This window comes from Micromonospora sp. AMSO12t (assembly GCF_008806585.1).
GTDB lineage: Bacteria > Actinomycetota > Actinomycetes > Mycobacteriales > Micromonosporaceae > Micromonospora > Micromonospora reichwaldensis.
Genome location: NZ_WAAS01000002.1, coordinates 1 through 57,671, shown reverse-complemented (window position 1 = coordinate 57,671; position 57,671 = coordinate 1). Strand labels below are relative to the sequence as shown.

Annotated in this window: 23 protein-coding genes and 1 pseudogene (1 of these 24 running past the window's edge); 14 read left to right on the top strand and 10 right to left on the bottom strand. The window is 75.4% G+C overall.

Features of this window, described 5'->3' with window-relative positions; genetic code table 11:
• The 7 genes and pseudogenes from F6X68_RS00810 to F6X68_RS00780 all read left to right on the top strand — a co-directional run.
• A protein-coding gene (locus F6X68_RS00810) for a type I polyketide synthase (RefSeq protein WP_151452409.1) crosses the window boundary here: on the top strand, positions 1-8,816 show its 3' portion. 2,131 nt of this gene lie to the left of the window's left edge; the window shows 8,816 of its 10,947 coding nt (coding positions 2,132-10,947); its start codon lies off the left edge, out of view; the stop codon is at positions 8,814-8,816.
• 36 nt (positions 8,817-8,852) lie between these two features.
• A complete protein-coding gene (locus F6X68_RS00805; protein WP_151452408.1) occupies positions 8,853-13,853 on the top strand; it encodes a type I polyketide synthase in 5,001 nt (1,666 codons plus the stop codon).
• A gap of 49 nt (positions 13,854-13,902) precedes the next feature.
• Positions 13,903-23,409: a type I polyketide synthase gene (locus F6X68_RS00800; protein WP_151452407.1), complete on the top strand. Its 9,507-nt coding sequence runs from the start codon at positions 13,903-13,905 to the stop codon at positions 23,407-23,409.
• Positions 23,410-23,434: 25 nt separating this feature from the next.
• Positions 23,435-28,912: pseudogene (locus F6X68_RS00795) on the top strand (type I polyketide synthase); the annotation flags it as partial.
• Positions 28,913-28,999: 87 nt separating this feature from the next.
• A complete protein-coding gene (locus tag F6X68_RS00790) occupies positions 29,000-30,052 on the top strand; it encodes an ABC transporter ATP-binding protein (RefSeq protein ID WP_151452405.1) in 1,053 nt (350 codons plus the stop codon).
• The gene (locus F6X68_RS00785) at positions 30,049-30,888 is read left to right on the top strand and encodes an ABC transporter permease (RefSeq protein ID WP_151452404.1); all 840 of its coding nucleotides are present in this window, start codon (positions 30,049-30,051) and stop codon (positions 30,886-30,888) included. Before F6X68_RS00790 ends, F6X68_RS00785 begins: the two co-directional genes overlap by 4 nt.
• Before the next feature lie 482 nt (positions 30,889-31,370).
• Positions 31,371-32,777, top strand: coding sequence for a glycosyltransferase (locus tag F6X68_RS00780; RefSeq protein WP_151452403.1), 1,407 nt, complete (start codon positions 31,371-31,373; stop codon positions 32,775-32,777).
• A 67-nt stretch (positions 32,778-32,844) separates the two neighbouring features.
• Here F6X68_RS00780 and F6X68_RS00775 read toward each other — a convergent pair whose 3' ends face one another.
• Positions 32,845-35,661 carry a LuxR family transcriptional regulator gene (locus tag F6X68_RS00775; RefSeq protein WP_225851875.1) on the bottom strand — a complete coding sequence of 939 codons (2,817 nt, stop codon included), beginning with the start codon at positions 35,659-35,661 and terminating at the stop codon, positions 32,845-32,847.
• A gap of 819 nt (positions 35,662-36,480) precedes the next feature.
• Entirely contained in the window at positions 36,481-39,333 is a 2,853-nt protein-coding gene (locus F6X68_RS00770) for an AAA family ATPase (protein ID WP_151452401.1), read from the bottom strand.
• 1,394 nt (positions 39,334-40,727) lie between these two features.
• Between F6X68_RS00770 and F6X68_RS00765 the strand changes: the two genes are divergently transcribed.
• The gene (locus F6X68_RS00765; RefSeq protein WP_151452400.1) at positions 40,728-42,107 is read left to right on the top strand and encodes an AMP-binding protein; all 1,380 of its coding nucleotides are present in this window, start codon (positions 40,728-40,730) and stop codon (positions 42,105-42,107) included.
• A gap of 45 nt (positions 42,108-42,152) precedes the next feature.
• On the opposite strand, the gene F6X68_RS00760 is transcribed toward F6X68_RS00765, so the two are convergent.
• Positions 42,153-42,632 (bottom strand): cold-shock protein, encoded by a 480-nt coding sequence (locus F6X68_RS00760; protein WP_151452399.1) that lies wholly within the window; start codon positions 42,630-42,632, stop codon positions 42,153-42,155.
• Positions 42,633-42,805: 173 nt separating this feature from the next.
• Between F6X68_RS00760 and F6X68_RS00755 the strand changes: the two genes are divergently transcribed.
• Positions 42,806-43,468, top strand: coding sequence for a 4'-phosphopantetheinyl transferase (locus F6X68_RS00755; protein WP_151452398.1), 663 nt, complete (start codon positions 42,806-42,808; stop codon positions 43,466-43,468).
• Here F6X68_RS00755 and F6X68_RS00750 read toward each other — a convergent pair.
• Positions 43,465-44,874 (bottom strand): acyl-CoA synthetase, encoded by a 1,410-nt coding sequence (locus F6X68_RS00750; RefSeq protein WP_151452397.1) that lies wholly within the window; start codon positions 44,872-44,874, stop codon positions 43,465-43,467. The two genes, F6X68_RS00755 and F6X68_RS00750, sit on opposite strands and share 4 nt — an antisense overlap.
• Positions 44,875-45,110: 236 nt before the next feature.
• Here F6X68_RS00750 and F6X68_RS00745 point away from each other — a divergent pair, with 236 nt between their 5' ends.
• The 5 genes from F6X68_RS00745 to F6X68_RS00725 all read left to right on the top strand — a co-directional run bounded on the left by F6X68_RS00745 (position 45,111) and on the right by F6X68_RS00725 (position 48,638).
• Complete coding sequence (locus tag F6X68_RS00745) at positions 45,111-45,785, top strand: HAD-IA family hydrolase (RefSeq protein WP_151452396.1); 675 nt, start codon at positions 45,111-45,113, stop codon at positions 45,783-45,785.
• A gap of 276 nt (positions 45,786-46,061) precedes the next feature.
• Positions 46,062-47,003 carry an ABC transporter ATP-binding protein gene (locus F6X68_RS00740; protein WP_151452395.1) on the top strand — a complete coding sequence of 314 codons (942 nt, stop codon included), beginning with the start codon at positions 46,062-46,064 and terminating at the stop codon, positions 47,001-47,003.
• Complete coding sequence (locus F6X68_RS00735; protein ID WP_151452394.1) at positions 47,000-47,737, top strand: ABC transporter permease; 738 nt, start codon at positions 47,000-47,002, stop codon at positions 47,735-47,737. Before F6X68_RS00740 ends, F6X68_RS00735 begins: the two co-directional genes overlap by 4 nt.
• A 253-nt stretch (positions 47,738-47,990) precedes the next feature.
• Positions 47,991-48,236, top strand: a complete 246-nt coding sequence (locus tag F6X68_RS00730; protein WP_151452393.1) for a DUF5988 family protein — start codon at positions 47,991-47,993, stop codon at positions 48,234-48,236.
• Between the two features lie 21 nt (positions 48,237-48,257).
• The gene (locus tag F6X68_RS00725; protein ID WP_151452392.1) at positions 48,258-48,638 is read left to right on the top strand and encodes a glyoxalase/bleomycin resistance/extradiol dioxygenase family protein; all 381 of its coding nucleotides are present in this window, start codon (positions 48,258-48,260) and stop codon (positions 48,636-48,638) included.
• 32 nt (positions 48,639-48,670) lie between these two features.
• On the opposite strand, the gene F6X68_RS00720 is transcribed toward F6X68_RS00725, so the two are convergent.
• Genes F6X68_RS00720 through F6X68_RS00695 form a run of 6 tightly spaced genes read right to left on the bottom strand, consistent with a single transcriptional unit; the run spans position 48,671 to position 57,420 of the window.
• Complete coding sequence (locus F6X68_RS00720; protein ID WP_151452391.1) at positions 48,671-50,395, bottom strand: hypothetical protein; 1,725 nt, start codon at positions 50,393-50,395, stop codon at positions 48,671-48,673.
• A 6-nt stretch (positions 50,396-50,401) separates the two neighbouring features.
• A complete protein-coding gene (locus tag F6X68_RS00715) occupies positions 50,402-51,853 on the bottom strand; it encodes a VWA domain-containing protein (protein WP_151452390.1) in 1,452 nt (483 codons plus the stop codon).
• Between the two features lie 35 nt (positions 51,854-51,888).
• The gene (locus F6X68_RS00710) at positions 51,889-54,066 is read right to left on the bottom strand and encodes a serine/threonine-protein kinase (RefSeq protein WP_151452389.1); all 2,178 of its coding nucleotides are present in this window, start codon (positions 54,064-54,066) and stop codon (positions 51,889-51,891) included.
• Positions 54,063-54,932, bottom strand: a complete 870-nt coding sequence (locus F6X68_RS00705; RefSeq protein WP_151452388.1) for a hypothetical protein — start codon at positions 54,930-54,932, stop codon at positions 54,063-54,065. The genes F6X68_RS00710 and F6X68_RS00705 overlap by 4 nt, the downstream gene beginning before the upstream one ends.
• A gap of 14 nt (positions 54,933-54,946) precedes the next feature.
• Positions 54,947-56,029, bottom strand: a complete 1,083-nt coding sequence (locus tag F6X68_RS00700; RefSeq protein ID WP_151452387.1) for a transporter substrate-binding domain-containing protein — start codon at positions 56,027-56,029, stop codon at positions 54,947-54,949.
• Complete coding sequence (locus tag F6X68_RS00695; protein ID WP_151452386.1) at positions 56,026-57,420, bottom strand: hypothetical protein; 1,395 nt, start codon at positions 57,418-57,420, stop codon at positions 56,026-56,028. The genes F6X68_RS00700 and F6X68_RS00695 overlap by 4 nt, the downstream gene beginning before the upstream one ends.
• Positions 57,421-57,671 lie beyond the last annotated feature (251 nt).

The window sequence follows — 57,671 nt, the reverse complement described above, 5'->3', positions numbered from 1 at the left end:
CCACGCTCGACGGGCTCGCCGACGTGGGGATCGCGGCGGTCAACGGGCCGACGTCGGTGGTCGTCTCCGGCGCGGTCGAGGCTCTCGACGAGGTGGAGCGGCTCTGGCGGGAGCGGGGGGCGCGCACGCGTCGGCTCACGGTCAGCCATGCGTTCCACAGTCCGCTGATGGAGCCGATGCTCGACGGGTTCCGGGCCGTCCTCGACGGGCTGGAGTTCTCCGCGCCGGCGTTGCCGATCGTGTCGAACGTGACCGGCGCGCTGGCCGACGCCGACGAGATCCGCACGGCCGACTACTGGGTGCGCCACGTCCGGCAGGCCGTCCGCTTCGCCGACGGGGTCGCCGCGCTGCGCGCCGCCGGGGCGGACACGTTCCTGGAGGTCGGGCCGCAGAGCGTACTGACCGCGATGGCGGCGGACATCCTGCCCGGCGACGACGGCGTGCTGGCCGTCGCCGTGCAGCGCAAGGACCGGCCGGCTGTGCACGGGCTGCTGGCCGGGCTGGCCGAGCTGCACGCGCACGGGGTGGCCGTCGACTGGCAGCCGTGGTTCGCCGACACCGGCGCCCGGCGGGTGGACCTGCCCACGTACGCGTTCCAGCACCAGCGCTACTGGCCTGAGGCGGGTGCCGGGTGGACCGGCGACGTCACCGCGTTCGGCCTGCGGCCCGCGCAACACCCCCTGCTCGGGGCCGCCGTCGGCGTCGCGCACGCCGAGGGCTTCCTGTTCACCGGGCGGCTGGCCCGGCGTACCCACCCGTGGATCTCCGACCACGTCGTCTTCGACACCGTGCTGCTGCCCGGCACCGGCTTCGTCGAACTCGCCCTCCAGGCCGGCGCGCACGTCGGCGCCGACCACGTCCGCGAGCTCACCCTGGAGTCGCCGCTGATCCTGCCGGAGACCGGGGGCGTCGACATCCAGCTCTGGATCGGCCCGGCGGACGAGACCGGCTGCCGGTCCGTGTCGCTGCACTCCGCCCAGGACGACGAGCCGGACGAGGGCGAGCGGGCCTGGACCCGCAACGCCAGCGGCGTGCTGGCCAGCGGCCCGGCCGTGCCGAGCGGCCCCGCCGGCTGGTCCGACCTGACCACCTGGCCCCCGCCGGGCGCGACCGAGGTCGGCACCGACGACCTCTACCTGAACCTCGCCGCCCAGGGCTACGACTACGGCCCGTCGTTCATCGCCCTGCGCTCCGCCTGGCGGCGCGGCGACGACCTCTTCGCCGAGCTGGCGCTGCCCGAGGCCCCCGCGGCGGAGGCCGGCGGGTACGGCCTGCACCCGGCCCTGCTCGACGCGGCGCTGCACACCCTCGGCCTGACCACGCCGGCCGGGGAGCCGTCCGGGGCGGACATGCCCCCGGGGTACGGCCGGCTGCCGTTCTCCTGGAACGACGTCGCCCTGCACGGCGCCGGCGCCGCGGCGGCCCGCGTCCGGGTCTCGCACACCGGCCCCGACAGCATCTCGCTGCTGCTCACCGACGTCACCGGCGCGCCCGTCATCTCCGTCGGCTCCCTGGTCCTGCGGCCGGTCTCCGCCGACCAGCTCCGCACCGCAGGGGGCGGCGGCGCCGAGTCGCTGTTCAGGGTCGAGTGGGCCCCGCTCGCGCTGCCCGCCGGGCCGTCCACCGTCGACTGGGCGGTCATCGGCGACGCGGCGGCGCTCACCGACGCGGTCGCCGCCACCGGTACGACCGTGGCGGCGTACGCCGACCTGACTGCCCTGGCCACGGCGATGGACGACGGGACGGGCGCACCCGGCGTGCTGGTCGTGCCGTTCCTCGACCCGCCCGCGTCGGCGGACGTGCCCGGGGCCGTCGCCGAGGTGACCCACCGGGCGCTCGCCGTGCTCCAGCAGTTCCTCGCCGAGGAGCGCTACGCGGACTCCCGGCTGGTGGTGCTGACCTCGGGCGCGGTCGCCACCGAATGGGACACCGACCTGACCGACCTGGCTGGCGCCGCCGTGATCGGCCTGCTCCGCTCCGCCCAGTCGGAGAACCCCGACCGGTTCGTGCTGGTCGACGTCGACGACATCGCCGGCTGCGCCGCCGCGCTCGTCCCGGCCGTCGCCACCGACGAGCCGCAGGTCGTGATCCGCGCGGGCGTCGCCGCCGGCGCCCGGCTCACCCGGGTCCCCGCCCCGAGCGAGCCGCCGGCCGCCCCGTTCGACGGGAACGGCACCGTCCTGATCACCGGTGCCACCGGCACCCTCGGCCAGCTCATGAGCCGGCACCTGGTGGACACGTACGGCGTCCGGCACCTGATCCTCACCAGCCGGCGCGGCCGCGCCGCCGGGGGCGTCGCGGAGCTCTGCGCCGAGTTGGAGTCGCTCGGCGTGAGCGTCACCGTCGCCGCCTGCGACGTCGCCGACCGCGCCGCCGTGGCCGAGCTGCTGGCCGGCATCCCGGCGGAGCACCCGCTCACCGCCGTCATCCACGCCGCCGGCGTCCGCGACGACGGCGTCATCTCCTCGCTCACCCCCGAGCGGATGGACGGCGTGCTGCGGCCCAAGGTCGACGCCGCGTGGCACCTGCACGAGCTGACCGCCGACCTCGACCTGAAGGCGTTCGTCTCGTACTCCTCGCTCGCCGCCACCGCCGGCGGCCCGGGCCAGGGCAACTACGCCGCCGCCAACGCGTTCCTCGACGGGCTGGCCCAGCACCGCAAGGCGCGCGGCCTCGCCGCCCTCACCCTCGCCTGGGGCCTCTGGGCCGACCGCAGCGGCATGACCACCGAGCTGGACGACGTCCACCTCAACCGGATCTCCCGCTCCGGCGTCGCCGCCATGGAGGCCGAGGAGGGGCTCGCCCTCTTCGACGCGGCCTGCCGCACCACCGACGCCGCGCTCGTCCCGGCCCGGCTGGACCTCGCCGCGATGAAGGTGCAGTTCGCCGGCGGGAGCATCCCGCCGCTGTACCGGGCGCTGATCCGCATGCCCGCCCGCGCCGCCGCGGCCACCACCGGCGCCTCGCTGGTGCAGCAGCTCGCCGGGCTCGGCGACGCCGAGCGGGCCGCCGCGCTGGTCGAGATCGTCCGGGGCCAGGCCGCCGCCGTGCTCGGCTACCCCGACCCGGCGGCCATCGAGCCGCGCCGGGCGTTCAGCGAGTTCGGCTTCGACTCGCTCACCGCCGTCGAGATGCGCAACCGGCTCAACAACGCCTTCGGGATGCGGCTGCCGGCCACCCTCGTCTTCGACTACCCGACCCCGCACGACCTGGCGGCCTTCCTGGGTACGGAGATCGCCGGCACCCCGGTCCCCGTGCGACCCACGACGACCGCCGTGCCGGTCGGCGACGACGAGCCCCTCGCGATCATCGGCATGGCCTGCCGGCTGCCCGGCGGCGTGTGGTCGCCCGACGACCTGTGGCGGCTGGTGGTCGACGGCGTCGACGCGATCAGCGACCTGCCGACCGACCGCGGCTGGGACCTCGACAGCCTCTACAGCCCCGACCCCGACGCCCCCGGCACCTTCTACGCCCGCGGCGGCGGCTTCCTCAGCGGCGTCGACCGCTTCGACCCCGGCTTCTTCGGCATCTCGCCCCGCGAGGCCCTGGCCATGGACCCGCAGCAGCGGCTGCTGCTGGAGACCACCTGGGAGTCCTTCGAGTCCGCCGGCATCGACCCGGCCGACGTACGGGGCAGCAGCACGGGCGTCTTCGTCGGCACCAGTGGCCAGGATTACGGCTCGCTGCTCGCGTACTCGCCGGAGGCAGCCGAGGGCTACATGCTGACCGGGATGACCAGCAGCGTCATCTCGGGACGCGTGGCGTACACGTTCGGGCTGGAGGGGCCGGCGGTGTCGCTGGACACCGCCTGCTCGTCGTCGCTGGTCGCGCTGCACTGGGCCGGTCAGGCGCTGCGGCGCGGCGAGTGCGACATGGCCCTCGCCGGCGGCGTCATGGTGATGGCCACCCCGACCGCGTTCGTCGAGTTCTCCCGGCAGCGCGGCCTCGCGGCCGACGGCCGGTGCAAGTCCTTCGCCGCGTCCGCCGACGGCACCGGCTGGTCCGAGGGCGTCGGCATGCTGCTCGTGCAGCGGCTCTCCGACGCCCGCCGGCAGGGCCGCACCGTGTACGCGGTGGTGCGCGGCTCCGCGATCAACCAGGACGGCGCCTCCAACGGGCTGACCGCCCCGAACGGCCCCTCGCAGCAGCGGGTGATCCGCCAGGCCCTCGCGTCGGCCCGCCTGACGACCGCCGACGTGGACGTGGTCGAGGCGCACGGCACCGGCACCACCCTCGGCGACCCGATCGAGGCGCAGGCCCTGCTCGCCACGTACGGGCGGGAGCGGCCCGCCGACCGGCCGCTGCTGCTCGGCTCGATCAAGTCGAACATCGGCCACGCCCAGGCCGCCGCCGGTGTCGCCGGCGTGATCAAGATGGTGCAGGCCATCCGGCACGGCCTCGTCCCGGCGACGCTGCACGTGGACGAGCCGTCCCCGCACATCGACTGGACCTCCGGCGCGGTGGAGCTGGCGACGGAGTCGCGGCCGTGGCCGGCGGTGGACCGGCCGCGCCGGGCGGCGGTGTCCTCGTTCGGCATCTCCGGCACGAACGCCCACGTGATCATCGAGCAGGCCGACGAGCCGCAGGCCGTGGCCCCGGCCGAGCCCGGCCCCGGGCTCGTGACCTCCGACGCGGTGCTGTGGTCGCTGTCGGGGCGGTCGAAGGGCGCCCTGACCGGCCAGGCCGCCCGCCTGGCGGAGTACGTGCGCGAGCGCGGCGAGGTCGACGCGGCGGCGGTGGGCTGGTCCCTCGCCGCCACCCGGTCGGTGTTCGACCAGCGGGCCGCCGTCGTCGGGTCGAGCCTGGAGGAGCTGCTGGCGGGGCTGGACGCCCTGGCGTCCGGGGCGCCGGCCGGCAACGTCGTCGCCGGCACCGCCACGCCCCACGGCCCGGGCCCGGTGTTCGTGTTCCCGGGTCAGGGCGCGCAGTCGGCGCGGATGGCCGCCGGCCTCGTCGGTCGTACGCCGGTGTTCGACGCGCGGCTGGCGGAGTGCCAGCGGGCCCTGGCGCCGTACCTGGACGTGGACCTGATCTCGGTGCTCACCGGTGAGGACGAGTCGTGGTTGGCGCGGGTCGAGGTCGTGCAGCCGGTGCTGTGGGCTGTCGGTATGGCGCTCGCCGCCGTGTGGCAGCACGCGGGGGTCACTCCGGCGGCGGTGGTCGGTCACTCGCAGGGCGAGATCGGTGCGGCCTGCGTGGCCGGCATCCTCAGCATCGAGGACGCGGCGAAGGCCGTGGCGCTGCGGTCGCGGGCGCTGACGGTGCTGCGGGGCACGGGGACGATGGCGTCGGTGGACCTGTCGGCCGAGGCGGTGGCCGAGCGGCTGCCGGCGTTCCCGGGTGTCGGGGTGGCGGCCGTCAACGGCCCGTCCACGGTCGTGGTGTCGGGTCCGCCGCAGCCGGTCGCCGACCTGGTCGAGTCCTGCCAGGCCGACGGTGTGCGGGCCCGGTTGATCCCGGTGGACTACGCGTCGCATTCGGCGGCGGTGCAGGAGGTGGCCGAGCGGTTGCGCGCCGACCTGGCCGACGTGACCCCGCAGGCCGGCCACACCCGGCTGGTGTCGACGCTGACGGGGGACTGGGTGGACCCGGCGTCGATGACCGCGGACTACTGGTACGACAACCTGCGGCAGACCGTCCAGTTCGACGCCGCCGTCCGCGTCGCGGTCGCCGCCGGGCACACCACGTTCGTCGAGATCTCCCCGCACCCGGTGCTGACGATGCCGGTCACGGCCATTCTCGATGACGCCGGCGCGAGCGGGCACACGCTGGGCAGCCTGCGTCGGGGTGACGACGACGCGACGCGGCTGCTGACGAACCTCGCCACCGCCCACACGATCGGCCTGCCCGTCGACCTGGGCACGGTCCTCGCCGGGACCGACGTCGTGGCGCTGCCCACGTACGCCTTCGACCACCAGCGGTACTGGGTCGAGCCGCCGCTGCACCGGGCGCAGGACGTCAGCTCCGCCGGCCTCCAGGACGCCGGACACCCGCTGCTCAGCGCCACGCTGACCTTCCCCGACAGCGAGCGGATGGTCTTCACCGGGCGGCTGTCGGTGCGTACCCACCCGTGGCTCGGCGAGCACCGGGTGATGGACAACATCCTGCTGCCCGGCACCGCCTTCGTCGAGCTGGCCACGTACGCCGGTGAGCAGGCCGGCTGCCCGACGGTGGAGGAGCTGACCCTGCTCGCCCCGCTCGTCCTGCCCGAACTCGGCGCGCTCCAGGTGCAGCTGATGGTCGGCGACCGGGACGACGACGGGCGGCGCACGGTCCAGCTCTACTCCCGGCCCTACCGGGACGGCTCCGACGAGATCCTGGCCGACGTCGCCTGGACCTGCCACGCCACCGGCCTGCTCGGTCCGCAGCCGGCCGACGCCGCGCCCGCCTTCGACCTGGGGGTGTGGCCGCCGCCCGGCGCGACGCGCGTCGAGGCCGACGACTTCTACTCCGGCATCGAGGCGACCGTCTTCGGGTACGGCCCGGCGTTCCGTGGCCTGCGCGCCGCGTGGACCCGCGACGACGAGGTCTTCGCCGAGGTCGAACTGCCCGCCGACCACCACGCCGAGGCCGGCCGCTTCGGGGTGCACCCGGCGCTGCTGGACGGCGCGTTGCAGGCCATGTCGATCGGCGGCTTCCTCGGCCGGATGGGCGACGGCGCCGACGCCACCGTGCCCCGCCTGCCGTTCGCCTGGACCGGGGTGTCCCTGCTCGCCGCCGGGGCCACCGCCCTGCGCGTACGCGTCGCCGCCGCCGGCGAGGTCGGCGTCTCCTTCCAGGTGGCCGACGCCACCGGCGCCCCGGTGCTGCACGTCGACTCGCTGATCATGCGCCGGGTCTCCGGCGACTCGCTCGGCGCGGCCCGCTCCGGCCGGCACGAGTCGCTGTTCCAGGTGGACTGGCCGGCGCTGCCGGTGCCCACCGGACCCGTGCCGGCGGCCACCCGCTGGGTGGCGCTCGGCGACGACCTGGCGCTCAGCGCCGCCTGCGAGGCGGCCGGCGCCCGGGTGCGTACCGACGTCGGCCTCGACTCGCTGGGCGACCTGCTCGCCGGGGGTGAGCCGGCGCCCGAGGCGGTGATCGTGCCGATCGGCGACGCGGGGGACCCGACGGACCCGGCGCTGGCCGGGCAGGCGCGGGCCACCACGCACCGTACCCTCGCCGCGTTGCGGACCTGGCTCGCCGACGACCGGTTCGCCGAGTCCCGGCTGGTGCTGGTCACCCGCGACGCGGTCGCGGCGGGCGAGCAGCAGGTGGTCAACCTGCGCCAGGCCCCGGTCTGGGGTCTGCTGCGCACCGCCCAGCTCGAACACCCGGGCCGATGCCAGCTCGTCGACCTCGACGACAACCCGGACAGCGCCACCGCGCTGGCCGCCGCGATCGCCTCCGGCGAGCCGCAGCTCGCCGTGCGGGCCGGGCAGGTGCGCACGCCACGGCTCGGGCGGGTCCCGGCCGGCGTGGAGCCGCTGCCCGGCGGGATCGACCCGGACGGCACCGTGCTGATCACCGGCGGCACGGGCGTGCTGGGCCGCATCCTGGCCCGCCACCTCGCCACCACCCACGGCGTGCGGCACCTGCTGCTGGCCGGGCGACGCGGCGCGGCGGCCGAGGGGATCGACGACCTCGTCACCGAACTCGCCGGCGCCGGTACGGAGGTGACCGTCGCGGCCTGCGACGCCGCCGACCCCGACGCCCTGTCGGCGCTGCTGGCCGGGGTGCCCGCCGCGCACCCGCTCACCGCCGTGGTGCACGCCGCCGGTGTCCTCGACGACGGCGTGCTGGAGTCGATGACGCCCGAACGGGTGGACGCGGTCGCCGTGCCGAAGATCGACGCGGCGTGGCACCTGCACCGCCTAACGGCCGACGCGAACCTCGCGGCCTTCGTCCTCTTCTCCTCGGCGGCGGCCACCCTGGGCAGCGCCGGCCAGTCCAACTACGCCGCGTCGAACGCCTTCCTCGACGCCCTCGCGGCGCACCGCCGGGCCCGCGGGCTCGCCGGCATCTCGCTCGCGTGGGGCCTCTGGGAGCAGGCCAGCGGCATGACCGGCCACCTCGGCGACGACGACGTGCGACGGATGGCCGAGCAGGGCGCTGCCGGCCTCGCCACCGAGCAGGCGCTGAACCTCTTCGACGCCGCCTGGCGGCTCGACGCGGCGGCCGTCGTGCCGATGCGCCTGGACGTCGGGACGCTGCGCGGGCAGGCCGAGGCCGGCACCCTCGCGCCGATGCTCCGGGCCCTGGTCCGGGTGCCGCTGCGGCGCTCCGTCGACGCCACCGGCGCCCGCTCCGGCGGGGTGCAGCTCAGCCAGCGGCTCGCCGGCCTGGCCGGCCCGGAGCGGCTCAAGGTGGTGCTCGACGTGGTACGGGCGAACATCGCCGCCGTCCTCGGCCACGCCGGCGCCGACGCCGTCGACCCGAACCGGCTCTTCACCGACCTGGGCTTCGACTCGCTCACCGCCGTCGACCTGCGCAACCGGCTCAACGGCCTGTCCGGGCTGCGGCTGCCGGCGACGCTGGTCTTCGACTACCCGACGCCGACCGCGCTCGCCGAGAAGCTGACCAGCGAGATCGCCGCCGACGCGGCGCCCTCCACGCAGCCCCTCTTCCAGGGCATCGACACGGTGGAGAGCCTGCTCAACGCCATCCCGCTCGACCCGGCGGCCCGGGCCCGCTTCACCGCCCGGATGCAGGACCTGCTCGCCAAGGCGTCCGACCTGGCGGCCGGGCCCGCCGCCGAACCGGACCGGCCCGACCTCGACTCGGCCAGCGACGACGAGATCTTCGACTTCATCAGCAAAGAGTTTGGAATCTCCTGAGATGACCAACCTTCCAATCGAGGCAGGTGCCCCCCGATGAGCGATGACAAGCTGCGGTACTTCCTCAAGCGGGTCACCGCCGACCTGCACGAGACCAAGCGCAAGCTGCAGACCGTCGAGGCGCGCGACCAGGAACCCCTGGCCATCGTCTCGATGAGCTGCCGCTTCCCCGGTGGGGTCCGGTCGCCGGAAGCCCTGTGGGACCTCGTCGCCGACGGCCGGGACGCGCTCACCGAGTTCCCGGACGACCGGGGCTGGGACCTGGAAGCGCTCTACGACCCCGACCCCAACAAGCCGGGCAAGAGCTACACACGCATCGGCGGGTTCCTCGACGGCGCCGGTGACTTCGACCCGTCCCTGTTCGGGATCTCGCCGCGTGAGGCCCTCGCCATGGACCCGCAGCAGCGGCTGCTGCTGGAGACGTCCTGGGAGGCCGTCGAGCGGGCCGGCATCGACCCGCTGTCGCTGCGCGGCAGCTCCACCGGTGTCTTCGTCGGGCTGAGCACCTCGAACTACGGCATGGGTCTGCCGAACGTGCCCGAGGGCGTCGACATGTACATCGGCACCGGCAACACCACAAGCGTCGCGTCCGGCCGGATCTCGTTCACCCTCGGCCTCAACGGCCCCGCCGTCACCGTCGACACCGCCTGCTCCTCCTCGCTGGTGGCCCTGCACCTCGCCGTGAACGCGCTGCGCCGCGGCGAGTGCGACCTGGCCATCGCCGGCGGCGTCACCGTGATGGTCACCCCCGGCGTGTTCGTCGTCTTCTCCCGGCAGCGCGGCATGTCCGTCGACGGCCGGTGCAGGGCCTTCGCGGCCGGCGCGGACGGCACCGGCTGGGGCGAGGGCGGCGGCGTGCTCGTCGTGGAGCGGCTGGCCGACGCCGAGCGCAACGGCCACCCGATCCTCGCCGTGATCCGGGGCAGTGCCCTCAACCAGGACGGCGCGTCCAACGGGCTCACCGCCCCGAACGGCCCCTCCCAGCAGCGGGTCATCCGCCAGGCCCTCGCCAACGCCCGGCTCGGCACCGCCGACGTCGACATGGTCGAGGCGCACGGCACCGGCACCACCCTCGGCGACCCCATCGAGGCGCAGGCGCTCATCGCCACGTACGGGCAGGACCGTCCCGCAGACCGGCCGCTGTGGCTGGGCTCGGTCAAGTCGAACATCGGCCACACCCAGAGCGCCGCCGGCGTCGCCGGGCTGGTCAAGATGGTGATGGCGCTGCGCAACGGCGTCATGCCGGAGACCCTGCACGTCGACGAGCCGTCCCCGCACGTGGACTGGACCGCCGGGGCGGTCTCCCTGCTCACCGAGTCCAAGCCGTGGCCGGAGCTGGACCGCCCCCGCCGTGGGGGCGTCTCCTCGTTCGGCGTGAGCGGCACCAACGCCCACGTGATCCTGGAGGAGTACCGGCCGCGCGTCGCCGAACCGGCGTCCGTGGACGGCGACGAGGCCGTCGAGGCCACCGCCGTCGAGCCCGCGCGTCGCCCCGGCCTGGTCGCCTCGGACGTGACCCTCTGGCCGGTGTCGGCCCGGTCGCGCTCCGCCCTCGCCGGCCAGGCCGCCCGGCTCGCGCGGCACGTGCGCGAGCACGGCGACCTCGCCCCGGCGGCCGTCGGCTGGTCGCTGGCCACCACCCGGTCGACGTTCGACCACCGCGCCGCCGTGGCGGGCCTCGGCACCGACGAGCTGCTCGCCGGGCTGGACGCCCTCGCCGCCGGCCACCCGGCCGGCAACCTCGTCACCGGTACGGTCACCAGCGCCGGCACCGGCCCCGTCTTCGTCTTCCCGGGCCAGGGCGCGCAGTCGGCGCGGATGGCCGCCGGCCTGGTGGGCCGGACGCCGGTGTTCGACGCGAAGCTGGCCGAGTGCCAGCGGGCCCTCGCCCCGTACCTGGACGTGGACCTCGTGTCGGTGCTCACCGGCGACGACGAGTCGTGGCTGGAGCGGGTCGAGGTCGTGCAGCCCGTGCTGTGGGCCGTCGGCATCGCCCTCGCGGCCGTGTGGCGCGCGGCGGGCGTCGTCCCGGACGCGGTCGTCGGCCACTCGCAGGGCGAGATCGGCGCGGCCTGTGTCGCCGGCATCCTCAGCATCGAGGACGCGGCGAAGGCCGTCGCGTTGCGCTCGCGGGCGCTGACCGCGCTGCGCGGCACCGGGACGATGGCGTCGGTGGACCTGTCGGCCGACGCGGTCGCCGAGCGGCTGCCGGCCTTCCCGGGCGTCGGCGTCGCGGCGGTCAACGGTCCGTCCACCGTCGTGGTCTCCGGCCCGCCGCAGCCCGTCGCCGACCTCGTGGCGGCGTGCCAGGCCGAGGGCCTGCGCGCCCGGCTCATCCCCGTGGACTACGCCTCCCACTCCGAGGCCGTGCAGCAGGTCGCCGAGCAGCTCCGCGCGGACCTGGCCGACGTCACCCCGCAGGCCGGCCACACCCGCCTGGTCTCCACGCTCACCGGGGACTGGGTCGACCCGGCCTCGATGACCGCGGACTACTGGTACGACAACCTGCGCCGCACCGTGCGGTTCGACGCCGCCGTCCGGACGGCGATCGCCGCCGGGCACACCACGTTCGTGGAGATCAGCCCGCACCCGGTGCTGACGATGCCGGTGACGGCGATCCTCGACGACACCGGCGTCACCGGCCACACCCTGGGCAGCCTGCGCCGCGGCGACGACGACGCGACCCGGCTGCTGACCAACCTCGCCACCGCGTACGCCATCGGCCTGCCCGTCGACCTGACGAACGTCCTCGCCGAGACCGAGGTGGCGCCGCTGCCCACGTACGCCTTCGACCACCAGCGGTTCTGGCTGGACGGCAGCGGCGGCCCCGACCTGCAGAGCCTGCTCCAGGGCGCGGCCGGCGGCGACCCCAGCGACACGAGCTTCTGGGCGGCCGTGGAACGCGGGGACGTCACCGCCCTCGCCGAGACCATCGCCACCGAGGACACCCCGGCCCACGAGGTCCTCGACGCGCTGCTGCCGGCCCTGCCGCTGCTCACCTCCTGGCGCCGGCAGCGGCGCCGCCAGTCCGACATCGACAGCTGGCGCTACCAGGACACCTGGAAGCCGCTGACCGGCGTCGCCAACCGGGGCATGAGCGGCACCTGGGTCGTCGTGCTCCCCACCGGCGACATCATCGAGCCCTGGCAGGACGCCTGCGTCGAGGCGTTCACGGCGGCCGGCGCGACGCTCGTCCCGGTGCCCGTCTCCACCCCCGACGTCGACCGCGACCAGTTCGGCAAGCTGCTTCAGGAGGCGCTCGCCGCCGCGCCGGGTGGCGACGACGCCGCCGCCGAGGTGACCGGCGTGGTCTCGCTGCTCGCGTTCGACGAGCTGGCCCACCCGCTGCACCCGTCGGTGCCCGGCGGCTTCGCCGCCACCGTCGCGCTCTTCCAGGCCCTCGGCGACCTCGGCCTGCGCGCCCCGATGTGGAGCGTCACCTCCGGCGCCGCGTCGGTCGGCATGGCCGACCTGCTGCGCTCCCCGGTGCAGTCGCTGGTCTGGGGCTTCGGCCGGGTCGCCGCGCTGGAGCACCCGCAGCGCTGGGGCGGTCTCGTGGACCTGCCGGAGGCCGTCGACGAGCGCTGCGCCGACCTGCTGGTCGCGGCCCTCACCGCCGCCGGCGAGGAGGACCAGATCGCGGTACGCCCCGGCGGCCTGCTCGCCCGCCGGCTCACCCGGGTCCCGCTCGGCGAGAGCCAGCCCGCGAACCCGTGGCAGCCGTACGGCACGGCGCTGGTCACCGGCGGCACCGGCGCGCTCGGTGGGCACGCCGCCCGCTGGCTGGCCCGCAGCGGTGTGGAGAACATCGTGGTCGTCAGCCGGCGGGGCATGGCCGCGCCGGGCGCGCAGCAGCTCGTCGACGACCTCACCGAGCTGGGCGCCCAGGCCACCGTCGTCGAGTGCGACGCCTCCGACCGGGACGCGCTGGCCGACCTGATCGACGCGATCCCCGCCGAGTACCCGCTCACCACGGTCGTGCACGCCTCCGCCGTGCTCGACGACGCCATGATCAACGACATCCGGCCGGAGCAGATCGAGCGGGTGCTCCAGGCCAAGGTCGACGTCGCGTACAACCTGCACGAGCTGACCCTCGACCACGAGCTGTCGGCGTTCATCATGTTCTCGTCCTTCGCCGGCAGCGTGGCCAGCTCCGGCGTCGGCAACTACGCCCCGAGCAACGCGTTCCTCGACGCCCTCGCCCAGCACCGGCGTGGCCTCGGCCTGACCGCCACCTCCATCGCCTGGGGGGCGTGGGCCGGCGGCGGCATGGCCGACGGGCCGCTCGGCGAGCTGCTGCACCGACACGGCGTACCCGAGATGACCCCCGAGGCGGCCATCGCCGCGCTGCACCAGGCCGTGGACCACGGCGAGGCGTTCCTGACCATCGCCGACATCGCCTGGGAACGGTTCTCCGTCGCCTTCACCGCCACCCGGCCCGGCCCGCTGATCAGCGACCTGCCGGACGTGCGGCGCCTCGTCACGGCCGAGCAGGTGGCCAGCGTGGAGGCCGGCGACGGCCCGGAGACGTTGCAGGACCGGCTCGCCGGCCTGCCCGCCGCCGAGCGGCTCGCCGTGCTGCTCGGCCTGGTCCGCAGCCAGGTCGCCGCCGTGCTCAACTACCCGTCCGCCGAGTCGGTGGACGAGCACCGGGCGTTCCGGGAGCTGGGCTTCGACTCCGTCACCGCCGTCGAGCTGCGCAACCGACTCGGCTCGGCCACCGGCGTGGCCCTGCCGGTCACCCTGGTCTTCGACTACCCGACCCCGACGACCCTGGCGGAGTACCTCTTCGCCGAGGTCGCCCACGACGACGTGGTCACCCCGACCGCCCTCCTCGACGATCTGGACCGGATCGCCGACAGCCTCGACGTGGTGGCGCGGGACGAGGCGGCCCGGGTGCGGGCCACCGTACGCCTGCAGGCGATGCTGTCCCGGCTCGCCCAGGACAGCGGTGGCGCCGACATCGGCCGGCACCTCGACGACGCCACCGACGACGAGTTGTTCGCGATGGTCGACAAGGACCTCGGCATCTCCTGACCTTCCAGCTCCAGCTCTCTCCCGTCCCTTTCGAGGAAGCGGCACTCCGATGGCCAACGAAGACAAGCTCCGCGACTACCTCAAGCGGGTCATGGCTGATCTCCACGACACCCGCCGCCGGCTCAGTGAGGCACAGTCCCAGGAACTGGAGCCGGTGGCGATCGTGGCGATGAGCTGCCGGTTGCCGGGCGGGGTGCGCAACCCCGACGACCTGTGGGAGCTGTTGCGGGACGGCCGGGACGCGGTCACGCCCTTCCCCGACGACCGGGGCTGGGACCTGGAGCGCCTCTACCACCCCGACCCCGACCACCCGGGCACCTCGTACGCCCGGGAGGGCGGGTTCGTCGACGGGGCCGGGGACTTCGACTCCGCCTTCTTCGGCATCTCACCCCGCGAGGCGCTGACCATGGACCCCCAGCAGCGGTTGCTGCTGGAGACGTCCTGGGAGGCGGTCGAGGCCGCCGGGATCGACCCGGCCTCGCTGCGCGGCAGCCGGACCGGGGTGTTCGTCGGCACCAACGGGCAGGACTACGGCACCCTGCTGATGATGTCGCCCGACGGCGACGAGGGGCACTCGATGACCGGGGGCGCGGCGGCCGTCGCGTCGGGCCGGGTGTCGTACACCCTCGGGCTCGAAGGGCCGGCCGTCTCCATCGACACGGCCTGCTCGTCGTCGCTGGTGGCACTGCACCTCGCGGTGCAGGCGCTGCGGGCGGGGGAGTGCGACCTGGCGCTGGCCGGCGGGGTGACCGTGATGGCCACCCCGGGCCTCTACATCGGATCCAGCCGGCAGCGCGCCCTCTCCACCGACGGGCGGTGCAGGTCGTTCGCCGCCAGCGCCGACGGCGCCGGGTTCTCCGAGGGCGTCGGCTGGCTGCTGGTCGAGCGGCTGTCGGACGCCCGCCGCAACGGCCACCACGTCCTCGCGGTGGTCCGCGGCACGGCCGTCAACCAGGACGGCGCGTCGAACGGGCTGACCGCCCCGAACGGGCCGGCGCAGCAGCGGGTGATCAGCCAGGCCCTCGCCTCCGCCCGGCTCTCCACCGCCGACGTCGACGTCGTGGAGGCGCACGGCACCGGCACCAAGCTGGGCGACCCGATCGAGGCGCAGGCGCTCATCGCCACGTACGGGCAGGACCGGGGGGAGGCCCCGCCGCTGCTGCTCGGCTCGGTGAAGTCGAACATCGGCCACGCCCAGGCCGCCGCCGGCGTGGCCGGGGTGATCAAGCTGGTGCTCGCCATCCGGCACGGCGTCGTCCCGGCGACGCTGCACGTCGACGCCCCGTCCCCGCACATCGACTGGACGGCCGGCGCGGTGGAACTGGCCACCGAGGCCCGGCCGTGGCCCGAGACGGGGCGGGCGCGGCGGGGCGCCGTCTCCTCGTTCGGCATCTCCGGCACCAACGCGCACGTGATCATCGAGCAGCCGGACGAGTCGGCCGAGGAGCACCGCTCCGACTCCGCCCCCGGGCTGGTCGCGGCCGACGCGCTCCTCTGGCCGGTGTCGGCCCGGTCGAAGGCCGCCCTGGCCGGGCAGGCCGCCCGGCTCGCGTCGCACCTGCGACAGCGCGACGGGCTGGAGCCGGCCGCCGTGGGCTGGTCCCTGGCGGCCACCCGCTCGACGTTCGACCACCGCGCCGCCGTGGTCGGCTCGACCGCTGACGAGCTGCTGGCGGGGCTGGACGCGGTCGCGGCCGGCCTGCCCGCCGGGAACGTGGTCAACGGTGTGGCGTCGGGCCCCGGCGCGGGCCCCGTCTTCGTCTTTCCCGGTCAGGGCGCGCAGTCGGCGCGGATGGCCGCCGGTCTGGTCGGCCGGACGCCGGTGTTCGACGCGAAGCTGGCCGAGTGCCAGCGGGCCCTCGACCCGTACCTCGCCGTCGACGTGGTGTCGGTGCTGACCGGCGACGACGAGTCGTGGCTGGAGCGGGTCGAGGTCGTGCAGCCGGTGCTGTGGGCCGTGGGAATGGCCCTCGCCGCGGTGTGGCAGCACGCGGGGGTGACCCCGGCCGCGGTCATCGGTCACTCGCAGGGCGAGATCGGCGCGGCGTGCGTGGCCGGCATCCTCAGCCTGGAGGACGCCGCGAAGGCGGTGGCGCTGCGCTCCCGCGCCCTGACTGTGCTGCGCGGCACCGGGACGATGGCGTCGGTGGACCTGTCGGCCGACGCGGTCGCCGAGCGACTGCCGGCCTTCCCCGGCGTCGGGGTGGCGGCGGTCAACGGACCGTCCACCGTCGTGGTCTCCGGCCCGCCGCAGCACGTCGCCGACCTGGTGCAGGCGTGCCAGGCCCAGGGGGTCCGGGCCCGGTTGATCCCCGTGGACTACGCGTCGCACTCGCCCGCCGTGCAGGAGGTCGCCGAGCAGCTGCGCGCCGACCTGGCCGACGTGACGCCGCAGGTCGGCCACACCCGCCTGGTCTCCACGCTCACCGGGGACTGGGCCGACCCGATCTCCATGGGCGCGGACTACTGGTACGACAACCTGCGTCGGACGGTGCTCTTCGACACGGCGGTGCGGGTGGCCGTCGCCGCCGGGCACACCACGTTCGTGGAGATCAGCCCGCACCCCGTGCTGACGATGCCAGTCACGGCGATCCTCGACGACACCGGCGTCACCGGTAACACCCTGGGCAGCCTGCGTCGCGACGACGACGACGCGACCCGGCTGCTGACCAACCTCGCCGCGGCGCACGCCATCGGCCTGCCCGTCGACCTGACGAAGGTCCTGCCCGCCGCGCCCACCGTCGACCTGCCCACGTACGCCTTCGACCACCACCGGTACTGGCCCGCCCCGCCGGCCTTCCTCGCCGCGCCCGACGGCGAGCCGGACCTCGACCGGTGGCGCTACCGGGTCACCTGGCAGGCCGTGCCCGACCTGCCGCTGACCTGGCTCGCCGGCACCTGGCTCGTCCCGGTGCCCGCGGCGCTGGCCGGGGACCCCCTGGTCGCCGACGTGCTGTCGGCGCTCGGCAACTTCGGCGCGGACGTCGTACCCGTGGAACTGGACGCCACCGACGACCCGGCGGCGCTGGCCGAACCGCTGCGCGCCGCGCTCGCCGGCCCGGACGGACCCGTCGCCGTGCTCTCCCTGCTGGGCCTGGACGAGCGGGCGCACCCGGAGCACCCGGCGACCTCGCTGGCCGTCTCGGGCACCGCCCTGCTGGTGCAGGCGCTCGGGGCGCTCGGCGTCGAGGCGCCGCTGTGGTGCGCGACCCGGGGAGCCGTCGCGGTCAGCGCCGACGACCCGGCGCCGAGCCCCGTGGCCGCCGCCGTCTGGGGGCTCGGCCGCGCGGTCGCCCTCGAACACCCCGCCCGCTGGGGCGGCCTGCTCGACCTGCCGCACACCCTCGACGCGCAGGCCGGCGCCCTGCTCTGCGCGGCGCTCGGCGCCAACGGCGAGGACCAGTTCGGCGGTGGCGCCGACCAGTTCGGCGACGACGACGGCGCGGAGCAGTTCGGCGGCGACGAGGACCAGCTCGCCGTGCGCGGGTCCGGGGTCTTCGTCCGCCGGCTCACCCGGCTCACCGAACCCGAGCCGACCGCGTCCGGCGACGCCGTCGACGACACCTGGCGGATGCGCGGCACCGTGCTGATCACCGGCGGCACCGGCGGGCTGGGCGGGCACCTGGCCCGCTGGGCGGCCCGCACCGGCGCCGCGCACGTCCTGCTGGCCAGCCGGCGCGGCCCGGACGCCCCGGGTGCCGCCGAGCTGGAGGCGGAGCTGACCGACCTCGGCGTACGGGTCACCGTGGCCCGCTGCGACGTCGCCGACCGGGCGCAGGTGGCCGACCTGCTGGCCGCCGTACCCGCCGACGCCCCGGTGACCGCCGTGCTGCACACCGCCGCCGTCCTCGACGACGGGATCGTCGACACCGTCACCCCGCAGCGCCTGCACACCGTCGCCGCGCCCAAGTGCGCCGCTGCCGTCCACCTGGACGAGCTGACCCGGGACCTCGACCTGGACGCCTTCGTGCTCTTCTCCTCGGTCGCCGGCACCACCGGCAACGCCGGGCAGGGCGCGTACGGGGCGGCGAACGCGTTCCTCGACGCCCTCGCCGAGCGGCGCCGGGCCGAGGGCCTGCCCGCACTCTCGGTGGCCTGGGGCGCGTGGAGCGGGGCCGGCCTGCCCGCCGACAACGAACGCGCCCAGCAGCGACTGCGCCGGGGCGGCATGCTCGGCATGGACCCGGACCTGGCCGTCGAGGCCCTCGCCCGGGCGCTGCGGCGCGGCGAGGCCACGACCCTGATCGCCGACATCGACTGGGCCCGGTTCGCCCCCGCGTTCACCCTGGTCCGGCCCAGCCCGCTGATCGGCGACCTCGCCGAGGTGCGCGAGGCGACGCGGCCGGACCCGCAGGAGGCCGCCGAGGAGGCGACGGACGTACCGTCGGCCCTGGCGCGGCGGCTCGCCGGGCTCGCCGCGGCGGAGCGCGCCGCGACGCTGCTGGAGCTGGTCCGCCAGTGCGCGGCGACCGCGCTCGGCTACGGCGCGGCCGACGACATCCCGGCCACCCTGCCCTTCCGCGACCTCGGCCTGGACTCGCTGACCGCCGTGGACATGCGCAACTTCCTGGCCACCGCCACCGACCTGCGGCTGCCCGCGACGCTCGCCTTCGACTACCCGAACCCGACGGCGCTCGCCGCGCACCTCGACGAACTGCTCACCGGGGCCACCCCGGACGTGGCCACCCCCGCCCCGGCCGCGCCGGCCGACGACGACGAGCCGATCGCCATCGTGGCGATGAGCTGCCGCCTGCCCGGCGGGGCGGACACCCCGGAGCAGCTGTGGCAGCTCCTCGCCGGCGGCGGCGACGCGATCGGCGAGTTCCCCACCGACCGGGGCTGGGACCTCGACCGGCTCTTCGACTCCGACCCGGAGAAGGAGGGCACCAGCTACGCCCGCGAGGGCGGATTCGTCACCGGGGCCGCCGACTTCGACGCCGGCTTCTTCGGCATCAGCCCCCGCGAGGCCCTGGCCATGGACCCGCAGCAGCGGCTCCTGCTGGAGGCGTCCTGGGAGGCGATCGAGCGGGCCGGGATCGACCCGCACGCGCTGCGCGGCAGCCCCACCGGCGTCTTCGTCGGCACCAACTACCAGGACTACCGGAACCTGATGTTCAGCGCCGAGGGCGCCGAGGGGCACCTGATGACCGGCAACGCCGGCAGCGTGCTCTCCGGCCGGGTGTCGTACACCCTCGGGCTGGAGGGGCCCGCCGTCTCGGTCGACACCGCCTGCTCGTCGTCGCTGGTCGCGCTGCACTGGGCCTGCCAGGCGCTGCGCCGCTCGGAGTGCTCCCTCGCCCTGGTCGGCGGCGTCACCGTCATGTCCACCCCCGGGGTGTTCGTCGGCTTCAGCCGGCAGCGGGGGCTCGCCCCGGACAGCCGGGTCAAGGCGTTCGCCTCCGCCGCCGACGGCACCAGCTGGGGCGAGGGCCTCGGCCTGCTGCTCGTCGAGCGGCTCTCCGACGCCCGCCGCAACGGCCACCCCGTGCTCGCCGTGATCAAGGGCAGCGCCGTCAACCAGGACGGCGCCTCCAACGGCCTGACCGCTCCGAACGGGCCGTCGCAGCAGCGGGTGATCCGGCAGGCGCTCGCCAACGCCGGCCTCACCCCGGCCGACGTGGACGCCGTCGAGGCGCACGGCACCGGCACCAAGCTCGGCGACCCCATCGAGGCGCAGGCCCTGCTCGCCACGTACGGCCAGCGGCCCGCCGACCAGCCGCTCTGGCTCGGCTCGATCAAGTCCAACATCGGGCACACGCAGGCCGCCGCCGGCGTCGCCGGGATCATCAAGATGGTGCTGGCGCTGCGGCACGGCTACCTGCCGCAGACCCTGCACGTCGACGAACCGACCGACCAGGTGGACTGGTCCGTCGGCGCGGTCGAGCTGCTCGGCGAGGGCCGCCCCTGGCCGGTCACCGACCACCCGCGCCGCGCGGCCGTCTCCTCGTTCGGCATCAGCGGCACCAACGCGCACACCATCCTGGAGCAGGCCCCGGAGCCGGCCGTCGTCGAGCCGCCGACGGGGGAGCCGGCCGGGCTGCCGGTGGTGCCGGTGCTGCTGTCGGGACGTACGGCGGTCGCGCTGGCCGCCCAGGCGGACCGCTGGGCCGAGCAGCTCACCGGGCTGGAGGCCCCCCGGACGGTCGACGTGGGCTGGTCGTCGGCGGTCTCCCGGGCCACCCTGGAGCACCGGGCCGTCGTGCTGGCCACCGACCGGATCGCGCTGGGCGCCGGGCTGCGCGCCCTCGGCGCCGGTGAGGACTCGCCGCTGGTGGTCACCGGCGTGGCCGCGTCCCGGCCGAAGGTGGCGTACCTGTTCTCCGGGCAGGGGGCGCAGCGGGCCGGGATGGGTCGCGAGCTGGCCGAGGCGTTCCCGGTCTTCGCCGCCGCGCTCGACGAGGCCTGCGGCGCACTCGACCCGCACCTGCCCCGCCCGCTGAAGCCGCTGCTCTTCGCCGAGCCGGACACCCCCGAGGCCGAGGCGCTGGACCGGACCGAGTTCACCCAGCCGGCGCTCTTCGCCGTGGAGGTGGCGCTGTTCCGGCTGTTCGAGGCGTGGGGGGTGCGCCCCGACGCGGTCGCCGGGCACTCCATCGGCGAGTTCGCCGCGGCCCACGCCGCCGGGGTGCTCTCCCTGGCCGACGCCGCCGAGCTGGTCGCCGCCCGGGGCCGGCTGATGCAGGCGCTGCCGGCCGGCGGGGCGATGCTCGCCATCGCCACCACCGAGGCCGAGGTGACCGCCGGGCTCGGCGACCGCGCCGACCGGGTCTCCGTCGCCGCCGTCAACGGTCCCGCCGCCGTCGTGGTGTCCGGGGCCGGCGACGCAGTCGAGGAACTGGCCGCCGAGTGGACCGCGCGGGGCGTCCGGATCCGGCGGCTGACGGTCAGCCACGCGTTCCACAGCCCGCTGATGGAACCGGTGCTCGACGACCTCGCCGCCGTCGCCGGACGGCTGCGGTACCAGGACCCGACCATTCCGATGATCTCCACCGTCACCGGCGCGCCGGTCGACGCGGCGGAGATCGGCACGCCGGAGTACTGGGTGCGGCACGCCCGCGACGCCGTGCGCTTCGCCGACGCCGTCGAGGCGCTGCGGGAGCGCAACGTCACCGGCTACGTCGAGATCGGCCCGGACGGGGTGCTCACCGCCCTCGCCCAGGCCGTCCTGGCCGAGGACGCCCCGAGCGGCGGCCGGGCCCCGCTGGTCGTACCCGCCCTGCGCCGGGACCGCTCCGAGCCGACCACCCTGCTGCGGGCGGTCGCCGCGCTGCACACCCACGGCGTCTCCCCGGACTGGTTCGCCCTCTACGCGGGCACCGGCGCGCAGCGGGTCGACCTGCCCACCTACACGTTCGACCGGCAGCGCTACTGGCCGGAGCCGCCGCCGTGGGCCAGCCTGGCGGCCGAGGACGACCGCACCGACGTCGAGCGCCGCTTCTGGGCGGCCGTCGAGGCCGAGGACCTCGAGTCGCTGGCCCGCGACCTGGACGTGGACCGCGACCAGCCGTTCGGGACGGTGCTGCCCGCGCTCTCCGCGTGGCGGCGGCGCGGCCGGGAACGGTCCCTGGTCGACGGCAGCCGGTACCGGGTCGTCTGGGAGCCCATCGAGGAGACCCCGGAGGAGCAGGACCCCGGCCGCTGGCTGGTGCTGCTGCCCGCCGACAAGGCCGACGACCCCGACCTGAACTCCTGCACCTGGGCCCTGGGCACCGACGTGACCATCGTGCCCGTGGACACCGGCGCCGACCCCGACGAGCTGTGCGGCGGGTTCGCCGACGTGCTCACCGAGGCACTCGGCGAGGACGGGGGGCCGCTGTCGATCCTCTCCTTCCTCGGCCTGGACGACGCCCCGCACGCCGAGCACCCGACGCTGCCGCGTGGCCTCGCCGCGACCGTGCACCTGCTCCAGCAGCTCGTCGACCTCGACGCCCCGGCCCGGCTCTGGTCCGTCACCCAGGGCGCCGTCGGGGTCGGCGACGGCGACGTCCCGGCCAACCCGCGGCAGGCGATGCTGTGGGGCCTGGGCCGGGTGGCCGCGCTGGAACAGCCCGCCCGCTGGGCCGGTCTGGTCGACCTGCCCACCGACCTCGAGCCCTGGACGGCGATGCGGCTCGGCGGCATCCTCACCGGCGGCGGCGTGGAGGACCAGCTCGCCGTCCGCGAGTCCGGGGTGCTGGTGCGGCGGCTCGTCCCGGCCGTCACCGACGGGGACCCCGCGCCGTGGCAGCCCCGGGGCACGGTGCTGATCACCGGCGGCACCGGCGCGCTCGGCGGGCACGTGGCCCGCTGGGTGGCCGGCGCCGGCGCGGAACGGGTGGTGCTGACCAGCCGGCGCGGCACCGACACCCCCGGCGCCGCCGAGCTGCTCGCCGAGCTGACCGGCCTCGGGGTGGACTGCCGGGTCGCCCGCTGCGACGCCGCCGACCGGAACGCGGTGGCCGAGCTCCTGGCCGACCTCGGGCGGGAGGGCCCGCCGCTGCGCGCGGTGGTGCACGCCGCGGGGGTCAGCGAGGTGGTGCCGCTGGCCGACACCACCCTGGAGGACCTGGCGTACGTCATCGCCCCGAAGCTGTCCGGCGCCGAGCACCTCGACGAGCTGCTCGACGGCGTCGACCTGGACGCGTTCGTGCTCTTCTCGTCCATCTCGGCGGTGTGGGGCAGCGGCGGGCAGGGCGCGTACGCGGCAGGCAACGCCTACCTGGACGCGCTCGCCGAGCGGCGCCGGGGCCGGGGCCTGGCGGCCACCTCCGTCGCGTGGGGGCCGTGGACCGAGTCCGGCATGTACACCGAGGGGGCGGCGGAGCAGCTGCGCCGCCGCGGCCTGCGGGTGATGCCGCCCGGCGTGGCGATGGCCGGGCTGCGGCACGCCCTGGCCGTCGGCGACACCTGCGTCACCGTCGCCGACGTCGAGTGGGCCACCTTCGCGCCGCTGTTCACCTCGCTGCGGCCCAGCCCGCTGCTGGCCGACCTGCCGGCCGTACGCGAGCTGGCCGTCACCCCCGCCGACGCGCCGGACGCCTCCGCGCCCGTCGCCCGGGACCTGCTCGCCGAGTTGCGGGCGCTGCCCGGCGACGAGCGGCGGGCCGCGCTGCTGGAGATGGTGCGCGTCGACGCGGCGAAGGTGCTCGGCCACTCCTCCGGCGACGTGATCGAGACGGACCGGGGCTTCCTGGACCTCGGCTTCGACTCGCTCACCGCCGTGGAGCTGCGCAACCTGCTCACCGCGGCCACCGGGCACGACCTGCCCACCACGGTCGTCTTCGACTACCCGACGCCGGCCGGCCTGGCCGACCACCTGTACGAGGAGCTCTTCGCCGACGGCGACGGGGAGTTCGGCGAGGACGGCGACGAGGGGTCGGTCCGCCGGGCCCTCGCCGCGATCCCGCTGGACGAGCTGCGGCGGACGGGTCTGCTCGACCAGCTGCTCCAGCTGGCCCGCACGAGCGCCGCTCCGCCGGCCGTGGCGCCCGCCGCCCCGGCCGCGCCCGAGGCGCAGATCCACGAACTCGACGTCGCGGGCCTGGTCCGGATGGCCCTGGAAGGCTCCGACTCGTGACCCGGCCGGCCCTGAGGAGCCCCCGATGAGTGTTTCACTGGACGAGGTCGTCGGCGCGCTGCGCGCGTCCCTGCTCGACAACCAGAAGCTCAAGCAGCAGAACCAGCAGCTCACCGCCGCGCTCAGCGAGCCGGTGGCGATCATCGGCATGAGCTGCCGGTTCCCCGGCGGCGTCGGGTCGCCGGAGCAGTTGTGGGACCTGGTGGCCGACGGCACCGACGCGATGTCGGCGTTCCCCGACGACCGGGGCTGGGACCTGGGGGCGCTCTACGACCCCGATCCCGACCCGGACAGCCGGGGCACGTCGTACGTGCGGGAGGGTGGGTTCCTCTACTCCGCCGGGAACTTCGACCCCGCCTTCTTCGGCATCAGTCCCCGCGAGGCCCTCGCGATGGACCCGCAGCAGCGGCTGCTGCTGGAGACCGCCTGGGAGGCGTTCGAGCGGGCCGGCATCGACCCGACCACGCTGCGCGGCGCACCCACCGGCGTGTACGCGGCGACCAGCAGCCAGGGCGACTATGCCGCGCTGCTCACCGGGGTCAGCGGCGGCGTCGAGGGCTACCTCGGCACCGGTAGCGCCGCCGCCGTGGCCAGCGGCCGGATCTCGTACGCCCTGGGACTGGAGGGGCCGGCGGTCACCGTGGACACCGCCTGCAGTTCGTCCCTGGTCGCGCTGCACCTCGCCTGCCAGGCGCTGCGGCTGGGCGAGTGCACCATGGCGCTGGTCGGCGGGGTGTCGGTGATGGCCACCCCGACCGTCTTCGTGGAGTTCTCCCGCCAGCGCGGCCTGTCCATCGACGGCCGGTGCAAGTCGTTCGCCGCCGCCGCCGACGGCACCGGCTGGTCCGAGGGGGCCGGCATGCTGCTGGTCGAGCGGCTCTCCGACGCCCGCCGCAACGGCCACCCGGTCCTCGCCGTGGTGCGCGGCAGCGCGGTCAACCAGGACGGGGCCAGCAGCGGGCTGACCGCCCCGAACGGCCCGTCCCAGCGGCGGGTGATCCGGCAGGCCCTGACCAACGCGGGGCTGACCGCCGACCAGGTGGACGTCGTCGAGGCGCACGGCACCGGCACGACGCTCGGCGACCCCATCGAGGCGCAGGCGTTGCTGGCCACGTACGGGAAGGACCGCCGCGCCGACCGGCCGTTGTGGCTGGGGTCGGTGAAGTCGAACATCGGGCACACCCAGGCCGCCGCCGGTGTGGCCGGGGTGATGAAGATGGTCCTGGCGATGCGGCACGGGGTGCTGCCGCCCACCCTGCACGTGGACGAGCCCACCCCGCACGTCGACTGGTCGGCGGGGGCGGTGTCCCTGCTGACCGGGGCGGAGCCCTGGCCGGAGACCGGGCAGCCGCGCCGGGCCGGGGTCTCCGCGTTCGGGATCAGCGGCACCAACGCGCACGTCATCATCGAGCAGGCCGCCGAAGCGGACACCGACGACACCCGGCCGGCCGGTACGCCCGCCCCGCCGACCCCCTGGATCGTCTCCGCCCGCTCCGCGCCGGCCCTGGCCGGGCAGGCCCGGCGGCTGCTGGACCACCTGGCCGACCACCCCGACCTGGCCCCGGCCGACGTGGCGTACTCGCTGGTCACCACCCGCGCGGCCCTGCCGCACCGGGCAGCGGTGATCGGCGAGGACCGCGACGCGCTGCTGGCCGGCCTGCGCGCGGTCGCCGAGGAGCGCAACACGTCCGGCGTGGTACGCGGCGTGGCCCGCCCGGCCGGCAAGGTCGCCTTCCTCTTCACCGGCCAGGGCGCCCAGCGCCTGGGCATGGGCGCCGAGCTGTGCCGCCGGTTCCCGGTGTTCGCCGCCGCCTTCGACGAGGTCGCTGGGGAACTGGACCGGCACCTGAGCCGGCCGCTGCGGGAGGTGGTCTTCGCCGATCCCGACTCGCCCGAGGCGGCGCTGCTGGACCGTACCGAGTTCACCCAGCCGGCACTGTTCGCCTACGAGGTCGCCGCCTACCGGCTGGTCACGGCGTGGGGGCTGCGCCCGCAGCACCTGCTCGGCCACTCGGTCGGCGAGCTGGCCGCGGCGCACGTCGCCGGCGTGCTGTCGCTGGTCGACGCCGCGGCCCTGGTGGTCGCCCGGGGTCGGCTGATGCAGCAGCTGCCGCCCGGCGGGGCGATGCTGGCGGTGCGGGCGTCGGAGGCCGACGTGACGCCGCTGCTCGACGAGCGGGTGTCGCTGGCCGCCGTGAACGGCCCCCGGTCGGTGGTGCTCTCCGGCGACGAGGAGGCCGTGCTCGCAGCCGGTGCGCGGCTGGCCGCCGAGGGCCGACGGTCCCGCCGGCTGCGGGTCAGCCACGCCTTCCACTCGGCCCGGATGGACGGCATGCTGGCCGACTTCCGGGTCGTCGCGGAGAAGGTCACCTGGCATCCGCCGACGCTGCCGGTCGTCTCCGACCGCACCGGCGAGCCGCTCACCGCCGCCCAGGCCACCGACCCGGGCTACTGGGTCGACCACGTCCGGGACACCGTCCGCTTCCACGAGGGCGTCGCCACCCTGGCCGCCGCCGGCGTGGGGACCTTCCTGGAGCTCGGCCCCGACGGCGCCCTGACCGCGCTGGCCCGCGAGTGCCTGCCCGACGTCGAGCCGGCGGCCTTCGTGCCGCTCGGCCGCCGGGACCAGCCCGAGCCGGCCAGCCTGCTCGCCGCGCTCGCCGCCGTCGACCTGCGCGGCGCCGGGGTGGACTGGCCGGCCCTCTTCGCCGGCAGCGACGCCATGCGCGTCGAGCTGCCCACCTACGCCTTCCACCACGAGCGGTACTGGCCGGATCCGCCCGCCGTCGACCTCCGTCAGCCCGCCGCGCCGAGCGACGACGAGGAGTTCTGGGCCGCCGTGACCCAGGACCGGCCGGCCGCGCTGGCCGCCGCGCTCGGCCTGGACGCCGACCGGCAGGAGGCGCTCGCCGAACTGCTGCCCGCCCTGGCGTCGTACCGGGACCGGCGGCGCCGCGGCTCCGCCCTGGACGGCCTGCGGTACCGCGCCGACTGGGTCCGCGTCGCCGCGCCCTCCGGCACCGCGACGACCGGCGGATGCCTGGTGGTGGCCGGGACGCGGACCGACGCCACGGGCGTGCTGGCCGCACTGCGCGCCGAGGGACTGGACCCGGTGCTCGTGACCGTGGGCGACGACCCGGACGAGATCGCCCGGGCCGTCGAGCACACCGGGGGCATCCCGTCGGTCGTGGTCTCGCTGCTGGCGGCGGGGGCCACGGGGACGGTCGCGCTGGCCGGGACGGCCGCGCTCGTCCGGGCCCTCGCCGGCGCCGGGGGCAGCGCGCCGGTGTGGACCGTGACCCGGGGCGCGGTGGCCGTCGACGCCGACGATGCCGCGCCCGGCGTCGCCGGCGCGTACCTCTGGGGCCTGGGTCGGGTGCTGGCGTTGGAACAGCCGCGCCTCTGGGGCGGGCTGGTCGACCTGCCCGCGGAGCCGGACGACGCCGCGCTCGCCGCGCTCGCCCGGCTCGTCGCGGCCGGCGGCGACGAGGACCAGCTGGCGGTGCGTTCCGGCGGGGTGTACGCGCGGCGGCTGTCGCGCGCCCCGGCCGGCACCGCCGCCGACGCGGACTGGCGGCCCCGGGGTGCGGTCCTGGTGCACGGGGCCGCGGCGGTGCGCACCCCGCACCTGCTGCGGTGGCTCGCCGACCGTGGCGCCACCCATCTCGTCCTCGCCGGTCCCGGGGCGCCCGCCGGGACGATCGGCCGGGACGTCGCGGTCACCGTCGTCGACGATCTCGACGGGCTGCCCGAGGCGCTGGACCGGCTGGCCGACGCCGGGACCGTGGTCCGCACCGTCCTGCACGTCGCCGACTCCGACGGGGCCGGCGAACCGGTCGCGGCGCTGGACCCGCGCGACCTGGCCGACGCCGTGGCCGCCCGTACCGCCGGGGTGGAGCTGCTCGACCGGGCCTGCGCCGGCCGGCCGATCGACGAGTTCGTGGTCTTCACCTCCACGGCCGCCGTCTGGGGCAGCGGGGGAGCGGCAGTCGCCGCCGCCGCCGGCGCCGGGCTGGAGGCGCTGGCCGCCGGCCGGCGCGCCGCCGGCCGCCCGGCCACCGTCGTCGCGTGGGTGCCCTGGGCCGACGAGGTCACCGACCCGGCACAGCTGCGCCGCCGGGGGGTCCGTCCGCTCCCCGCCGAACTGGCCGTGTCCGCGTTGCAGCAGGCCGTGGGCCGCGGCGACGACCAGCTCGCGGTCGCCGACCTCGACTGGCCGGCGTTCGTGCCGGCCTTCACCGCCGTACGGCCCGCACCGCTGCTGCGCGGCGTGCCCGAGGCGGCGGCAGCCGCGGACCGGGACGCCGGCCCCGGTGGCGAGGTGACCGATCCGGCCCGGGCCTTCCGGGACCGGCTGGCCGGCACCCCGGCCGGCGATCGGCACGGGATCCTGCTGGATCTGGTCCGCGCGCGCGTGGCCACGGTGCTCGGGCACGCTTCGCCCGGGGCGGTCGAGGCCGACCGGGACTTCCTGGAGCTCGGCTTCGACTCGCTGACCGCACTGGAGCTGCGCGACGCGCTGTGCCAGGAGACCGGGGCGGAGCTGTCGGCCACCCTGCTCTTCGACCATCCGACCCCTACGGCGCTCGCCCGCCACCTGCTCGGTCAGCTCGGCGGCGCGGACGCGGCCGGGGACGGCGCGGACGACGCCGGGGGACCCGCTGCGGAGAGTTCCGGCGGCGGACTGCTCGGCGGGCTGTTCAACCAGCCGAAGGCGCGCGAGGATCCCGCCGGGTACGCCGAGCTCCTGGTCAAGCTCGCGCAGTTCCGGCCCAGCTTCAGCGAGCCGGCGCAGCTCACCCGCCCGGCCGGCATCCTGCGGCTGGCCGAGGGCAGCGCCGCGGCGCAGCTGGTGTGCTGCTGCACCATGTCCCTGCTCTCCGGCGCACACGAGTACGCCCGGCTCGCCGCCGGCTTCCGGGGGGTGCGCAACGTCTGGGCCCTGCCCAACCCCGGGTTCGGCGTGGGCGAGGAGCTGCCCGCCGACCTCGACGCCCTGCTGCGGGTGCACGCCGACACGGTGCTGCGCGCCGTCGGCGCCGGCCCGTTCGTGCTGGCCGGTCACTCGGGTGGCGCGATGGTGGCCAACCTGCTCGCCGGCGAGCTGGAACGCCAGGGCCGCTCGCCGGACGCGGTGGTGCTGATGGACACCTACCCGGCGAACAGCGAGGTGCTCGGCGGGTGGGTGCCGCAGCTGCTCGACGGGATGATCGACCGGGAGACCGCGTACACGCCGATGGACGACTGGCGGACGACCGCGTGGGCCGGCTACCTGCCCCTGTTCCTGGACTGGCAGCCGTCCGAGATGGCGGCGCCGACCCTGCTGGTCCGGGCCAGCGAGCCGTTGGGGGAGTGGACGGGCGAGGAGGGCGGCTGGCGGTCCCGCTGGCCCTACCCGCACGAGGTGGCGGACGCGGCCGGTGACCACTTCAGCATGGTCGCCGACCGGGGGCCGGAACTCGCCGGCACGCTCCAGCGGTGGCTGGCCGCGCGGGGCCTGTGACCGTTCCCGCCCCTGGCGTGCCCCTAGCGCCCCCTATCGGCGCACACACATCTATCGAACCGACGTTGCAGGACGGAGCATGACGACGTGGACGAGGCAGTGGTGGTCACGGAGCTGGTCAAGCGGTACCAGCCCAACATGCCACCGGCGGTGGACGGGCTGAGTTTCTCCGTCGCCGCCGGTGAGGTCTTCGGCCTGCTCGGGCCGAACGGGGCGGGCAAGACGACGACGATCGGGGTGCTGACCACTCGGGTGCGGGCCACCTCGGGCCGGGCCCGGGTGTGTGGCGCGGACGTGATCGGCGCGCCCGCTGTCGCGCGGCAGTTGCTGGCGGTCGTACCGCAGCGGGTGAACCTGGACCGGGCGCTGACCGTCCGGCAGAACCTGCTGTTCCACGCGGCGTACCACCGCGTGCCCCGGGCGGAGCGCATCCGGCGGGCGGACGAGCTGCTGGACCAGATGGGGCTCAAGGACTTCGCGAACCACCGTACCGACTTCCTGTCCGGCGGCCTCGCCCAGCGCACGATGATCGCCCGCGCGCTGATGCACTCGCCCCGGGTGCTCTTCCTCGACGAGCCGTCCGCGGGCCTCGACCCGCAGTCCCGGCTCTTCGTGCACGACCGGATCGCCGAGCTGAAGCGGGCCGGAGTGACCGTGGTGGTCACCACGCACGACATGGACGAGGCGGAGAAGCTCTGCGACCGCGTCGGCATCGTCGACCACGGCAAGCTGCTCACCATGGACACCCCGTCCGCGCTGACCCGTACGCTGCCGGGCAGCAGCACCCTGACCCTCGTGGTGACCCCCGGCGCCCCCGCCGAGGAGGTGCGGGCCGCGCTCGACGCGATCCCGGACGTGGAGCAGGTGGAACACTTCAAGGTGGCCGCCCCGACGCCCGTCGCCGCGCCGGCGTTCCCCGGCATGCCGGCGATGCCGGTGCCCGCGCCGGCCCCCGACGCGCCCGTCGACCCGGACGCCCCGCTCTCCTTCCGGGTCTACACCAGCGGCCAGCCGGCCAACGCCATCCCGATGGCGATGAAGATCCTCGCCGACCTGGGCTGCGAGGTTCGTGACCTGAACATCGGCCAGCCCAGCCTGGAAGATGTCTTCATCCACCTGACCGGAAGGGAACTTCGGTGAGCGTCGCCGCCCCCGCCCCCCCGTCCGCGCCCTCGACGGCCGCGGCGCCGCCGCCGGTGAGCGCGCTGGACCAGTTCGCCACGTTCCGCGCGGTGCTCTCGCGGGACCTGTTCGTCACCGGCCGGGAGCTGGTCGGCTTCCTGCTCCAGGTCTTCATCCAGCCGCTGTTCATGCTGCTGATCTTCGGCAAGGTGCTCAGCGACCTGGGCTACGCCAGCGACGACTTCTCCAACGTGCTGCTGCCCGGCGTCATCGCGCTGAACGCCTTCCTGATCGGGCTGGAGAACACCGCGCTGCCGATGATGATGGACTTCTCCTTCACCCGGGAGATCGAGGACCGCCTCCTGTCGCCCATGGCGATCCCGCTGGTGGCCCTGGAGAAGATCGTCTTCGGCGGCATCCGCGGCCTGATCGCCGGCGTGGTGCTGATCCCGGTCGGCATGCTCATGCTCGGTGTCACCTGGCCCTGGGCTGTCGTGCTCAAGGTGATCGGGGTGTTGGCGATCGGCGCGCTGGTCGGCGCGGCGGTCGGCCTCGCCTTCGGCACGCTGGTGCCGACGCAGCACATCCAGATCATGTTCACCGTGGTGATGACCCCGATCATGTTCACCGGCGCGACCCAGTTCCCGCTGCTCGGCCTGGACTCGCTGCGCTGGTACCAGGTGATCTGCTCGCTGAACCCGCTCACCTACATCAGCGAGGGGACCCGGTCGCTCGTCGGTCCGCCGGGGGTCGAGTCGCTGCCGCTCTGGCTGTGCATGTGCGTCCTCGCCGGGGTCTTCGTGGTGTTCTCGATGATCGGCATGCGTGGCTTCATGCGCCGCGCCATGGACTAGCTCGACAGGATCCGAACCGCCGATGGCCCGAGCCGCTCCTGCGGCCCGGGCCATCGGCGTCGGTGTCGCCGGTGACACCTCGGCCCGTCCCGCCCGCCGGATCGCACGAGTCGAACCCAGCCGGCCGGGACGGGCGTCCCGGTCGCCCCATTCCGTAGTCACCCGAATACACGCCATTTACCAGCGCAAATGCAGATCAGGTCACTCCATCGGGGAGGATGGAGAAAACAATTCACCTCTCCGCTGGGCGTCGCCAGGTCAGCCGTGGCAGGCTGTACGGACGGCGGCAGTTCACCCTTTCGGCTGTCTTGGAGTGGCAACCATCCCATCCGGGCTCCGCCGAACGTCGCCACACCGACGAACGTCGGTGCCGGCCCGGCCGCAGACCGAACGGCTCCACGAACAGCCACCGGTGCGGCGTACTCCAAGGGTCGGACGGCGCGGGTCGCCGCACAGGCGGGAAGGAGTGACGGACTGTGGACATGACCGGAAACGACCGTGGCCGGGCGGTACTCGTCGTCGCCTACAACAGCGCGGGGATGTTCAACCCGCTGCTCAGCATCGTGGGCGAGTTGAAGGCCCGGGGCGTCGGGAACGTCTGGTTCGCATCGACCGAGGATCGCCGGGGGGACGTCGAGGGACTGCGCGGGCCGGGCGAGGTCTCGTTCGTCTCGCTCGGCCCGGCCCGGCCGCAGTCGTCACCGGACACCTGGGACGACGCGACGTACCGGCTGCTGACCACCGGCGACCGGGCGACCAGCTTCGCCCGGTACCTCGACGTCAGCACCGACTACGACCACGTGCGGCAGCTCCACCGGCGCTGCCTCCAGGTCATCGACGAGGTCGGGCCGGTGGTGGCCGTGATCGACAGCCTCGCCAGCTGGGCGATGGACGCGGCGCAGACCCGGCAGCTGCCCTACGTGGTCAGCATCTCGCTGCCGCCGTCCAACTTCTTCCAGGAGCAGCTGCCGACGCGCTACCCCGCCCCGTTCTCGGGGCTGCCGGAGCGGATGACGCCCCGGCAGCAGGCGGCCAACGTCGGCTTCCGCAACCGGCTGGTGCGGGCACTGATGGAGCCGGAGCGGCTGCGGCGCAGCCTCGCGGCCGTGGCCGCCCGGAAGGCGGCCGGCATCCACAACCCGGAGATGCGCCCGGCCGGCTACGTCGAGGCCGCCGAGGCGCTCATGGCGTACACGGTCTTCGGCTTCGAGTACCCGTTCGCGACCGCCCCGGAGAAGCTGCGGATGCTCGGTCCCGTCGTGCCCCGGGAACTGCCGCCGGCCGACGGCGACGACGAGCTGACCCGATGGCTCGACGCGCACCCCTCGGTGGTCTACGTCGGCTTCGGCACCATCATGCGTCTGTCGCGCGGCCAGGTGGACGCGATCGTCGAGATCGCCGACCGGCTCGGGCCCGAGCACGCCGTGCTGTGGAAGGTGCCCGCGCGCCAGCAGCACCTCCTCCCGCCGGCGCAGCGGCTGCCGGGCAACCTGCGGGTGGAGGCGTGGGTGCCGTCGCAGCACCGGGTGCTGGCCCACCCGCACGTGCGGGTCTTCTTCAACCACGGCGCCGCCAACGCCATCCACGAGGCGGTCCACTTCGCCGTGCCGCAGCTGGTGATGCCGTTCTGGCTGGACTGCCCCGACGGGGCGGTACGCGCGGTCGACAGCGGGGTGGCCCTGGCCGTCGAGCGCGCCGACTCGCCGAACGTCGAGGACGTCCTCGCCAAGCTCGCGCGGCTGCTGGGCGAGGAGACGTTCCGGGCGCGGGCGCAGCTGTGGAGCCGGCGGATGCGGCAGGCCGGCGGGGTCACCGCCGCCGCCGACCTCGTGCTGGAACACCGCGACGAGGCGGTGGCCCGTCGTACCGTCGGGCTGGCCGTCGGCTGACCTTCCGGTCGCCGTACGCGTCGCAGGGGCGCGGTGGGACACCCCCACCGCGCCCCTGCGACGCCCGTCAGGACGCGGCGCCCTGGGTCTCGTCGGCCAGCGCCTCCGCGTACGCGACGAGCCGGGACGGCAGGTCCGTGCGCCGCTTGACGTCGAGCTTGCGGTAGACCCGGGTCAGGTGCTGCTCCACCGTGCTCACGGTGATGAAGAGCTTGCTGGAGATCTGCCGGTTGGTGTGCCCCTGGGCGGCCAGCGCGGCGACCCGGCGCTCGGCGTCGCTCAGCCCGTCGTCCGGCTCCTGCAACTCGGCGGCGGCCGGGTACGCCGGCAGCCCGCTGCCCGGCTCCCGGCGGATCAGCCGCTGGGCCAGCACCGATGCGCCGCAGTCCTGGGCGAGCTGGTAGGCCCGGCGGACGAGCAGTCGGGCGCGGGCGGAGTCCCCGGCACGTTGGAGCGTCTGGCCGGTGTCGCCGAGGGCCCGGACGAGTTCCAGCCGGTCGCCGCTGGACTGGAGCAGGTTGACCGCTTCGGAGAGCAGCTTGCGCCGGTGGTCCTGGGCGGCGGTGGTGGCGAGCAGCCGGAGCGTCCGGCCCCGGGTGCGGTCGTCGACCCCGTGCGGCACCCGCAGCTGCTCCTGGAGAAGCTGCGTGGCCTGCGTCTTGTTGCCGACGCTGAGCTGCACCCGGGCCAGCTCCAGCCGCCACGGCACCAGCCCGGCCGCGTCGATGCCCCAGGCGCGCATCAGCTCGCCGCACCGGCGCAGGTCGGTGGTGGCGGCGTGCGGCCGGCGTACGGCCAGGTGGTGCCGGGCCCGGGCGGCCAGGTAGTGCAGGCCCAGCGGGGTGCGGAACATGCCGGGCGGGACGGGGTGGGCGAGCCACCGTTCGGCCTCGGAGAACCGGCCCGACTCGGTCGCGCAGGCGACCAACGTGGCCAGGGGACCGGCGATGGCCACCCCCCAGGCCGCGGCGGGCATGTCCTCCAGGGCCGCCCGCGCGTGGTGCTCCGCGCCGGGCAGGTCGCCGACGCGCAACGCCGCCTCCGCCCGGACCGCCCGGATGACGGCCCGCCACACCGGGGCGTGCTGGGTCACCGGCCGGCCGAGCAGCACGTCCCCCCAGACCGTGGCCCGGTCGGACCGACCCGCCCAGAGCAGCGCCAGCAGGGGAGCGGTCAGCAGACCCAGCGCGCCGTCGTCCGTGTGGTGGCGCTGGAGAAGCTGCTCGGCGGTTGCCACGGTGTCGTTGTCCGCGGCCGGCGTCAGCGCGGTGCCGAGCACCGTGACCGCCTGGAGCAGCGGGCTGATCGTGGTCGGCGCGCTCGCCGCCCGGCTCCAGGTGCTCGGGGTCTCCCGCACGGTGGCCAGGTGCTCCGGGTGGGAGAGGGAGACCAGCAGCTGCATCATCCGCAGGCGACCGGCCGTGCCGGCCGAGCCGTGCTCCTCGTCCGTCGGGAAGGCGCTGACCGCCTCGGTGGCCTCGTCCACCCGGCCCTGCCAGAGCAGGTAGGGCACGGCGGACAGGCCCGCGTCGGTGGACCAACCGGCGGCCCGCGCCGTCTCCACCAGCTCGGTCAGCTGCCCGTTCACGGTCAACGGGTTGATCTGCCAGCGGGCGTTCACCAGCATCTCGGTGGTGGCGGTCCGCTGCTGCGCGTCCACCGGGGCGCGGGAGACCAGGCGCAGGCACGCGGCGGCCACGTCGGGCCGGCCCGACGCCAGCGCGTGGCCGGCGGCGTCCTGGAGCACCGGCACCACCCAGGGCGCGCTCGCCGAGCCGGCGGCCACCAGGTGCTCGGCGACCACGCTCGGCTCGGCGCCGTGGTCGTGCAGCACCTCGGCGGCACGCTGGTGCAGGCTCCGCCGTTCGTCGGCCGACATGTCGCCCAGGATCGACCGCAGGATGCGCGGGTGGCGCAGTTGGTCGCCCTCCATCAGGCCCGAGGTGCGCAGCACCCGTACCGCCGGGGCCGTCGACTCGGGCACCACGTCGAGGACGTGGCCGAGCAGGTCGGTCGTCGCGGGCCGGTTGAGCACCGCCAGCGCCTGCGCCACCCGGCGCACGCCCGGCTCGTGCCGGTAGAGGCAACCGAGCACCGCCTGGTCGAACGCGTCGCCGACCGGCGGACCGTACTCGTCGTTCGTCTCCGCGCTGGCCCGTTCCTCGAGCAGCGCCCGGGTGAGCAGCGGATTGCCGCCGGTCATGCGGACGCAGCGTTCCGCCGTCCGTCGGGCGTCGGCGTTGTCGGCCTCGCCGCCGACCAGCCGGGCGACGGCGTCCACGGTCAGCGGCGGCAGGCCGATCCGGGAGAAGTGCGGCTGGCTGAGCAGCTCGGCGCGGAACAGCGGGTGCGGCGGGCGCAGCGTCGAGGCCTCCGCGAGCACGACCATGATCCGGGCGTGGCGCAGCCGGCGGGTCACGTAGAGCAGGCAGTGCAGCGAGGCCGGGTCCGCGTGGTGCACGTCGTCGACGGCGAGGACCAGGGGGCCGGCGGCGGTCAGGTCGAGCAGGGCGGCGAAGAGACCGTGCAGCAGGGGGGCCCAGGCCCGGTCACCGTCGGCCGCCTCAGCGCCGGGCTCGGGCAGCGGTACGGCGAAGGTGGCGTCCCGCATCAGCTTCTCGACCCGGGCCGCGGCCTCCGGCGTGAGCCGTGCACTGTGGAACAGCTGCCCGACCACTCCCAGGTGGAGCCCGCGCTCGGCCCGGGAGCCGGCGGCGCTCATCACCTGCCCGCCGGTGCCCGCCGCCCACTCGCTGAACGACTCCAGCAGGCTCGTCTTGCCGCTGCCCACGGCGCCGGTGACCAGCGCGACGTGTCCGCGCTGCTGGTCCTCACAAGCCCGGAACGCGTGCCGGAGACGGGTCGTCTGCTCCTCTTGCTGCACCAACACCAACGTGTCAGCCCTTCTCCTACGCGGCGCGGGACCGGGAACCCCGGTGTTGCCGACGCCGCCTCCCCCTTGCCGGACAGCCGCCCCTCCACCCGCGTCTTCCGGGTAGGGGTGGAGCGCACCGGGCCGCCGTGCCGGGTGGACCTGGAAATCTTTCGCCGGACCGGGGTTCTCGCCGTACGGTCCGGGTGCTCAGGGGAGTCTGGCACCGGCGTGGGTGTGCGACAACGGGCGCGAGACCCCATCGTTTCGCGCACAAACCTGCGGCCCTGAAACGCATTTAGGGGTTGCGCGAAGTGCCACGAAGGGGTGTCGGACTCGACCCGGCGGGGGAGATGGCGACACGGTGAGGGGCTGGTGTCGGGTGTGCGGCTTGATGGTGTCACATCGGGCTTCGCCACGCACGCCCGATAGCACGCTCAGTGCTGGGGTGTGGACACCCGGCGACGGTCGGCGCAGGTGGCGGCCCGAGCCCATCCTCCACAGTCGACCCCCAACGACCTCCGACGACCGGCGCGAGCCGGAGCGGACGGCGGCGAACGATGGCGGGCGGCGGAAGCCGGAGCGAACGGCGGCGGACGGCCGGCGACGGTCCACGCCGAAGGTGGCCGCGGGTGCCGCTCGACGTGGTCGTGCGGACCTCGCGCGACGGCAGGTCGAACCGGTCCGTGGACAGGCCCAGGAGGCCACGGCCGGCGGTGAGCTGCGGCCGGGACGGCCGGCGGTGCAGGAATGGCGGCCGGGACGGCCGGCGGTGCAGGAATGGCGGCCGGGACGGTCGGCGGTGCAGGAGCGGCGGTCGGCCGGCGAAGGTCAGCGCGGCCGGGGCCCCGCGGGCCGGTGGCCCGGGTCGTCCCTGCCTCGCGGCGGTGGGTCCAGGACCGTCGCGCCGGGTCGGTTCATGCGCAGCCGGGCGGCCAGCTCGCTGCGCGAGTTGACGTCCAGCTTCCGGTAGATCCGGGTCAGCCGCTGCTCGATGGCGCTGACGGTCAGGAAGAGCTTTTCGGCGATCTCGCGGTTGGTGTGGCCCTGGGCGGCCAGGGTGGCCACATTGCACTCCGCGTCGGTCAGTCCCCGGACGACGGCCGTCGCGCCGGCGCCCTCGGCGCCGCCGCTCCTGGCGGAGAGGCCGGGCCGCAGCATCGGGATCCCGCACTCCTCGGCGAGGACCCGGGCCGACCGCGCCGCGACGCGGGCCTGCCGCCGGTCGCCGACCTGCTGGTAGGCCTGACCGAGGTCGGCCAGGTTGTGCGCGAGCTCCATCCGGTCACCGCACTGCCGCAGCAGTCGGACGGCGCTTCGCAGGTGCGGGATCCGGTCCGGCCCGTCCTCCGTGGCGGCCAGGACCCGCAGGGCGGCGGCCCGGTGCCGCACGTGCACGGGCCGCAGCCGGGCCAGCTCTTCGCGGACCAACCTGCCGGCCTGCTGGCGGCGGCCCATCCGGAGCAACGCCCGCGCCGACTCGGTCCGCCACGGGACGAGGCCCGAGAAGTCCAGCCGCCAGCGATTCATCAGCTGCCCGCAGAGCTGGAAGTCGGCCAGGGCGGCCTCCGGGCTTCCCGCGGCGAGGGCGTGCATCCCGCGAGCCTGCAGGTAGTGCAGCCCGATCGGGGTCTCGAACATCGCCGGGGGAACCGGGACCTGGAGGGAGGCTGCCGCCGCGTCGAGCTGGTCCATGAAGGTGAGGGCCCGTACCCGGACGGCGAGCGGTATCCCGATCACCACTCCCCAGCCCTTCTGCGAGAGCTGACCGAGCGCCTCGTCGGCCAGCTTCTCGGCTCGGGGCAGGTCGCCGAGCCGTCCGGCGACGGCTGCCCGGAGGGCCGCGAGCGTCGCCGACGGGGTGGGGTAGCGCGGGGTGGCGGGATTGCGGCCCAGCCGGTCGCACCAGTCGCCGGCCAGGTCCAGCCGGTCGGCGTAGATCATGGCGATGAGTGCGCAGACGGCGGTCCACATGTTCGGTTCGTCGTCCAGCCCGGTGGTCGACAGCGCCCGCTCGGCCTGCTCGACCGCGCTGGCGTCACCGCGGTGGAGCACGGCGGACAGCAGGGTGGCACCCTCGATCCCGCGCTTGACCTTGGCCAGCGTGAGCGGGTCCCGGGCGGCCACGGCGGGTGCGGGGCGGTCGACCATCACGCCGGGGTAGAGGGTCGACATCCAGCCCGTGGTGACGAGCAGTTCGGCGGCGGATCTCGGGTCGACGCTGTCCGCCCGTTCGCTCAGGTGGTTGACGAGATCGACGGCCTTGTCGATCTCGCCGTGCCAGAGCAGGTAGTGGATGGCGCCGGCGGCCTGCTGGCTGCCGAGGTGCCCGGCGCGGATGGCGCTGACGACGCCGACCAGGTGGGGGATCGCGGCCTGCGGGTCGAGACGCCACTCGGCGCGGGCCAGCGCGGAACGGATCCGCGCCCGCAGGCACTCGCCTGCGCAGCTCCGGTGCGCGCGGCGCAGGTAACGCAGCGCGGTCTCCATCTCGCCGTCGCGCAACGCCTGCTCGCCCGCGTCGAGCAGGGTCTGCGCCATCCAGGGCTCGGCCAGCTCGTCGATCCCGACCAGATGCGGCGCGATCCGAGCCGGGTCCGCGCCGTCGTCGTGCAGTAGGCAGGCCGCCTCCAGATGCAGCCGTGCGCGTTCCTCGGCGGTCATGCCGTCGATGACGGCCTGCCTCACCGCCGGATGGCGCAGCCCCTGCTCGGTGATCAGTCCCGCGCTGGTCGAGTCGTCGATGGCACCGAGCGCGGCCCGTGACCGTGCGTCGACGAGGTGGGGCAGCAGGTTGCCGTGCAGCGGCTCGCCGGTCACGGCCAGCACCCGGGCGGCGTTGAGCACCAGCTGGTCGCAGCGGTACAGGCAGCTCAGCACGGCCTCCCGGAACGACTCCCCGGCCACGGGACGGTCGGCGGGCCGGGGCGCGGCCGCCTGGTCCTCGGCGAGCGCCTGCACCAGCAGCGGGTTGCCGCCGCTGATCCGATGGCTCTCCTCGGCGATGGTCCGGGCGACCGGAACGCCGAGTCGCCGGGCGAGTAGTTGGAACGTCCCCTCGGCGGTGAGCAGCGGAAGCCGGATGCGCTGCAGCCGCGCGGGTTGCAGCAGCTCGGCGTGCACGTCGGGCCGCCACGGTCGGGTGCGCGGCGCCTCCGTCAGGATGATCAGCACGGGTAGCCCGGAGATCCGTCGGGCCACGTAGTCGAGGCAACGCAGCGACGGCACGTCGGCGTGGTGGATGTCGTCGACCGCGATGACCAGCGGCCCCTGCGCGGTCATCTCCAGCAGGGCCCCACCGATCGCGGCGGTGGCCAGGGCGGTGTCCTCGTGGTCCGTGTCCTCGGCGTCGGCCCAGGTGAGGGCGCCCGCGTCCAGCAGCCGCCCGAGGCGGGCCCAGAGGTCGGGGTTGCCGGCTCCACTCAACGGCGCCGCCCGCACGAGCTGCCGGACGACCTCCAGCGGGACGGAGCGTTCGGCGCGGGAGGCACTCGCGCCGAGGACACGTGCCCCGGAGTCGCAGGCCCGCCGGGCGAAGGTCTGCAACAGCGTGGTCTTGCCGGAGCCGACCGGGCCGGTCAGCACGGCGACGGTCCGGTTGGTCGGGGAGGCCTCGCTGCGGGACAGGTCCGTCAGCCGGCGTTCCAGCATGCTGAGCAGGCACGACCGCTCGGTCAGCTCCATCGACGCGGCCCCCGGAGGAGCGTGCGGTCCGCGGTCACCGGAGGGGCCGCCCGCCCTGCGCGCCCCTGGAGCTCGACGAAATCGGAGACCGGCAATTCTTGACCCATTCCATTATTAGCAAATATAGACGACCGTCGAGTATGGCCGGCGAACCATCGACCGACTTGACCGGCTGGCGACTCCGGGTCGCGCCCCCGCCAGCGTCGGTGATAATTCCCCAGCCTCTCCGGGTCGGCCTTCCCCCTATCGACCACCGTGATGGTGGGAGTATGGCAGTTCGGCAATTGGGCGGCAAGCCGAGGTTTGTAAAGGATGGGCAAACATCGGTTCTGTGTCGCGTCGGCCCGAGCGGGCCTTCGTGCGTACGTTGACAGCGGAAAGTCGCCGGGTGATCCCGTAACGTGACAGCATGCCGCCGTGGCCCATTGGGCGCGCCTTTTCCGGCCCACTCGGCGATTGGCGGACGCGTTCTTGCGTGCTAGGCGTCCGGTGCGTGTCCGGGTGGTCACCGCGACGGCGCTCCCGTCGTCGAACCGTCGGCGGCTGAAGCCGCCCTCCCGTCGGCGGCGGTTCCGCACCGGGTGGGCCGGAAACCCTCGACGTCATCCCGGGTAAGCGCAGCTCAACTCAGTGTCAACATGGCCGGCGGGCGGTCCGGCGGCAATGGTCGCGGTGCGGCCCGGCGTGGGAGCGCTGACGGTCGGAAGGGGGCCGGGGGTGCCTGCCGGCCCGCCGGCCCGGACCGGCGACGAGCCGCTCCCGGGTGCGGGCGGGCGGCTCGACAATTGTTAAAGGTTCCCGATTGTTGCGGCGTGCGACATCGCCTGCCCGAAGTGCGACTGCGGGCCGCCGGGTCGCCCGGGGATCGGGACTCGACGCGCGCCGCCGATGCGCCACCAGATTCGGACCTTTGGGAAATTCACCGATTATGTTGTTAAAAAAGAATTATGCGCCCAGGGGTCTGTCGGCGGGCGCCGGTGTCGCTGCGTGGCCGACGGAATGCGGTCGGACAAGTGTAACCGACATCAATGTCCCGGCGACTCATTACTGCTGATCGACAATTTTCCGTCAAAAGCCGACTCCAATGTCCGCCGCTGTCGGCGAGTGGCCGTCCATCCATAGTGTCGGCCGCAGGAAAGGGCGGTCCGGCCCGCCGCTGTCGAAAACCGGACGAGATCCTGTCCTACCTGGCCTGTCGCCCCCGCAGGGGACCCGGTCCGGGCAGCTAGGGGTTGTGCCGGGCCGATAGCCCGGCCTAATTTCGGGGCACCCGTTTCCATCATCGGGATAGTCGGATATGGGGCCCTGCCCCGTGACCTGAAGGGTTCTGTGGCCGTCGTGATGTTCCACCTGCTGCCGCGACTCGTTGCCGCCCTCCGCAGGGGATAGCGCAGATGACACTGCTGCCGGCGCTGCGGGGATTCGGCGCGGACCGGGCCGATGCGGTCACGGTGGCCGGCGGCACGCTCTCCAGCGAGGCCCTGCTCGGCTGCGTCACCGCGGTCGCCGACCGGATCAGGGGCGCGGGCGCGGTCGCCGTCGACGGCACACCGACCCTGGAGACGGTGGTGGGAATGCTCGGCGCCGTCCACGCGGGCGTACCGCTCGTACCACTGCCCCCCGACGCGGACGAGTGCGAACGGGGCCGCATCCTGCGCCAGTCCGGAGCGACGGTGCTCCTCGGCCGCAACCGGTCCGACACCCACCGGCTGCCCACCGTCCCGGTCGACCTGCGGGAGCGCTCCTCGACACCGCACCCCGAGCCGACGCCGGGCACCGACGCGGTCATCCTCTACACCGGTGGCGCCGGCGGGCCATCACGCGGGGTACGCATCTCGCGTCGCGCCATCGCCGCCGACCTCGACCTGCTGGCCGACGCGTGGCGGTGGAGCGAGGAGGACGTCGTGGTCCAGGGCGCGCCGCTGTTCCGGGCGTACGGCCTGGTCGTCGGCCTGCTCGGCGCGTTGCGGGTCGGCAGCCGCTTCGTCCACCTCGACCGCAACGCCGCCGCCGGACCGGTCGGCACCATGTACCTGGGGTTGCCCGAGCAGTGGGCGAAGATCGCGCTGAACGCCCGGTGGGCCCGGTCACTGTCGGCGGCGCGGATCCTGATCTCCGCGGACGCCCCACTGGCCTGCGCCGTGGCCGAACGCCTCCGGCTGCTCACCTCGCACACGCCGGTCCAGGCGTACGGCACCACCGAGACGCTCATCGCGCTGACCGGGCGGGCCGACGACCACCCGGTCGCCGGTGCCGTCGGCACCCCCCTGCCCGGCGTGGAGACCCGGGTGCTGGACCGCGAGGCCCGACCGGTGCCGGCCGACGGCGAGTCGGTCGGCGAGTTGAGCATCTGCGGGCCGACGCTGTTCAGCGGCTACGTCGAGGGCGGGCGGGGCCATGCCGCCGGTCACTGGCACGCCACCGGCGACCTGGCCACCGTGGCCGCCGACGGCTCGTACCGGATCATCGGTCGGCGCGGGCTCGACGTGCTGCACTGCCGGGGCCGGCGAATGCACGCCGGGCAGATCGAGGAGGCGTTGCTGAGTCATCCCGGCGTCCGGGAGGCCGCCGTCGTCGGCACGCCGCACGACGCGCTCGGCGAGCAGGTCACCGCGTACGTCGTCGCCGAGGGGTTGACCGCGCAGGTGCTCATCGACCACGTCGGCCGGTACCTCTCCGCGGGTCAACGGCCCCGGCGGGTGCACTTCGTCGACGAGCTGCCGCGCAGCGCGCTCGGCCGGATCAGGAAGTCCCTGCTGATCGCCGCCGGTTGAGCCGACCGGACCGTGGGCGGCGGTCCATCGACGTCCGCCCCGCAGTCAGCCCTCCACCCAGCCGTGCCGCCGGGCCAGGTCCAGCATCCGGGCACGCACCGCCACGATCTGCGCCCCGGTCAGGTCCGACACGGAGGTGACCAGCGCCTCGGTGGTCTCCGTGCAGAAGGCCCGCTCGGAGAGCACGTCGCACAGGCCCTCGTCGTCCTCCGCACCGCCCGTGGCCGGCCCGCCGTCCCTGCTGCGCCCGCCGGTGAACGCCACGCCGGCCCGGGAGGGCGCCGCGGTGCCGGCCGCCCCGTTGCGCTCCGCGCCCACGGCAGCGCCCACCACCCGCACCAGCACGGCCTTGGGGCCGCGGTCGGTCCCCACCGCCTCGTACTCCACCGGGACACCGGGCGTCAGCGCCCACTTGTCGCCGTCCAGCATGTTCGCGTGCACGAACACGTCGTCGCTGCCGTCGTCCGGGGCGATGAACCCGTAGCCCCGCACCTCGTCGAACCGCACCACCTTGCCAGTGAGCATCGCTTTCCCGCATCCATCCGACCAAAATCCGCGTGCCCCGCCCATGGAACCGGGGCCCGCCCCCAGACTGGCAGCCGCCCGCGCGGCCCGGCACCCGTACCCGACCCCTATGGTGCACCGTACCGTCGGTGCCGGCGCGGCGCGGCTCCCCGCAGCGCCTAGCATCGGCGGACGTGATCGAGCAGATCCTGCCCCCCGCCGTGGCGGTGGCCGAGGCCTTCACGGACCCCGCCGACCTGACCCTGTTCCCCGAGGAAGAGGCGCTGGTGGCCCGGTCGGTGGAGAAGCGTCGCCGGGAGTTCACCACCGTGCGGCACTGCGCCCGCACGGCCCTCGGCGAGCTGGGCCTCGCGCCGGTGCCGATCGTCTCCGGCGCGCGCGGCGCCCCGGTCTGGCCGGCCGGCGTGGTCGGCAGCATGACGCACTGCGACGGCTACCGGGCGGCGGTCCTCGGCCGTACGACCGCGTTCGCCACCCTCGGCGTGGACGCCGAGCCGCACGCGCCGCTGCCCGACGGGGTGCTCGACGCGATCGCGCTGCCGGCCGAGCTGGCGCGCACCGCCACGCTGGGCGCGGCCCGCCCCGCCGTCTGCTGGGACCGCCTGCTGTTCAGCGCGAAGGAGTCGGTGTACAAGGCGTGGTTCCCGCTCACCGGCCGGTGGCTGGACTTCTCGGAGGCGGACATCGTGATCGATCCGGCCGGCACCTTCGAGGCCCGGCTGCTGGTGCCCGGCCCGGTCCTCGGCGGGATCCCGGTGACGACCTTCGCCGGCAGGTTCCTGGTCGAGCGGGGACTGGTCGCCACCGCGATCAGCATCCCGGCCGTCCGCTCCTAGTCCGCCGTCAGCCTGGTCTTCTGCACCTTGCCGAGGGCGTTGCGGGGCAGCGCGTCGACCAGGCGTACCTCGCGTGGCCGTTTGTGCGCCGACAGGTGCCGGGCCACGAATTCGATCAGTTCGGCCCCGTCCACCCCGTCGCCCACCACGTACGCGGTGACCTGCTGGCCGAGGTCGGGGTGCGGGGTGCCCACCACGGCGGCCTCGCGGACCCCCGGGTGCGCCAGCAGGGCGTCCTCCACCTCGCCGGCGCCGATCCGGTAGCCGCCGCTCTTGATCAGGTCGGTGGACGCCCGCCCGACGATCCGGTGCCAGCCGTCCGGGTCGACGGTGGCGACGTCCCCGGTGCGGAACCAGCCGTCCGGGGTGCGGCTCGCCGCGTCGGCGTCCGGACGGTTCAGGTAGCCGTCGAACAGGGTGGGGCCGTCGACCTGGAGCTCGCCCATCGCCACCCCGTCGGCGGGGAGCGTGGCGCCGTTCTCGTCGACCAGCCGCGTACGCACCCCGGGCAGCGGCAGCCCGACAGTGCCCGGCCGGCGCGGCCCGTCCGCCCGGGCGCTCACCGTGATCAGGGTCTCGGTCATCCCGTACCGCTCGACGGGCCGGTGCCCGGTGAGGGTGGCGAGGTCCGCGAAGACCGCCGCCGGCAGCGCCGCGCTGCCCGAGACGAGCAGGCGCGCCGGACGCAGTGCCCGTGCCGCGTCCGGGTCGGCGACGATCCGGGACCACACGGTCGGCACGCCGAAGTACACCGAGCCCTTGGCGGCGGCGTACCGTTCGGGTCGCGGCCGGCCCACGTGGTGCAGCCGGCCACCCAGCCGCAGCGGCCCGAGCACGCCGAGCACCAGCCCGTGCACGTGGAACAGCGGCAGGCCGTGCACCAGCAGGTCGTCCGGCGTCCACGCCCAGGCGTCGGCCAGCCCGTCCAGGCAGGCGGCGATGGCACGGCGGGAGATCACGGCGCCCTTCGGGGCGCCGGTGGTGCCGCTGGTGTAGAGGATCACCGCGGTGCTGGCCGGGTCCGGCTCGGGGTGGACGGTGTCCGAGCGCCGGCTCAGGTCGACGGGCACGACGGCCCGGCCCGCGCCCTCGGCGGTGCGCTCCGCGCCGGTCGGGACCAGCAGCGCCGTCGCCTGCGAGTCGCGCAGGATGTGGTCGCGCTCCATCGGCCCGGCGTCCGGCGGGACCGGCACGACCGCCGCTCCGGCGGTGAGGGCGCCGACCACCCCGACCACTGTCTCCAGGGTCGCGGTGGCCTCGATGGCGACCCGGTCGACGCCGTGCAGCTCGTCGGCCACCGCCGCGGCCAGGCGACGCAGCTCCACCCAGGACACCGCGCGGTCGTCGACGCGGATGGCGTCCGGACGCTCGTCGGTGCCTCCCGCGAGCCAGCTCAGCAGCGGCATGGTGCGACCCCTCTCCAGCGGCTCGGGCCCGGGCCGGTCCGGCCGGGCGTGCCGCGGCGGCCGGACGGCGGCACCCGGGACGCCGGTAGGGTCGGTGGGGCGCCGGCGGATCCAGGTGGGCGCGGTGCGCCGCGCCGGCGGGCCCGGAACGACGGTCCTGACCGTAGTCGGGGGCACCCCGGCCTGCCACCCCTACCGGGCGGCGCGCCGGGTCGGACGGGCGGGAGGTGACGTCGGTGGTCGCGGACGCGACGGCGTGGACGGCGGTGCCGGGCGGTGTCCGGGCCGTGGTGCTCGACCTCGACGGGGTGCTGGTCGACAGCCTCGCCGTGGCCAGGGAGGCGTTCGCCCTGGCGTACGCCGAGGTGGTCGGCGACGGCGTCGCCCCGGTCGAGGAGTACTGCCGCCACCCGGGCCGGTATCTGCCGGAGGTGCTGGAGCTGATGGGCCTGCCGGCGACGCTGGCCGGACCGTTCGTGCGGGAGAGCAACCGCCTCGCGCACCGGGTCGCCCCCGTCGACGGGGCGCCGGAGCTGCTCCGCACCCTGCGCCGGCGGGGGATCGGGCTGGCCGTGGCCACCGGCCGCAGCGGGGTCCGCGCCCGCGACCTGCTCGGCCGGCTCGGTCTGCTCCCGCTGGTCGACCACGTGGTGGGCTCGGACGAGGTGCCCCGGCCGAAGCCCGCTCCGGACATCGTGCGGCGGGCGCTGCGCCTGCTCGGGGCCCGCCCCGGGGAGGCGCTGATGGTCGGCGACGCCCCCAGCGACCTGGCCAGCGCGCGGGCGGCCGGGGTGCTGGCGGTGGCCGCGCTGTGGGGCGAGTCCGACGCGGAGACCCTGCACGCCGCCGGCCCGGACGTCGTCCTGACCCGACTCGACGAGCTGCTGCCGTTCTGCCCGGCCCGCCGGTGACCGACCCGCGTGGACGGACACCTGCGGTGACCGGCCGGCACCCCTGCCCCCGCGCCACGTTCGCGGTCGGCACCCCTGTCCCGGGCCGATTCCCGGTTCGATACCCCCGATTTGTCAGCCGATCAGTTGATCGGCGCATCGGTTGGCCGGATGATGTCGGGCGTCGGTCGGCCGGCTCCGGCCGACCCGGCCCGTTCCCGCAAGCCGACGCCGCGATCAGCCGAGGGGTCCCGCCCTTCTCGACGGCAACCCGCACGTGAAGGAGGACCACCCCCAATGCCGGTCATCGAAGTCGATCATCTGCAGAAACGGTACGGCGAGAAGATCGCGGTCGACGACGTCTCCTTCACCGTGGAACAGGGCGAGATCTTCGGCGTGCTCGGCCCGAACGGGGCCGGCAAGACCACCACGGTCGAGTGCGTGCAGGGGTTGCGTCGTCCCGACGGCGGCACCATCCGGGTGCTCGGGCTCGACCCGATCCGCGACCGCACCGAGGTGCGGCAGCGCGTCGGCGCCCAGCTCCAAGAGAGCCAGCTGCCGGACAAGGTGCGGGTGTGGGAGGCGCTGGACCTGTACCGGTCCTTCTACCGCAACCGGGCCGACATCGACGAGCTGTTGACCGACCTCGGCCTGGCCGAGCAGCGCAACACCTACTTCCAGAAGCTCTCCGGCGGGCAGAAGCAGCGGTTGTCGGTGGCTCTGGCACTGGTCGGCAGGCCGGAGGTCGCCATCCTCGACGAGCTGACCACCGGCCTCGACCCGCAGGGCCGCCGGGACACCTGGGACCTGGTCGAGCGGATTCGCGACCGGGGCGTCACCGTCGTGCTGGTCACCCACTTCATGGAGGAGGCGCAACGCCTCTGCGACCGGCTCGCGATCATCGACAAGGGGCGGGTGGTGGCCATCGACAGCCCCGCCGGCCTGCTGACCCGGGTCGGCAGCGAGCACCGGGTGCACTTCCGTCCCGCCGAGCCGGTCGAGGACGCCCTGCTGCTCGCGGCGCCCGACGTGACGGGGGTGTCCCGTTACCGCGACGAGGTGACGGTGACCGGCACGAAGGACGTGCTCCAGTCGGTCATGTCCGTGCTCAACGGGCGCGGGATCCGCTACGACGGGCTGCGGGTCGAGCAGCCCACCCTCGACGACGCGTTCGTCTCCCTCACCGGCCGTTCGGGCCGGACCGCCGCGCAGTCCCCGACCGACGGGAGGTCGTCGTGAGCGCCCTGTCCAAGCTGATCGCCGTCGAGACGAAGCTGTTCCTGCGGGAACCGGTGTCGTTGTTCTTCGTGTTCGCCCTGCCGATCGGCCTGATGCTCGTCTTCGGGTTGCCGCAGCGCGCCGGCACGGCCGCCGACACCGGGCAGCACGCCGAGCAGACCTTCCTGCCGTCCCTGGCGCTTGCCCTCACCATCGGCATGCTCGCGCTCTTCACCCTGCCGATGGCGCTCGGCATCTACCGGGAACGCCGGGTGCTGCGCCGCCTGGCGACGACTCCGGTGCAGCCCGCCCTTCTGCTGGTGGCGCAGGTGGTGGTCAACCTCGTGATGGGCGTCCTCGGCGCGGTGGTCACCGCGATCGCCGTACGGTTCCTGCTGGACCAGCCGGCGCCGGCCAACGTTCCCGGGTTCGTGCTGGCCTTCCTGCTCGGGGTGGCGTGCCTCTTCGCCGTCGGTCTGCTGATCGCGGCGCTGGCGCCGTCCGCCCGGGCGGCGCAGTCGATCGGCCCCGCGCTGTTCTTCCCGCTGCTCTTCCTGGCGGGCGCCTGGCTGCCCCGCGACCGGATGCCGAGCGCGCTGGCCGCCATCGCCGACTACTCGCCGCTGGGCGCCACGGTGGACACCCTCGGTGCGGCGTGGGCGGGCGCCAACCCGGAGCTGCCGCAGCTGATCGCCCTGGCGGTGACGGCCGTGGTCGGCTCCGCGGCGGCCACCCGGTTCTTCCGCTGGGAGTGATCCTCCGCACCCGCGTGGCCGGTGCGGGGGACGTCGTCGCTGCCCAGGGCCGTTCCTAGGGGTGGCCTAAGGGTGTCCGCCGAATGTGATCTGGATTACGTTCGGAGCAGAAGGGCGCCCGGTCACCGGACAAGGACGTTCGACCGCGAAGCGTCCGTTCACCCGGCAACGGGTGTCGTCAGGCCTGTGTGGACGTGTCTGCCGCCGTGCGGCGGCTCGTCCGAGGTGTGCGGAATGCGACGGAGGTCGTGCCATGAAGGACGTTTCGCAAGCTGATTCGGTCACCCGGGACGCAGTCGGCGTCATCGACGTCGTCCTGGAGGGCGGTCCGGTCGATCTGCCGACCGACCTGCGCAGCCGCCAGGTGGCGCGGGTGGAGGAGAAGATCAAGGTCCTGCACTACGGCGGGTACGAGCACTTCGAACGGGGCGCCACCCCGCCGGCGGTCGACCTTCCGGTGGTCTTCCGCTGGACCGGTCGGACCCGGATCGCCGAGTAGGGGAAGGGCGGCACCAGTCACATGAGGGCACAGAACCACCGGCCGGGTCCCCACCTGACGGTCAGCGACACGAACGAGGCCATCGCCTTCTACACGGATGTCTTCGACGCCGTCGCGATCGTACGGGAGTGTCTGCTCGACGGGCACGTCCTGCACGCGGAACTGGCCGTCGGCGGCCACCGCCTGACCGTCAGCGAGTGGTACGAGGCGGGCGCGCCGTCGGCGGTGGAGAGCCGCGACGACGTGCTGACCATCGAGCGGACCGACCCCGAGTCGGTGCTGCGGCGGGCGGTGGCCGCCGGTGCCCGCGTCGAGACGCCGGCGGATCCGTCGCGCCAGGTGACGCTGCGCGATCCCGCCGGCCTGTGCTGGACCGTCGTCGGCCCGCAGCGGGCGGCGTAGGCGAACACCCGCGACGCCCACCGCTGCGTCGGTCATCGCACCGCGCGGGAGCGGTGGGCGTTGCGGGTGCGCAGGGCGAAGAAGAGCGCCGCCGCCCGGCGGACCTCACCCGACCGCCGGGGATCCGCGGCGATCTCGTGCAGCAGGTCCCGGTCGGCGCGGTCCGCCGCCAGCGTCGTCAGCAGCGAGAAGCACTCCCGGGCGGCGTCCCGGCCGCCGGGACCGTCCGCGCCGCCGGACCAGTGGGTGAGCAGCGCCGCCAGCACGTCCGCCCGGAACGCCGGCGCGCCGGCGGCGGCCGTGCCCCGGCCGGCGAGCAGGTGACCCGCGGCGATCGCCCCGACCGGCTCGGTCAGCCGGGCGCGCAGGAAGGCCGGCGTGACGGCGGCCCGGCTGATCGCCTGCAACGCGACGAACCGCGCCGAGCCGGTGTTCATCAGCGTCACCCACTCGTCCGGCCGCCAGTCGCGGGCGAGCGGCCCGGCCGCCAGGTACTCCACCAGGCTGGGCCAGACCGAGGCCAGGGCGTGGCGGTCGGCCCGGAAGAGGTCGGTGGCGAGCAGGATCTGCCGTACCCGCGCGGGCCAGTCGGGCAGCACCGTCGCCGGGACAGCCGGGGCGTGGGCCGCCGACCAGTCGACGACCGCCGCCACCGGGTCGGCGCCAGCGACGGCGGCGGTCGCCGCCACCTCGACGAGGTCGGTGTGCCGGGTGTCCAGCCAGGCGGCGACCGCCTCGCCGTCGGGCGGGCGGTGCCGCAGCGCCGCGCAGGCGGCGTCGAGGCTGGCCCGGCCGCCGCGCAGCAGGGCGCGGACGAACTCGTCGAGCAGGGCGGCCGGGCCCGCCGGCGTGGCCGCCTCCGCCTGCCCGCCCTCCCAGACCAGCACCGCGACGGTGGCGGTGAGCGGGTTGTGCACCGGCCCGGTGATGCGCTGGGCGTGGGTCCAGTCCAGGAACCTGCGGGCCGTGCCGGCGTCGGGGAACCAGCGGGCCGCCAGCAGCGCCACGTCCGCGTCGGTGAAGTGCGCCAGGTGGTACGCCGGATAGCCGTCGCCCAGCACGGCCAGCTCGTCCTCCGCCAGGTGCCGCGTGGTCACCATGACCCGCCAGGGCCTCGACGGGCCGGCCGGGCCGGGGGAGCGGGCCAGCTCCGCGAGGCGGTTCAGGACGACGGCCCGTTCGTCCGGGTCGGCCACTGCGTCGAGCGCGTCGACGCAGACCAGCCACCGCCGGCCGGGGGCGGGGGCCTGTTCGACGTCGAGCGGGGCGCCGTCGCGCGGGTACGCCTCGGCGAGCGCCGCGGACAGCGGCTGGCGCACCAGGGCGGCGGCCGGCAGGCTCACCAGCACCGGCCCGGGCGGGCAGCGCCGTCGCCGCCCGCGCCCGGCGAGCCACCGCTGCGCCGAGCGGGCGCTCTCGTAGCGCACGAGCGCCGTCTTCCCGCTGCCCGGCTCCCCGATCAGCAGCACGTTGCCGGCGCCGGTGAGCAGGTCCGCCACGTCGACGCCGTCGCCGGACGCGGCGAGCCGTGGCACCGCGCGGCGCGGCACGTACACCTCGGACAGCGGCTTGACGTAGCCGCCGAAGCGGTGCGGGTGGACGATGCCGGCGTCGGCCTCGCCGCGCCAGACCGGGCGCAGCGCGGCCCACCAGCCGCGCCGGCCCCGGGAGTGGCGGCGGACGGCGACGACCGCGGTGACGAGCGCCAGCGTGCCGCTGACGACGCTGGCGACCTTGTCCGAGACGTCCAGGTCCATCGGCGGTCAGGACCGGCCCGCGCCCGGCCGGTCCGCCGACAGGTGGTGGGTGCCGCATCCCTGGCAGTACGCGCCGGTCTGCTCCTCGCGGCAGTGCCGCCACGGCGCGGGCGGTCCGGCCGGCGCGACCCGCTGCGCCGGCGGCTCCTGCGGTCCCCACCGGGACGTGTGGTGCGCCACGACCAGGGAGGACTGCGTGAGTCGGACGTCGACGTCGGGCTTGAGGCGGACCCGGCCGTCGGCGGCGTCCAGGACGTCCACGACGCGGGCGAGCAGGGCGACGTCGTCGTCGCGGCCCGTGGCGTGGGCGAGCGCCACCGCGCGCCCGAGCTGCTCCTCCGCCTCGACGACCCGGCCCGCCCGGGCGGCGGCCAGCCCCCGCTGGACCGCCGCCGCGTAGTCCTGCTGGCGGGTGTAGTACGCGACGCTCTCGTTGATCTCCGAGTACCGCAGTGCGTCCTCGGTCCACTCCACGTCGAGTGGCACCTCGACCGGCGTGGTGGCCGCGCCCGCGTGGACGCTCAACCAGCCGATGCGCCGGCTCACCCCGGGCGCCATCGCGTCGACCTCCAGGGCGACGTGGTAGTCCCGCTGGTCGTGCGGGCTCCACGCGCCGACCGGGTAGTCGGTGCCCAGCTCGCCGGCCGGCTCGCCGCGCCCGCTCAGGTCGGCCAGCGCCGGGTGCACCTGCTTGACGAAGCGGACCCGGGCCAGTCCGGTGGTGCGCACCCGGAGCCGGACGTCGGGGACCCGCCGGGACATCGCGCGGGTCAGCACCGCCCGGAAGTCGTCGGCGAGCCCCGTGAGGTCCTCGACCGGCACGACGGGGTTGGCGCCCAACGCCTCCGCGATGCCGAGCAGTTCCGCCGCGTCCCAGTCGTGCACGCCGTCGGCGGAGCCGATGGCGCGGCAGTCGACGGTGAACCGGCCGACGCAGTCGTCCACCGCTGCCCGCAGGTCGGCGGGGAGCTGGGACTCGTTGCGTCCGTCGGTGAGCAGGATGACGTGCCCGATCGCGTCCGGTCGTGTGGCCAGCAGGTGGCGGGCCAGCAGCAGCCACGTGCCGATGGCGGTGCCGCCGTGCGGCGTCACGTGCCGCAACGCGTTGCGGGCGGCGGCCCGGGTGGTCTCGTCGGCGACCGCCAGCCGCCGGTCGCTCGGGTAGACCATCGTGGCGCGGGCGGTGCCGGCCACCACAGCGAACGCGACCCCGTCGGGCAGGGCGTCGATGGCCGCGGCGGTGGCCCGCCGGGCGGCGCGCATCTTGGCCTGGGGCGCGCCCATCGAGCCTGAGGAGTCGAGCAGGATCACCTCCGCGAGGTCGTCGTGCCGGACGTCGGCATGGACGGGTTCCTCGCCCCGGACGGTGGCGACCACGTCGAGGACCGCCCCGTCGGCGGAGACGCACTCGGTGTGGTGCGCGCGCAGCCGCAGCGGCAGATCGTTGGCGGGGGACACGGGTGACCTCTTTCCGTCGGGGCCGGCGGCCGGGATCACCACCACGTCACCGGCCGGTACGCGTTGGCCAGCTCGACGAGCGCGATTCGCTCGCGCCGGTCGGCGGTGCGCCGGGCGCGGGAGCGGCAGCGGCGCTCGAAGGCGCGACGGAGGGCGTCCTCGTCGAGCCGGTGACCGAACAGCCGCCGGCCGCCGTGGCGCTCCTCGGTCAGGTCGCAGTGCAGCGCGATCCGCAGGATGTGCGCCTCCACCTCCTCGCGTTCGCCGAACGGGGGCAGCTTGTCGACGATCGCGGCGGCGTCGAGCGCCGTGTCGAGCCGGTGCCCGTCGTCCGGCGCGTCGAGCAGGATGCGCACCGCACAGGTCACCGCCGCCGTCGAGGCGCGGGAGGACTCCGGCACCCGCAGCAGGGCGTCCGCCGCGCTGCGCGCGTCCGCCGTCGCCAGCAGGCAGCGGGCCAGCCCGAACGCCGCGCCCACCACGCCCGGGTCGGCGTCCCACACCCCCTGGTAGTGGTCGGCCGCCGTGCGCGGGTCACCGTCGAGTTCGCAGGCCACCGCGTACGCGAGCCGCGTGGACACCTCGCCGGGCAGCCAGCCGTAGACCTGCGCGAACCAGCGCCGGGCGGTGCCGGCGTCCCGCCCCACCAGGGCCACCAGGGCGCGGTGCCACCACAGCGCCCAGTCCCGCGACTCCTCGGGGAAGTCGGCGAGCAGCGGGCCGGCCTCGTCCACCCGCCCGGTGGCGAGGTGGGCCCGGACGGCGCGGTAGGTCACCTGCGCGGTCTGCTCCGGGGCGGTCCGCAACAGCTCGATGAGCTCGGCCGGGTCGGCGGCGCCGAGCGAGGCGAGGAACCCGGCGGCCGGGTCGGCGCCGTCGACCAGGGGCACGGGCAGGCCGAGCATGATCTCCACGACGTCCAGGGCGTCGCGGTCGGTGTGCAGGGCGAAGGCGCACGCGGACGGGCTGAACAGGGTGGACCGGGTCGGCCGGGGCACGCCGTCGGCCGCCGAGCTGACCTGCCGTCGTACGCCCCGGACCTGTTCGCGCATCTCGGCGGCGGCGGCGAACCGGTCCTCCGGCGCAGCGGCGGTGGCCCGGGCGAGCAGCCGCAGGAACGGGTCGAGCCGCGCGGGCACGGGCAGCCGCAGCACGTCCTGCCCCGGCGGGATCCGGGTGACCTCGGTGGACCGGGGCACCAGGGTCAGCGCGGCGAGGGTCCGGCCGACGGTGTAGAGGTCCGACCGCACGCTCGGGCCGGCGGGCCCCAGCCGCTCCACCTCCGGAGCGGTGTAGCCCGCGGTGCCCCACGCCGGGCTCACCGTGTTGTCGATGCGGCGGGCCGCGCCGAAGTCGACCAGCTTGATCGGGTCGTTGGTGCCCTGGCCGCCGACCCGCATCACGTTCTCGGGCTTCAGGTCGCAGTAGAGCCAACCCTGGTCGTGCAGGTACTCGAAGGCGTCGAGGATCTGCACGGCGTATCCCAGCGCCTGCGCCACGTCCACGGCGGTGGAACCGCCGCCCGGGCCGGCCGCGCTGCGGGCCTCCTCCAGGGTGCCGCCGTTGACGTACTCCATCACCAGGTAGCCGGCGTCCCGGTCGGACTCGGGCCGCAGCGCGTGGGTGATGGTGACGATCCTCGGGTGGTTCAGCGCGATCAGCGCCTGCCGCTCGGCGACGAACGCCGCGATGGCCTCCCGGTCCTCCGGGTTGCGTTGCCCCTTCAGCACCCGCCAGGCGCCGTCCATGTCCTCGTCCCGGGCGAGGAACACCCAGCCGACGCCGCCGTTGCCGAGACAGCCCTCGATCCGGTACCGCCCGGCGCGCAGGTCGCCGTCGGCCAGGGGCGGGGTGAAGGAGTACCGGGTGCCGCAGTCGGGGCAGAAGCCGGCTACCCGGGGCAGCCGGGGACCGCGGTGGCGGGGGCAGCTCGTGTTGCCGCAGTAGCGGGAGTGCTCGGGCACGACCGCCTGCGACACCACCGCCGTCAGGGGGTCGTGCGGCCGGGCGGTCGGCAGCACGGCCGGTCGCTCCCAGGGCCGGGACGTCGTACGCAGCGGCCGTGGGCCGACCTCCGCAGCCGGTACCGGCCCGCCGGCGGCTGCGGACCCGGCGCCGGCCCCGACGCACTCGTGCCCCCAGAGCCGGCAGAACCCGTCCTGGTCGACGGTGCCGGGGCAGTTGCGTTCCGCGCAGCCGCGGCTCGCCGTCATCGCGTACCCCCGTTCACGGCCTGCTGGTAGGCCCGCACCGCGCGGCTCGCGGCGGTCACGGTGAAGGCGTCGGGGCGCAGCGCGGCCAGCGCCTCCCGGTAGGCCAGCTCGACCTGCGGGTGCTCGGCCCGGCCCTCGTCGGCGGCCTTCTGCCGGTACGCCTCCAGCCGGCCGGTCAGCTCCACGTGGCAGCCCCGGCGCAGCCGGCGCCGCGCGGTGTCGGTCCGCTCGACCGCGCGGTCGACGGCGGCCCGCAGCGAGCCGTCGTCGCGTTCCGGCTGGACGTCCCCCCGCCACCACTGGCCACGGCCCGCCGCCTCGGCGGCGGTGAGCCGGTCCAGCAGCCCGTCGAGCGCGAGCGCCGCCAGGGGATCCGTCCCGTCGCCCAGCCCCTCGCCGGCGGCCTCCGTCGCGAGCTGCCGGAGCCGCTCGACCGAGGAGCGCAGCCGCTGCGCCCGGACCGCCAGCCGGTCCCGGCCGTACGCGTCGACGATCCGGCGGATCCGGGCCACGTGCTCGCGGGCCGCGACCAGGATCTCCTGGACGTCCATCGCCTGCACCTGCACCGGCTCGCCGGTGGCGGCGGTGAACCGGACCTCGCACGGGCCGGTCAGCAGCCGGGCCAGGGCCTCCTCGCCCGCGTCCGTCGACCGGTCGATCCCGTCGAGGTCGTCGACCAGCCGGTCGAGGGCCAGCGACAGGCAGCCGAGCCGGTGCAGCAGGTCCCGGGCCTCCTGCGCGGGCGCGGCGGCCGGGCCGTCGGGCTGCCGGAAGGCGTCCGTGACCAACTGCTGCACGTCGAGCAGGTGCTCGCAGACCCAGGCGTGCGCGGCCAGGGTGGCGTCGAGGCGTTCCCGCACGGCCATCCGCCCACCGTCCATCAGTCGGCCGGCCGGGGGGTGGCCGGCGCGGGGTCGGGGGGCGGCCACCCGGTGGTGACCGGCCCGGGCGAGGGCATGCCCCGGTCCCGGTGCCCGGCGAGCCACCGGTCGTGGGCCTGCTGCCACACCACCGCCGTACGCGGCTGCGCCAGCACGTGGTTGACGAACGCGACCAGCTCCCGGCCGTCGGTCAGGCGGAACGCGAAGGCGTGCGGCTCGTCGGTGAACCAGGTGCATTCCTCGTCCCGGTGCTGGTCACAGGACCGCCTCTCCGGCCGGGGCGCCTCGGTCACCAACGTCGTGTCCGGGGCCATCCGGGCGAAGCCCAGCAGGATGTTGTCGTCGGTGCTGACCCCGTCGACCTGCTTCTGACGCAGCATGACCAGGCAGTCGACCGGGTGCGGGGCGTGCACCGGGACCGGCCGCAGGCCGCCCGCGGTGCGGTAGCCGGCGATCATCGCCAGCGAGGTGGTGTCCGTGGCGGCGCAGACCCGCCGGCCGCCGAGCTGTTCCATGCCCGCGAACTCGGGCGTGCCGTCGGCGTTCCTGCGGACCAGCACCGTCTGCCCGGAGTCGAGGTAGTCGTTGGAGAACAGCACCCGCCGGGCCCGCTCGCAGGACGCGGTCAGCGACGTGGCGACGACGTCGATCTCCCCCTTGTCGAGCATGGCGAAGGCGCCCTGGCCGGGCGGCACGGCCTTGAAGGTCAGCCGGTTGCGCGGGTCGTCGGCCGGCCAGAGGGCGCGGGCCACCGCCAGCATCAGCTCGATGTTGAAACCCTCGAACCGCTGGGTGCTGGCGTCCCAGTGGCTCATGGTGGCGTCGGACGGGTCCACGCCGGCGACCAGTTCGCCCCTGTCGAGGATCTGGCGCGGGGGCGTCGGGTCGGGCGGGAGGCTGCGGCGTACCGGGCAGACCCCGCCGGTCGCGTCGGTGGTCGGCGTCGTGGCCACCCCCGGTGGCCGCGCGGGGGGCGCGGGAGCGGGTGCCGCCGGCGCGGCGCACCCGGCCAGCGCCGCCAGGAGCGCGAGCGACGCGGCCCGGCGCCGGGGCCGCGTCGGGGTCCGCCGGGGTGTGGTCACTGGTACTCCAGGTGGCGCTGGCGCAGCCCGGCCACCACACCGGCGGCGGCGAGCAGGGTGACCCAGGCGGCTGGGCCGCCCAGGTGGTGGCGTGCCTCGGGCAGCCCGTCGACCATCCGGGTGACCTCCTCGTTGCGGGTGGTCAGTTCGGTCAGCAGGTGGCCCTCCGCCGCGACGAACGCCCGGCCCGCCGATCCCTCGGCGAGCACGGTGTCGACCGCGTCGCGGAACGCGTCGGGCGTCTTGATCTGCCGGGCCGGCCAGACGTCCCGCGCCAGGGCGGTGCAGTCGATCCGGTCCTTCGGTGGTTCCCGCCCCCCGGCGGGCTCGAGGCAGAGGTCCCGGCTGTCGAAGTCCGCCTTGTGCCCGGCCGGATCGACGCTCGCGCCGAGCCCCAGGTAGACGTCGGCCCGGCCGGCCAGCAGGGCGCCGAGCCGCTGCTGGGTGGCGCTCTGCGCGTCGATCGCCCGTTCCAGTTCCGGAAACCCCCGGTCGGCGTCCGGCCAGTGCCACCACGAGGAGACCAGCATGGCCAGCACGGCCGTGGTGGCCACCGAGGCCAGCAGCAGGCCCGCGTTCAGCCGGCGCCGGGTCCGCCGGCGCAGCCACACCTGCACCACCACCAGGGCGGCGAGGGCGCCCAGCGGCACCAGCACGGACGCGGCCAGCCAGGGCCGGGCGTCGGCGCGGGCGTCGAGCAGGAGCCTGGTGTCGTAGTTCCACAGGCCCTGGGCCGCGGTGAGCAGTTCGGTGGACATGTAGTGCGACGCCTCCCGCGCGTAGGCCGAGGCGAGCACCGCGCGGGCCGCCGGGCTGCCCGTCCCGGCCTGCTCCGCCGCCCCGGCCGGCGGGCAGGGCTGCCGGTTGCCCGTGGCCGTCGCGGAGAGCGGACCGGCGACCCGCAGGGCGGCGCACACCACGTCGCGGTAGACCTTCAACCGGGCGGCGATGGTCGCCAGCCGGGTGAGCCGGTCCGGGTCGCCGACGGCGTTGCCCATCGAGTCGGTCAGCGTGCGCTCCACCTCGTGGACGGACGCGTCATAGGCGGCCACCAGCGGGGCCCGTCGGTCCTCGGCCGGCGGCAGCAGGAAGACGGCGCTGGCCGCGACGTCCGCGTCGGCGAGGCCCTGGTAGATCTGCCGGGCGGTCGTGCTGGTGCCCACGGCGGTCGCCGCGGACCGCTCGCCCAGCGTGGTGGCCGACGCGCGGGACTGCACGGCGACGGCGGCGGTGGCGGCCAGCGCGGCGACCAGTACGGCGCCGCTGAGCACGATCAGCGCCGGGGTCGTCCGGAGCGCGTCGCGGAGCCGGCCGGTGCCGACGGAGCGGGTCGGCCCGCTGGCCGGGGCGGGCCGGTCGGCCCCGGGCTCGTCCCCCGTGTGCGACGCCATGCCCGTCCTCCCGCTCGCCGGGGCCTCCGGCGGCCTCCTGGCGGAAGGCGTCGCGGTACCGGAGGCGGCCCCGTCCGCCCCGCCGGGCGGTCACCCGGGTGGCCTGCGGCGGAGTCCGATAGCAGGTGGGTGATCGCGGGCGGGGGAGGACCAGGGTGGCACCGCGGCTGCACGGGTGGCACGCGTTTGTCCGGTATCTGACCTGAGCGTCACCGGTCGGCCACGCAGGGGAGCGGCCGGTCCGGTCAGGG

Excerpts from the sequence above, each read along its gene's own strand:
- F6X68_RS00805 (WP_151452408.1), top strand. The coding sequence starts at position 8,853 with ATGAGCGATGACAAGCTGCGGTACTTCCTCAAGCGGGTCACCGCCGAC.
- F6X68_RS00800 (WP_151452407.1), top strand. The coding sequence starts at position 13,903 with ATGGCCAACGAAGACAAGCTCCGCGACTACCTCAAGCGGGTCATGGCT.
- F6X68_RS00780 (WP_151452403.1), top strand. The coding sequence starts at position 31,371 with ATGACCGGAAACGACCGTGGCCGGGCGGTACTCGTCGTCGCCTACAAC.
- F6X68_RS00770 (WP_151452401.1), bottom strand. The coding sequence starts at position 39,333 with ATGGAGCTGACCGAGCGGTCGTGCCTGCTCAGCATGCTGGAACGCCGG.
- F6X68_RS00765 (WP_151452400.1), top strand. The coding sequence starts at position 40,728 with ATGACACTGCTGCCGGCGCTGCGGGGATTCGGCGCGGACCGGGCCGAT.
- F6X68_RS00760 (WP_151452399.1), bottom strand. The coding sequence starts at position 42,632 with ATGCTCACTGGCAAGGTGGTGCGGTTCGACGAGGTGCGGGGCTACGGG.
- F6X68_RS00750 (WP_151452397.1), bottom strand. The coding sequence starts at position 44,874 with ATGCCGCTGCTGAGCTGGCTCGCGGGAGGCACCGACGAGCGTCCGGAC.
- F6X68_RS00740 (WP_151452395.1), top strand. The coding sequence starts at position 46,062 with ATGCCGGTCATCGAAGTCGATCATCTGCAGAAACGGTACGGCGAGAAG.
- F6X68_RS00730 (WP_151452393.1), top strand. The coding sequence starts at position 47,991 with ATGAAGGACGTTTCGCAAGCTGATTCGGTCACCCGGGACGCAGTCGGC.
- F6X68_RS00725 (WP_151452392.1), top strand. The coding sequence starts at position 48,258 with ATGAGGGCACAGAACCACCGGCCGGGTCCCCACCTGACGGTCAGCGAC.
- F6X68_RS00720 (WP_151452391.1), bottom strand. The coding sequence starts at position 50,395 with ATGGACCTGGACGTCTCGGACAAGGTCGCCAGCGTCGTCAGCGGCACG.
- F6X68_RS00710 (WP_151452389.1), bottom strand. The coding sequence starts at position 54,066 with ATGACGGCGAGCCGCGGCTGCGCGGAACGCAACTGCCCCGGCACCGTC.
- F6X68_RS00705 (WP_151452388.1), bottom strand. The coding sequence starts at position 54,932 with ATGGCCGTGCGGGAACGCCTCGACGCCACCCTGGCCGCGCACGCCTGG.
- F6X68_RS00695 (WP_151452386.1), bottom strand. The coding sequence starts at position 57,420 with ATGGCGTCGCACACGGGGGACGAGCCCGGGGCCGACCGGCCCGCCCCG.